The following is a 56427-nucleotide window of genomic DNA, read 5'->3' on the forward strand; positions in this document are numbered from 1 at the left end:
CCGCATACATTTGCGCCAAGGCATAGGCCTCGACCAGGATTCGCTGCGCCTGGCGACGTTCGTCGCCCATCCGCCCCCGCACCGTCGCATGGCAGGTCAGCAACAGCTCGGGCAGCAACGCACCGACCTGCGTCCGCTGGTGCGGCGAGGTATGCCAGAGCACCCAAGTCTGTCGGACCCGTCCGGCCAACTCGTCCACCGTCGTCGGTAGATCGTTCGGGCGCCGGAAGGTGCCCGCGTGAACGGCCTCTCGCAGCGCTGGAACCGAGGCGTGCGAGAACTTCTCCCAGGCCCCCGCCGAGACAATCCCCGGCGTTCCGGTGAGCGCACCCACGTCGTCAAGACGCAGGACCTGAGCCAGACGGACCAGTATCGCCAGGTTGCGAACGTCCCGCTCACCGTGCTCGATCTTCTTGAGCCAGCTCTCGGACCGCCCGACCAGGCCCGACAGTACGGCGCGGCTGAGGCCCAACCGCTCCCGATAGAACCTGATCCGCTCGCCGGTCGTCATCTCTGCCGACAGTTCACTCATGATCGCTCCCCGACGGTGTCACGCCTAGTCGGAGAGTACGCCTTGGACCGGCGTCTGGGCAGCCTCAACGGTGCGCCCCGGACGGGATCCGTCCGGGGCGCACCATTGATACACGAAGCCTCAGGCCTTCGGGCCCGTCGACTGCACCACGTCGAAGGACCACAGGGTGGAGCCGGTGGCGGCCGGGCGCTGCGGGGCCTCGCCCTCAGCGGCCGGCGGGCCCTGGCGGTGGGCGGCCTGCATGGGGCCGGCCAGCCAGGCCTGGAAGGACTCCTCGTCGCGCCAGCGGGTGTAGACGAGGTACTGGTCGGTGCCCTCGACCGGGCGGAGCAGCTCGAAGTACTCGAAGCCGTCCGAGTTCTCCACCGCACCGGCCCGGGCGGCGAAGCGCTTCTCCAGCACCTCCCGCTGCTCAGCGGGGACGGTCAGGACGTTGATCTTGACGACGGACACGCCGTACCTCCTCGTTCGCCCGCGCCCGACACCAGGTCGCCCGCGGGCCCTGTTCACTGAGAAGGCAGTCTGCTACACCTCACACCCCCGCACCGCCGCAGGTCAGGCGGTCCAGGACGGGGTGACGCGGTCGCCGGTCTCCGGGTTGACGGCCTGGGACGGGGCCGGGGAGGCGACGACGGCGGTGAAGCCGTCCTCGGACCGCATCTGCCGGGGGACGTCCGGCGGGAGGACGAGGGTGTCGCCGGTGGCCACCGTCAGCGTCTCGCCCGCCAGGTCGACGGCGGCGGAGCCGGCGAGGAAGGTCCACACCTGCTCGGTGTCCATGGCGTGCCGGGGGCCCGAGCGGCCCGGGGCCATCTCGACCCGCCAGAGGGCCAGGCCCGTGCCTCCCTGGGTGGGCGAGGCGTACGTGGTCATGACGGCGTTGGGCGTCTCGGTGCGACGGGCTTCGGTGCTGCGGATGACGGACAAGAGCGAGCTCCCCTAGAATGGACAATCACGTTGTCCATATAGTCAATGAGGTTGTCGATCGTGTCAAGGGAGCAGGACCCGTACCCGCCGCAGCCCGGCTACGAGCTGCCGCTCCGTCTGCTGCTCGGCTTCCGGGTGATCATCGACGAGCTGCACGAGCGCATTGCCCGCGAAGGCCACCCGGACCTCCGGCCGATGCACGGGTTCGTCTTCCAGGCGATCGGGCCGGACGGCACCACCGCCGTCGAGCTCGGGCGCCGTCTCGGCGTCTCCAAGCAGGCCGCCGGCAAGACCGTCGAGCACCTCGAACAGCTCGGCTACGTCGAGCGCGGCACCGACCCGGCCGACGCCCGGCGCAAGGTGGTCCGGCTGACCCCCCGCGGCGTCGACTGCCTGATCCGCTCCGCCCGGATCTTCGACGAGCTGCGTGCCCAGTGGTCCGCCACGCTCGGTGAGGACCGGCTGCGCGCACTGGAGTCCGACCTGCGGACCCTCGCCCCGGGGGACCCCTTCCGGCTGGACACCCCGCGCTGGTTCGGGGCCCAGTGACGGGCCCAACGACGGGCCCAGCGACGGGCCCGCTCCCGGGTGCCGGAGGGAGCCGGTAGCGGAGCGGGCGTCAGAAGGAGCGCCCCTCCCCGTGGTACGGCAGCTCGTGCCCGACCGGGTCGGGCCGGTCGCGGCGGTCCGCGCAGAGCGCCGACGAGAGCCTGGTGAGCAGCTCGGCGAGGTCGTCGAACTGCTTCTCGTCCCAGTCGCCGAGCAGGTCCGCGAGCTGCTCCCGGCGAGCGGCGACCAGCTTGAGCGCCACCTCCTCGCCCGGTTCGGTGAGCCGCAGCGGGAGGCCGCCGGTGCGGGCGGCCAGGCCGTTGCCCTCGACCTCCCGCACCGCCTCCTCCACCACCGCGAACGGGACGATCCGCCGTTCCGCCAGTTCGGCCGGCTCGACGGAGCCGTGGTGGTACATCTGGAGGAGCAGCCAGCTGGACGCGGGCTTGAGGTCGAGCCCGGCGGTGGCGGTGATCCGCTTGAACAGGTCGCGCCGGGCCTCGCGACTGCTCAGCACCGACAGGGCCCGGCTGATCTCGTCCAGCGAGGACCGCTCGACCGGGTTGAGGCCGATCGACTCGCTGAGGTCGGGTGCGGTCACGGTGGTCCGCAGCTTCTGCTCCTTCAGGAACAGCGACAGCACGAACGCCACCACCGCGACCGGCACCGCGTAGAGGAAGACCCTGGTGATCGACTCCGCGTACGCGTGGTAGACGTCGGCCTGCGTGTCGGGCGGCAGGCCGCTGATGACCCGCGGGTCCGAGGTGATCGCGCCGGCGCTGAAGCCGGGTGGCAGGGCGACCCCCGCCAGGGCCGTCGCCAGCCGGTCGTTCAGCCCGGACGCGAAGACCGTGCCGAAGACGGAGACGCCGAAGGAGGCGCCGATCGAGCGGAAGAAGGTGGCGCCGGCGGTGGCGACGCCCAGGTCCTCGTACCCCACCGAGTTCTGCACGATCAGCACCAGGACCTGCATCACCAGGCCCAGCCCGAGGCCGAAGACCAGGAAGTAGCAGCTCATCTCGAAGGTGCTGCTGTTCTCGTCCAGCAGGGAGAGCAGCAGCAGGCCGACGGTGGTGACGGCCGTCCCGGCGATCGGGAAGGCCCGGTAGTGACCGGTGCGGGCCACGATCTGGCCGGAGCCGATCGAGGTGGCGAGCATGCCGAGCACCATCGGCAGCATGTGGATGCCGGACATGGTGGGCGAGACCTGCATGACCACCTGGAGGAAGGTGGGCAGGTAGGTCAGCGCGCCGAACATCGCGAAGCCGACGACGAAGGAGATGACGGCCACCAGGCTGAACGTCCGGGAGCGGAAGAGGCGCAGCGGCAGGACGGGTTCGGCGGCCGCCCGCTCGGCCAGGACGAACGCGACCAGCAGCACGACGCCGAGCACGCCCAGGCCGACGATCTGCCACGAGCTCCACGCCCAGGTGGTGCCGCCGAGGGAGGTCATCAGCACCAGGCAGGTCGCGACGGAGGCGATCAGCACGGTGCCCAGGTAGTCGATCCGGTGACTCCGCCTCACCTCCGTCCCGTGCAGCACGGTGGCGATCACCACGAGGGCGACCACGCCGATCGGCAGGTTGATGTAGAAGACCCAGCGCCAGCTGAGGTTGTCGACGAACAGGCCGCCGAGCAGCGGTCCGAGCACGCTGGTGACGCCGAAGACCGCGCCGAAGAGGCCCTGGTACTTCCCGCGGTCCCGGGGGGCGACCAGGTCGCCGACGATGGCCTGGGAGAGCACCATCAGGCCGCCGCCGCCCAGCCCCTGGATGGCGCGGAAGGCGATCAGCTCGCCCATGTTCTGGGCGATTCCGCAGAGCACCGAGCCCAGCAGGAAGATCACGATGGAGGCCTGGAAGAAGACCTTCCGGCCGTACATGTCGCCGAGCTTGCCCCAGAGCGGGGTGGCCGCGGTGGAGGCCAGCATGTAGGCGGTGACCACCCAGGAGAGGTGTTCGAGGCCGCCGAGGTCGCTCACGATGGTGGGCAGGGCGGTGGAGACGATGGTCTGGTCGAGTGCGGCGAGGAGCATCGCCAGCAGCAGGGCGCCGATCGGTACCCAGAGGTTGGAGGCGGTGGCCTGCGGAGGGCCCGGCTCGCCCACCGGACTCCGGTCGGGGCCTCGGCCGGGACCTCGGTCGGGCGCGGCGATCGGGTCCGTCATGGCGTCTCCGTAGCGATGTCGGCGGTCGCGGCAGCCCGAAGAGCCCGGGGCACCGGTCGGATGATCACTCCCGATTCACCATGCTGTCAGAAATGCCCGGTTTTGCTCCGTTCAGTTGAGCCGAACGTAAGAGGAACCGACGGACGACCGACATCCGGACGCCGGGCCCGCCACACCGACCGTTCATCAAGTCCCAACCGGCACCAACCGGCACAAGGCCCCCACACCGGGCCGGACGCCCCTGTCCCGTCTCAGGGACGTCCTGCATAATCAGGCCCGTCCGCCACCTGGAACACGAGTCCGAGTCCGGGAGACCGAGCGAGAAACCGAGGAGGGCCGGCCGATGCCGGACCAGCACTGCCCGACGTGCGGCACCGCGCGCTCCGCCGGGTGCAGGTGCCTCCCGGATCCCGCCCTCGACGAGACGGCCGTCCTCCCGCACATGGAGGGCCCGCCGCTGGTCCGCCCGTACGTGCCGCAGGCGGTCGGGCAGGTCTCGGACGCACCGCAGGCCGGGGCCTCCGCAGCGGCCGCGGCGGCCGCCGGTGACCCGTTCGCCACCACCCTGCTTCCGCCGGCCGCCCATCCCCCGGGGCCCGGGCCGCAACCCCCCGTACCGCAGTCCCCCGTGCCGCAGGCGCCGTCGCACCGGCCTCCGGTCCAGCCCCCGGCGGCACCGCCCCTGGGGCCCGACGCGGACGCCTACGCGACCACGGTGCTCCCGCCCATCGCCTCGGCCCCCCAGTTCCCCCCGCAGCCGCAGTCGCAGCCCCAGCAGCCCCAGCAGCAGTTCCAGCCGCAGTTCCAGCAGCAGCAGCCGTACGCCGCGCCGCCGACCGAGGGCTTCCCGCCCGAAGCAGCGGCCGGGCCCGGCACCCCGGCCGCGCCCACCGGGCCCCCGGCTCCCGCCGGACCCACCGCCCCCGCCGCGCCCGCGGACGGCGAACTCGGCGTCTTCCCGTTCACCCACGCCCCCGCGCCGGGCGACGCCGCGCCCGCCCCCGGCGGCCGGGCCGCCCGCCGCGCGGCGGAGCAGGACGAGGCGGGCCTGTTCGCCCGCCGCAAGGGGCTGCTGATCGCGGCCGGCGCCGCTCTGCTGGCCGTCACCGTCGGCATCGCGTACGCGGTGACGCCCTCCGCCGAGCCGGAGCGCCGGGCGGATCCCGTCCTGACCACGACGCTGGCGCCCGCACCGGTGGACCCGACCACCCCGGCCCAGCCGAGCCCGAGCGCGCCGGCGCCCACCAGCGACTCCCCGAGCCCGACCCGGACGACCACCAAGCCGAGCCCGACCCGGTCGACGGCCACCACCGCGCCGCCCGCGCAGACCACGCCGCCCCCGGTCGCCGCTCCCCCGGTGCCGGCGCCGACCCCCGACCCGGTGGCCCCGGCGCCGAGCCCCTCCGCCGAGGCACCCACGCCCGCCCCGACGGCGACGCCGACCCCGGCCCCCACGCCCACCGCGACGGCCACCCCGACGCCGACGCCCACCTTCCAGGCCCTGCAGTACGGGATGAACGGGCCGGACGTCCTCACGCTGCAGCAGAAGCTGGCCGTCGTCCTGTGCTGGATGAACGTCCCGAAGAACGGCAACTACGACCGCCGCACGGAGAGCTCCGTCGCCTACTTCCAGGTGGTGCAGGGCGTCCAGGGCGACGCGACCGGGGTCTACGGACCCAACACGGCCGCCGCCCTGGCGAAGCGCACCGGCTGCTGAAAGCGGGCCCGCCACCCCGCCCCGGACGGCCCGCCGTCCGGCTACGGTCCCGCCGTCCGGGTGCACCGCCGACGCGAAGCGGCCGCGCACAACGCGCCCGGGCGGCCCGGCAGGCACTGCCGAACCGCCCGGTGCGTCCTGGTCGGGCCCGCCCGGCCGTCAGCCGGTGACCGCCTGGAAGATGCTGAACCCCGCCATCAGCACCATCACACCCGCCGCCACCCGGATGATCATCTTCATCGGGACGTGCTTCAGCAGCTTCTGCCCGCCCAGGATCGCGATGCCCGCGACGGCGCAGAGCGCCAGCCAGGCGCCCAGGCCCACCGCGAGCGGGTCGGCGTACTTGGCGGCCAGGTTGGCGGTCATGATCTGGGTGAGGTCGCCGAACTCGGCGATCGCCACGACCACGAAGCTGGCCCCGGCCACCTTCCAGAAGTTGTTGGCGGACGGCTCCTTGGCCGCGTGCCCGTCCTCGTCGTCCCCGCCGTGGAAGAGCAGCATCGCCGCGCCGGCCAGGAACAGCACGCCGGTGACGCCCTCCACCCAGCGGTGCGGCAGCAGCGAGAGCAGGTGCCCGGCGACCAGGGCGATGCCGACCTGGAGGGCGAAGGCGGCGGCGATGCCGGCGAAGACGTAGCTCGCGCGGTACTTGGCGCCGAGCATCAGACTGGCCAGGGCGGTCTTGTCCGGCAGTTCGGACAGGAAGACGATGCCGAAGGTGATCGCGGCGACGGTCAGGCTCATCGGGGGTTCGGTATCCCTCGGTTCGGGCCGCCGGACCTCGCGGCTCCGCCAGGGGACGCTTCGGCCCGACAGCACTGGTTGGAAAATCACAGCACTGCGGCCGAAGGTCTCGCCGGCACCCCTTCACGAGCGGTGCCCCGGGCGCCGGGCCCCGTGGGGGCCAGTATGTCGACGGTCCGGTGGAGGGCTACTCCCCTTCAACGCCCCCACCCTACCCGATGCCCTCACCCGGCCGTCCGGCGCGGACGAGCCCCCGGCCGACCAGCTCCAGCACCGCCACGACCGCCACCGCCTCCACCACCAGCAGCCCGACCAGCACGAACAGCTGCACCGCGCCCGCCTGGACCGGCGACGCCCCGCCGAGCAGCATGCCGACGAAGGCGCCGGGCAGGGTGACCAGGCCCACCGTCCGGGTCTGGTCGAGCGCCGGGACGAGCGAGGTCGCGGCGGCGGTGCGGCAGATCTCCAGCCGGGCGTCCCGTGCCTCGAAACCGAGTGCCAGCGCCGCCTCCACCTCGCCGTGCCGCTGCCGCAGCTCGTCCAGGGCGCGCCGGCCGGAGAGCGAGGTGGCGGTGAGCGCGCCGCCGATCAGGATGCCGGCGACCGGGATGACGGAGAGGCCCTTCGGCGGCAGGAGTCCGCCGGCCAGCAGCAGTGCGAGCACCGGCAGCACCCCGGCCCCGATCGGCACGGCCGCCCACGCCCGGGCGTGCCCGCGCCGGCGCCCCGTCCACCGCCCGCCCGCACGCCCCACCGCGCCCGCACGCCCCACCCCGCCCGGCGACTTCCCGCCCGACGACGGCCCCCCGCCCGCCATCCGCTGCCCCGCGGTCCGTACCGCGACCGCGAACATCAGCAGCACGAAGAGCGCCGACCACCAGAGCGAGCCGACCACCCAGGTGATCACCAGGGCGACGACGGCCAGCTGCACCACCGCGCGCAGCCCGGCCCGGAGCACGGCGTGCCCGTACCCGAGCCGGCCCCACCCGGCGACCGCGACGGCGGCGGCCAGCAGCAGCGCGGTGACCGCCCCGAGCGCCGGGGTGACCGGCAGCAACTGGTCCTGCGCGGCCGCCGACGCCGCCACGGGTCAGACCCAGCTGGTGAACCACATCCGGTCCTGCCAGGACGTCATCGGGATCACCTCCGCCGTGTACAGCGGGTAGAAGAAGGCGAAGCAGGCCATGATCGCCAGCACGATCAGCCCGGCCCCGGCCGCGCCGATCCGGCGCCGCTCGGGTGTGCAGCCCTCCGGCCCGAGCATCGCTCCGAGCATCTGTGCGACGGCCAGGCAGAGGAAGGGGACGAGCACCACCATGTAGAAGGAGAAGACGGTCCGCTCCTGGTACTGGAACCAGGGCAGGTAGACGCCGGCGACGCCGCAGAGCACGGCGCCCGACCGCCAGTCGCGGCGGAAGAACCAGCGCCACAGCAGGTAGAGGAGCGCGAAGCAGGCCGCCCACCAGAGCAGCGGGGTGCCCAGGCCGAGGATCTGCACCGCGCAGCCGCCGGACGCGGTGCAGCCGTGCTGCCCCTCGGGGGCCTGCTCCCAGTACATGGAGACCGGGCGGCCCTGGACCAGCCAGCTGAACGGGTTGGACTGGTAGGTGTGCGGCGTGCTCAGGCCGGTGTTGAAGTCGTACATCTGCGAGTGGTAGTGCCAGAGGCTGCGCAGCGGCGCCGGCACCCAGCTCAGCGGGACCTGCGGCAGCGGGATGCCGAGGAAGCTGTCCGGGGAGAGGCCGGCCCGGTCGTCGGCCCAGTGCCGGTCGAAGCCGCCGCCGGTGCCGCCCTTCCCGCCGCCGGTGAACAGCCAGCCGGCCCAACCCCCGACGTAGACGACGAACGCGGCGCCGACCGTGGCGAGGAAGGCGGGCAGCGCGTCCCGGCGGAGCATCGAGCGCCAGGGGCGGCGTGCCCCGGCCCAGCGGCGGCCGGACTGGTCCCAGAGGACGGTGAGCAGGCCGAAGGCGGCGAGCACCATGGCGCCGTTCCACTTGACCCCGCAGGCGGCGCCGAGGAACACCCCGGCGGCGATCCGCCACGGGCGCAGGCCGAGCCGGACGGTGTCGCCGCCGTAGCCGTCGCGGACGGTGGCCAGCCGGGCCCGGGCGTGGTCGCGGTCGACCAGCAGCGCGCCGAAGGCGGCGAGCACGAAGAACATCTGGACGCCGTCCAGCAGGCCGATCCGGCTCATCACCAGGTGGAGGCCGTCCACCGCCATCAGCAGGGCCGCGGTGCAGCCGATCAGGGTGGAGCCGAACAGCCGGCGGCCGATCCGGGCCAGCATCAGCACCGAGACGGTGCCGAGCAGGGTGGTCATGAACCGCCAGCCGAAGGGGTGCAGGCCGAAGCCCCACTCGCCGAGGGCGATGACCCACTTGCCGAGCGGCGGGTGGGCGATGAACTCGGGGGCCTGCGTGAGCGGGATGTGCTGCGGGACGGCCAGGATCTCGGTGTTGGAGTTCTCCGGCCAGGTGCCCTCGTAGCCCTGCCGGAGCAGCGACCAGGCGTCCTTGGGGTAGTAGGTCTCGTCGAAGACGAAGGCGTTGGGGTAGCCGAGGTTCCAGAACCGCAGCAGTCCGGCGAAGAGCGCCACACCGATCGGCCCGAGCCAGTCGGCCCGGTCGGCCGCTCTGCGCAGCAGCCCCCGCCGTCCCGGTTCCGGGGCTGCGGGGGCTGGTGGTGCGGGTGGGTGCGTGAGCGCCACTTGCGTCATAGCCTCGCCGATTTCGCCTGTCTCGCCTGTGCCGGCCGGGGCCGGGCGGTCAACAGCCACTGACACTATGTGCCGGTGGTCGCGAAGCCAAGCGCGACGGGCGCCGTCCAGGTGACCTGCACGATCCCGGCCCGGCGCCCGTTTTCGCACATCCGTCCCACCACCCGGCGGACGGCCGCACGCTCCGGCCTCACGCGGCGGTCTGGAGCTCCCGGACCACCGGCACCGGCGTGCGGACCACGGCCGGGGCCGCGTTGTCCTGGGCCGCGGTGAGGTACGGCCGCAGGCGCAGCGCCATCACCACGATCAGCACGGTGCAGCCGGCCATCGCCGCCAGGTAGAGCGGCCAGGTGCCGGAGCCGACCAGCAGCACGCCCACGGCCGGGCCGACGGCGATCGCGATCTGCTTCACCAGGGCGTAGCCGGCGTTGTAGGTGCCGAGCAGCCGGGCCGGGGCGAGGTCCGCGACGATCGGGCCCAGGGTGGGGGCGAGCAGCGACTCGCCGACGCCGAACAGGGCGTAGATCGAGACGATCGCGACCGTGGCGGCCATCGCCTCGGTCCGGATCAGACCGGCGACCAGGGCCATCCCCCAGGCGCCCAGCCAGACCACCCCGGCGGCGGCCATGGCGGTGGTGCGCCGGCGGCGGGCGGTGATCCGCACCATGAACATCTGGAGCACCACGATGGTCAGCGCGTTGGCGCCGATGGCGATGCCCAGGGTGGAGGGCGCGGTGCCGACGGTGTCGGTGGCGAAGGCCGCGACGCCGGACTCGAACTGGCCGTAGCAGGTGAAGAAGATCAGCCCGGCGAGCAGGCAGAGCCGGAGCATGGCCTTGTCGGCGACCAGGGCGCGCAGGCCCTGCGGGGCGTCGTTCTTCTCCTGGACGAGCACCGGCGCGGCGTTCGGGATCCGGGCGCTGCCGGTCACCAGGGCGAGGCCGAGGAAGGTCGCGGCCTCGATGGTGAAGAGCCGGGTCAGGCTGGCCGGGTCGGCGACGTCCACGATCTGCCCGCCGACCAGTGCGCCGATGCCCATGCCCAGGTTGACCAGGGTGAACTGCAGCGCGAAGGCGTGCGCCCGGGTCGCGGCCGTCGAGCAGCGGACGATCATCGTGGCGAGCGCCGGCTGGCAGGTGGTGACACCCGCGCCGAACAGGAAGGAGGACACCAGCAGGGCCGGGGTGTCGGTGGCGTGCCCGAAGGCGAACGCGCCGGTGGCGGCGAGCGCGGCGCCGGCGAGCAGCACCGGGCGCGGGCCGTACCGGTCGATGCCGCGGCCGGTGAACGGCAGCACGGCGAGCGCGGCCAGCGCGAAGACGGTGAACACCATCCCTGCGGCCAGCGAGCCCAGCCCCCGCACCTGGTCCACGTACACGAACATGTACGGCATCGTGAACCCACTGCCGAACGCGCTGAGCGCGTTGCCGATCTGGACGCGGCGCAGCGGGCCGCCCGCCCCGCTCCGCTGCTGCCTCTGCTGCTTCACCGTGCCGGTCACCGTGCACACCCCTTCGTTGAGATCCGTCAAGGACTCGTTGAGTTTCACCGGATACTCTTAAGACCGGAAGACTTAAGAGCTAAAGTTTGACCCTAAAGTCTTAGCACTGGAAGAGTGCTGAGTCAAAGGCTTAAGGAGTGCACCTCTCATGGGACACTGGTCCGCATGACTGCAGAGAAGCCCGCGCCGGCCACCGACCGCGAGCTCGGCATCGCCGAGCAGGTGGCCGTCTACCAGCGGGAATTCCCCACCGTGGACCCGCAGGTGGAGACCATCGTGCAGACGCTCTCCCGGGTCGCCCGGCGGATGACCGTCGCCTACGACCGGCAGCTCACTGTGCTCGGAATCACCTCCGCCGAGTGGGAGGTGCTCAAGGCGCTCGTCGTCTCCGGGAGCCCGTACCAGCTGGGGCCCGGCGAGCTGGCCAAGCGGCTCGGGCTGACGCCGGCCGCGATGACCCACCGGATCGACCGGATGGTCACCGAGGGGCTGGTCACCCGGGAGCGGGACGAGGCCAACCGGGTCCGGGTGATCATCGAGCTCACCGACCTCGGCCGCGACAAGTGGCTGGAGTCGATGCGGATGGCCGCCGTCTTCGAGGAGGAACTGCTCCAGGACGTCGTGGGCGAGGACCGCACCGTCCTCTCCGGGATGCTGGCCCGGATGCTGCGACGGATCGAGGAGAGCCGGCCGGACACCCTCGGCCGCGCCACCGACCTGGGCTGACGGCCCGCCGAACGACGACAGTCCGGCCCGCCGGGGAGACTCCCCCGGCGGGCCGGACTGCTCGGTACTGCGGTGCGGTGCGAGGGTCCGTCAGGCCCTCAGGTGCTCAGTCGCCCGGACGTCCGGGCGGCGGGGTTCAGCAGGGGCCGTTGTCGGTCCAGACGCCCCACTGGCCGGCCAGCGACGGGTCGTCGCCCTTGGTCCACCACTTGTTGGTGTAGTAGCGGCCCTTCCAGGAGACCTTGGTCGGGGTCGCGTAGGTGGTGGCCGAGTCCCAGCTCGGGGCCGCGGCGCAACCGGCCGGGGTGGTCGGCGGGGTGGTCGGCGGCGTCGTCGGAGGAGTCGTCGGCGGCGTCGTGGGCGGCGTGGTCGGCGGGGTGGTCGGAGGCGTGGTGGGCGGCGTGGTCGGCGCGGCCGGGCAGGCCGCGGCGGAACCGTTGGTGGCCTCGACCATCTTGTCGAACAGCGCGGTCTTGGTGCCCAGGTCGTACAGCGAGAAGGCGAAGGAGCCGCCGAGGCCGTTGCAGTGGGCGTAGTCGATCTTCGCCTGGATCGAGCGGGCGTCCTCACCCGTCCAGAACGTCGAACCGTCGTAGAAGTACGTGGTCTTCGCGGTGTCGTCCCAGAAGGTCTTCGCCGGGTTGTCGACGAAGCCGGTCAGCTCCTTGTACATCTGGATGCCGGGGACGTTGCCCGAGAGCGCGGCACCGGCGGCCGGGCCGGTGGCGGGCTGGAAGAGGCCGTTCTTGCCGTTGTTCTGGACGCCGGTCCAGCCGCGGTAGTAGAACGGCACACCCACGTTGATCTTCTTGGCGGGGAAGCCGCCGGGGATGCCGTACTCCGGGTCACCCGCGGTGTACGCCTTGATCGCCGCGTCGACCGAGTACTTGCCGTTGCCCGGCTTGGCCGGGGTCATCGGGTCGTCCGGGCCGGAGTAGATCGGGGCCTGGTGGTTGGTCGGGCCCTTGGCGTCCCAGGCACCGTGCATGTCGTAGGTCATGATGTCCAGGAACGTCAGGTACTGGCCGATCTTGTCGGTCTCGACGTTCCGGATCTTGTCCTGGCCGGCGCCGACCGCCGCCGCGGTGGCGTAGGTCTTGCCGTCGGCCTTGCCCTGCGCGTCGAGCTGCTCGCGCAGCTCCTTCAGCAGCAGGGTGAAGTTCTGCTTGTCGTTCGGGCTCTCCAGGTTGCCGGTGTGGCCGCCGCCGCCCGGGTACTCCCAGTCGATGTCGATGCCGTCGAAGATGCCGGCCGCCGAGCCCGGGCCGCCGTAGCCGGCGTCGACCGGCAGGTTGCCCTTGATGAACATGTCGATGCAGGACGAGACCAGCTTCTTGCGGGAGGCGTCCGTGGCGGCCGCCGCCGAGAAGTACTTGGAGTAGGTCCAGCCGCCCAGCGAGATCAGGATCTTGAGGTTGGGGTTCTTCGCCTTCAGCTTCTTCAGCTGGTTGAAGTTGCCCGCGATCGGCTGGCCCCAGGCGTCGCCGACGCCGTCCACCGCGATGTCCGGACCGAAGCTCTTCTGGTAGTCCGCGAACGCGTCACCCGCGCCGTCACCGGCGTTCGGGTTGTTGTCGTCCTGGTTGGCCGCCTTGGTGGCCTGGAAACAGGAGAGGTTGGTCGGGTGGATGTTGGCGAACGAGTAGATCAGGTAGTCCAGCTTCCCGGCCACGCCGGTGTCCTGGATCGTCTTGGGGTAGTACGCGTTCGCGTAGATCGACCACTGGTCGAAGTAGGCCACCTTGATGCCGCCGCTGGTGGCGGGCGCGCCGGTGGAGTTGGTGACGGCGGCGTTGGCCGCGGTGCCGCCGGAGAGGGCGAGGCCCGCGCCGAGCAGCAGGGAGGCCGTGGTGCCGGCGGCGATCGCGGTCAGGCTCTTGGACCGCCGACGACGGCCGCCCTCCTGAACCGGGGCCCCGGCCCTTTCGATGCGTGAACGGAGCATGGGTGCGTGACTCCTGGTCGTGGGGGATTCCGTCCGGCCCGGTTCGCTCGTACGGGGTGGGGCCGCACGACCAGGACATGACAGAACGGGATGGGGAATCGAGCGGAAACATGCCTTGACGGACGCCGGGATATGCCGAACCGGCGCCAGCGGCGAACCGTTGACGCCGGTTCAGGGGCTCCCTGCACCTGGGCACTAAAATGGACTAGACCAACTACCCCGTCAAGGGGTGATGTTGAGGCTTGAGCCGCCGTTAAGGTTCCCCGTGCAGCCGGAAGCCCCCGCTGACCTGCGGGTCAGCGGGGGCGGGCGGGCCGGGGCGGGCGGGCGGTACCGGGCGGCGGGGCCTCAGTACCGGACGGCATTGGCAACTACGGCCTTGACCGAACCCGTGAGGTCCCGGTTGCTGCGCGCCGTCGCCTGGGCGCTCTGCCCGGCGGCGACGTCCGGGACGTTGACCACCGTCGCGTCCAGCACGTTGCCGGAGTCGTCGGTGAAGTTGACCTGGACCACGTACCGGTTCGCCTGCTGCTCGTGGTTGGTCACGGTGAGCGGCACCTCGGCCTTGCCGTCCGAGGTGGTGGTCACCGCACCCAGTGCCACGTCCCCCTTCGCGTCCAGGCCGCCCTTGATCCCGGAGATCGCCGAGGAGGCCGCGGCCTCCGCCGACGCGGCCGCCGACGCCACGGACGAGGAGACCCCGCCCGCGACCGACGCCGCGGCCGAGGAGAGCCCGCCGGCCGCCGAGGCCAGCGCCGAACCCGCCGCCGAGGCGGCGGCCGAGGCCGCACCCTCTAGGCCCGAGCCCACCGCTGCGGCGGCCGAGGAGACCGCGCTGCTCGGCGAGGAGTCCGAGGAGCAGCCGGCCAGCGCGGCCCCGCCGAGCAGGACCGCGCCCAGGGCGGCGGCCAGCGCGCGGCGGGGCCGGCGGATGACGGGGGCGGCGTGGTCCTGCGCGGTGAACCGGGGCGGGGCGGCCCGGTTCACCGCGGTCGGCCCGGGCCGGACATCGGTCCGGGGGGACGGAGCCGCGGTGCGGCTGAGCGGCTGGCGATCCATCGGGGTCCTCGATTCTGGCGGGCGCCGGGGGCCCGGCACGCCTCCCGCCCACCCTCCGGGGACCTGACCGGGCCTGCCAGCAGGACTGATGCGTTCGGGTGAGCATCCTCCGGAGCCCCCGGGGACTCTCCGGGGCCCGCCCGGGGCGTCCGGGGAGGCACCCGGCGGCGGCCCGCGGCGCCCACCGGCGGCCCCGGACGACCCCGGACGGCCCCGGACGGCCCCAGGCGGTGACGGACGGTGACGGACGCCTGCGGCCGGCCGCGGCCGACGACCGGCCGGCGCTCAGGACAGCCCCGCGCCGTCCTGCTGCTGCGCCTCCACCGCCGCCCGCTCCTCCTGCAGCCGGACGACGTGCCGGCGCCGGGCCACCACCCCGTACGCCGAGGCGGCGCTGCCGACGAAGGCCAGCACCCCGACCCCCGGCCGGTTGAAGACGTGCCCGGTCAGGTGGTCCAGCGAGTACCGGCCGGGGCCGGCCAGGCCCAGCGCCAGCCCGGCCGCCCCCAGGAAGGCCGGGTACTCGTAGCCGCCGGAGGTCATGAAGAACCCGGCCGGGGCGTGCACGGAGACCGCGCCGGCCATGGTGCCGGCCACCACGGCGCCGGCCGCGGGGGTCGCCAGGCCGACGACCAGCAGCGCACCGCCGCCCGCCTCGCCGAGCCCGGCCGCCAGCGCGCTCTGCCGGGCCGGATGGAAGCCCATCGCCTCCATCGCCTTCTCGGTGCCGTCCAGGCCGCCGCCGCCGAACCAGCCGAACAGCTTCTGGGTGCCGTGGGCGATCAGCACCCCGCCGACGGCACTGCGCAGGGCCAGCAGGCCCAGGTCGATACGGTTCAGAGCCATGTCGAATCCTCTTCCAGAGTTCCACCAGCGGAGGGATGATCCGGCTTCCATAGCAACGGAAGGCGCCGCGCGGATCGACCCGGGACCGCCATCCGGGCGAATTCGAACCCGACCGGGAATGAACGGGCAGCCGGTCCGACGTGCGCCGTGCCACACCCGCCCCGGGGGCGTGGCGACCGGACCGCGATGACCGCCGCGGCCATGCTTGGCACATGTTCGTCTTCAACCTGAGCAGCGCCTTCATCGCCTTCTTCGCCGTCGTCGGCCCTCCGAAGGTCCTGCTGTCGTTCGCCCGGCTGGCCGGCAGCCGCTCCACCCGGGAGCTGCGCCGGCTGGCCGCCTGGAGCACGGTCATCTCCGCGGTGATCGGCGTGGTGCTCGCCTTCAGCGCCGACCCGGTCACCTCGCTGTTCCACATCAGCGACCAGTCGTTGCAGCTGGCCGGTGGAACGATCTTCTTCATCTACGCGGTGGCGCTGGTCTTCGGCATCCACCTGGGCAGCGGCGCGGACGAGGAGGACGAGCACCTCACCAACCCGATGGTGGACGGCATCCGTGAACTGCTGCTGCCCTACATCGCCAGCCCGCTCGCCGTCACCGCGGTCCTGGTCGGCTCGCTCACCAAGGACGACTGGGGCTGGCGGACCACCGTGGCCGGCGCGTACCTCGCGGTCGTGGTGATCAACTACTTCTGCGTGGCCGCCCTCGCCCCGCTGATGCAGCACACCCACCGCACCTCGCTGGAGGTGCTCTCCCGGCTGCTCGGCCTGCTGCTGGCGGCGGTCGGCGTCGAACTGTTCCTGAACGGACTCGCCGGGCTGGGCCTGCACCTGCCCGAAGGGCACTGAGCCAGGAGGGCCGGCCCGGGCCCGCGCCCGTCGGGAGCGGGCCGGGGGGCCGGGGGGCCGGGGGGCCGGGGCCGGGGGTCGGGGCCGGGCTCAGCCGACGGCAGCCAGCCGGACGAGCACCTCCCCGATCCGGTCGCGCATCAGCGGGTCGGCCACCAGCCCGTCCGCCCCGACGTCCCCGCGCGCCAGCGGCACCCGCACACAGGCCTCCTCCACCACGGTCGCCCCGGTGTACCGGAGCACGGTGCGCAGCGCCTCCTCCGCGCCCAGGCCGCGGCCCGGCCCGGCGGTGTTGATCCAGGCGGCCGGCTTCTCCGCGATCTCGACGCCACCCACCGTCCAGTCCAGCAGGTTCTTGAAGGCGCCCGGCAGGGTGCCCGCGTACTCGGGGGTGCAGATCAGCAGGGCGTCGGCGGCCTCGATCGCGGCCCGCAGCCCGGTGACCGGCTCCGGCAGCGGGTCGGTGTCCAGGTCCGGGTTGAAGTGCGGCAGCCCGGCCAGGCCGGTGTAGTAGGTGGCGGCGACGCCCTCGGTGACGCGCGCGACGGCGACGGCCGTGCGCAGCACCGTCTCGTTGGCTGAGCCGGCGCGCAGGCTGCCCGGGAGCAGCAGGATGTGACGGTCGTTCGGCATGGCGAGGAACCTACTCCCCCCGCCGCCCCGCCGTTCACCGCCGGGGCGGCGCACACCGCCGGGTCACGGCGCCACCACCGGCCGCCAGGGCACCGGGCTGGACAGGATCATCGAACTGGACGGCTGGCCGTAGGCGCCGAGACGGTCGGTGAGCGCCTCGAAGTCGGCCATCGTCGGCACCGCGACCAGCAGGACGCAGCAGGCCCCTCCGGTCACCCGGTGCAGCTGGAGCACCTCCGGCCAGCCGGCCACCTCGGGGTCGCGCAGCACGCAGCGCGGGCCGTAGCACTGGATCTGCACCAGCGCGGTGATCGGCAGCCCGGAGCGGGTCAGGTCCACGTGCGCGTGGTAGCCGGTGATCACCCCGTCGGCCTCCAGTCGGCGGACGCGCTCGGCCACGGCGGGTGCGGAGAGGCTCACCCGGCGGGAGAGTTCGTTGTACGAGAGCCGGGCGTCGGCCTGCAGCTCGGCCAGCAGACGGCGGTCTACGGCGTCCATCACGGCTCCTCGCGGATCGGTTTCGGGTGGCTGGATCCCGCTGCTTTGCGATCGTGAAGAGGATTGGGAAAACACCTCTCGTACGACAGGCCCGGTCGCGGTTGCGGTGCCCGCCGCCCATTCAAATGCGGGCCTGGGCCACCGCACAATGGGGCCGCGGCGACGTCCGGGGCACCAGGCCCGAATTCCGGGCCCGTCCGGTAATCGGCCGTCCGGCTGTCGGACACCCGGATGTCCGTCGCCGCAGGACCAGAAGGGATCGGGGCATGGGGCACGACACGGTGGAGACACCCAACCTGTCGTTCGGTCGGGGCGCGGAACCGGGCCGGGGCACCCCGTACGCCCGCTACGCCCGGCTGGAGGAACTGCACAGCCTGCAGCACCCGCGCAGCAAGGTGCCGGCGGAGCTGTCGTTCATCGTCACCACGCAGGTGATGGAGCTGCTCTTCGACCTGGTGCGACACGAATGGACGCTCGCCCAGGAGGCGCTGCGCGAGGACGACCTGCCGACCGCGCTTGCCGCGCTCCGCCGGGGCACGCACGCGCAGGACGTGCTGGTGGAGTCCTGGGACCTGCTGGCCACGCTGACCCCGCAGGAGTTCAACGGCTTCCGCTCGGTGTTCGGCGAGGCCTCGGGCTTCCAGTCGGCGGCCTTCCTGCACCTGGAGTTCCTGATCGGCAACAAGAACGCCGCGCTGCTGCGGATGTACCAGGACACTCCGGAGACGCTCGCCGAGCTGACCGGCGCGCTGCACTCCCCCGGCCTGTACGACGACGCGCTGGCGCTGCTGGCCCGGCGCGGCCTGGCGGTGCCGCACGAGCCCTCCGACCAGCGGTACAAGGCCGACGAGGCGGTGGCGGCGGCCTGGCGGCGGGTCTACACCGAGCCGGAGCTCGCCGGGCTGCTGCCGCTCGCCGAGACGCTGCTGGACGTCGCCGAGCGGGTGACCCGCTGGCGCCAGCGCCACCTCGCGTCGGTCAAGCGGTCGATGGGCGCCAAGCCCGGCTCGGGCGGTTCGAGCGGTCTGACCTGGCTGCGCCGCGCGGCCGAGCAGGACGTCTTCCCCGAGCTGTGGACCGTCCGGGACGGGCTGTGACGGGCCCGGCCGGCGACACGGGGTGGAGCGGCCCGCACCACCGCGGCGGCGGGGAGCCGTCCGGCACCGCGCCGGACGGGACGCGACCGGGCGACGACGACCGGGCGACAACGGCAGGACGAACGAGAGGCTGGGCATGATCACGCGCGAGGAGTGCGCGGCGCTGGACGCCGCCGACCCGCTGGCCGCGTTCCGCGGGGAGTTCGCCCTCCCGCCGGGGGTGGTCTACCTGGACGGCAACTCGCTCGGCGTCCTCCCGGTCCGCACCCCCGAGCGGGTGCGGCAGGTGGTCGAGGAGGAGTGGGGCCGCGAGCTGATCCGCAGCTGGAACGACGCGGGCTGGTTCGAGCAGCCGTACCGCCTGGGCCGGCGGATCGCCCCGCTGATCGGGGCGGCGCCGGAGGAGGTGGTGGTCTGCGACACCACCTCGGTGAACCTGTTCAAGGTGCTGACGGCGGCGCTGCGGCTGCGCCCCGGCCGGCGGACGGTGCTCGGCGACGGCGCGGCCTTCCCCACCGACCTCTACATCGCCGAGGGCGTGACGGGGCTCGTGCCCGGCGCCCGCAGCGTGCTGGTGGACCCGGCCTCGCTGGACGCCCACCTGGACGGGGACGTCGCCGTCGTCGTCCTGTCGCACGTCGACTACCGGACCGGCGAGCTGCTGGACATGCCGGGGATCACCGCCCGGGTGCAGGCCGCCGGGGCCCTGATGATCTGGGACGTCTGCCACTCGGTGGGCGCGCTGCCGGTCGGACTCGGCGCGAGCGGCGCGGACTTCGCGGTCGGCTGCACCTACAAGTACCTGAACGGCGGCCCCGGCTCGCCGGCGTTCCTGTACGTGGCCGGCCGGCACCTGGCGGCCGGTCCCGAGCAGCCGCTGAGCGGCTGGTTCGGGCACGCCCGTCCGTTCGCCTTCGAGCCGGGCTACGAGCCGAAGGAGGGCATCGGGCGCTTCCTGACCAGCTCGCCCTCGCTGCTCGGCCAGGCCGCGCTGGAGTCCTCGCTGGACGTCTGGGAGCGGGTCGACCCGGCCGCGGTCCGGGCCAAGAGCCTGGCGCTGACCGACCTGTTCATCGCACTGGTGGAGGGGCTGGACGGTGTCGAGGTGGCGACCCCGCGGGAGCACGCCCGGCGCGGCAGCCAGGTCGCCCTGCGGCACGCCGACGGCTATCCGGTGGTGCAGGCGCTGATCGCGCGCGGCGTGATCGGGGACTTCCGGGCGCCGGACCTGATGCGGTTCGGCTTCACCCCGCTCTACCTCTCCCACGCGGACGTGTGGGACGCGGCGCAGCAGCTGGCGGAGGTGCTGGAGAGCGGCGAGTGGAAGGACGAGCGCTTCGCCCGCCGCGGCGAGGTGACCTGACCCGGCCCGCTCCCGGTCCGGGCCGGTCGGGTCCGGCTGGACCAGACCGGCCCGTCGGCGCGTCCGGAGCGGGCGGTCCACGGGGGCGCCGTCGGGCCTCCGTCCAGCCGCCGGCCGGCCGCCGTCGGACGGCCGTCAGACCGCCGTCAGCTCGCCGATCAGCTGCCGGTAGACCCCGAAGGCCGGCTTGGGCGTGTAGTCGTCCCGGAGCAGGCCGAAGTGGTGGAAGAGGCCCGGCCCGGCGCTGTCCGCGTCCCGGAGGCCGAAGTGCCCGTAGCCGGTGATGTTCAGCTCGGCGGCGAGGCCGGCGACCGTCCGGACCACCTCCTCCACCACCTCGGCCTGGCGGTCCTCGGAGCGGTCCGGTCCGGTGGGCCAGCCGTGCTCGCAGATCCGGACCGGCACCGACGGGCCGATGCCGGCCCTGGTGACGGTCTCCCGCCGGAACCCGGTGAGCACCGCCGCGACCACCTCGGCGAGCCGCCCGGCCGGGACGGGGCGGAAGACGTCGGGGAAGAAGTCCAGCCCGACGTAGTCGAGCGCGCGGTGGAACCGCTCGTCGGCGATCGCGCCGAGGTCCGCCCAGAAGGTGTCGGCCGGGTCGAAGCTCAGTACGGCGTTGAATCCCACCGCGAGGTCGAGGCCGCGGGCCAGTGCCTCCTCCTTGGCCGCCACCACCCCTTGGACCAGCGCCTGCCGGACGTTCGGGACGGAGCCGTCGAGCACCGGCGAGTCGGCGTTCGGCTCCTCGCAGATCTGCAGCACGCCGATCCGGTGGCCCTCGGTGCGGACGGTCCGCCGGACGAAGTCCAGCCAGCCGTCCAACCGCCCGTCCGGCTCGCGGAACTGGAGGACCAGGTCGAGCCGGCGGCCCTCGACGGCGTACCGCTCCGGACCGGCCGGGGTGGGCGGGGTGGCCGGCCCCTCGGGGTGCGAGCGGTAGGCGCGGACCAGCAGGGTGGGCGCCCCGCCCTGCAGTTCGCGCAGCGCTGCGGTGATCCGGTCCGGGTCGTCGGGGCGGACGGGCGCGACCGTGCCGGTGTCGTCGCCGAGCAGGCCGCCGGGGTAGATGCCGAAGGTGAAGGTCATGGCCCCACCGTAGCCGAAATTTTTGGAGTGACTCCAAGTTTGGTGCGGCACTATGATTCCGGCATGGGACTTCGCGAGGAGAAGAAGCGGCAGACCCGCGCCCTGCTGGCCGACACCGCCATGGGGCTGTTCGCCGAGCACGGGTTCGAGCAGGTCACCGTGGTCGAGGTGGCCCGGGCCGCCGGGGTCTCGCCCAACACGGTGTTCAACTACTTCCCGACCAAGGAGGACCTCTTCTTCGACCGCCAGGCCGAGGTGGAGGCCCACCTCGCCCGGGTGGTGCGGGAACGCCCGACGGGCAGCTCCGCCGTGGACGCCGTCCGGGCGGACCTGCTGGCCGGGCTGGACGCGGACGAGCCGACGTACGGGCTGAGCCCGCAGGCCGCGGTGTTCTGGCGGCTGATCGCGGAGAGTCCGGCACTCCGGGCGCGGCTGCTCGACCTGGGCGAGCGCGCCGAGCGGGCGCTGGCGACGGCGCTGGCCGAGGAGGCCGGGGCGGCGGCGGACGACCCGCTCCCCCGGCTGGTGGCGGGCGCGATCTCCGGGGCGCACCGCGCGGCGCTGGCGGAGATCCGGCGGGGCATGGTGGCGGGTGAACCGGTGGACGCCGTCCGGGCCCGGGTGGAGGCGGCGGTGACGGCGGGCTTCGGGCTGCTGGACTCCGGCCTCGCGGGGTGGCCGCCCGCCGACTGAGGCGGCGGAGCACCGGGCCGCGGGCGGGGCAGGCCACGGACGGGTGCGGGGCAGGACCCGGCGCGGGGCGGGGCACGGCGCGGGGCGGCGCGGGGCGGGGCGGAGCGGGGGCCGGGAACGGACCAGGCCGCCCGGTCGGGGGAACCGGGCGGCCTGGGGGCCGGGAGTGCCGCTCACGGCATCCGTCGACTACGGCGTCCGTCAGCTGTGGCGGCCGCGACGGCGGGCGGCGAGCACGGCGAGACCGCCGAGACCCAGCAGGCCGACGCCGGCCAGGCCGAGGACGACCGGGCCGTTGCCCGCACCGGTCGACGGCAGCTCACCGCCACCGCCACCCGGCTTGCCCGGGGCCGGGTGGTGACCGGTCGGACCGTGGCTTCCGGAACCGTGGCCGCCCGGGCCGTGGCTCGTCGGACCGTGACTCGTCGGCGCGGCGCTCGACGAGCTCGGCGAGGAGGTGGGCGTGGTCGGCGAGGCCGTCGGCGAGGTGGGGCTCGCGGTCGGCGAGGTCGGCGAGGCGGTCGGGGACGTCGGAGACGCCGTCGGCGAGGTCGGGCTCGCGGTCGGGGACGTCGGCGAGGCGGTCGGGGACGTCGGGCTCGCGGTCGGCGAGGTCGGGGAGGAGGTCGGCGAGGTGGGCGACGGACTCGGCGTCACCTCGCAGTCCGGCAGGTCCCCGTCGAACGGGTAGCTGTGGATCTCGTAGCCGCCGCTGCCGGTCTGGATCAGGTTGCCCGCCAGGTAGACCCGGCCGTTCATGCCCGGCATGCTGATGGTGGTGGTGCCGGCCGGGTTGCCGGCCATCACCGAGCCCTGGAACTGCGCGCTGCCGAGGATCTGCGCCGCGGTGGACGTGGGGAAGTTCCACATCAGCCTGGAGCGCATCTCGGTGGTCGGGTCGCCCGCCAGACCCGTCCCGGTGTAGGTGTTGATGATCGGGTCGGGCGACAGCATGTTGACCACGACGGTGGCGCCGGCCGGGATGCCGGCGAACACCAGGCCGATCTGCTGGCCGGCGGAGCCCAGGTTCCCGGTGACGTTGAAGACCTGCTTCGCGCTGGTCCCGTCACCGGTGAAGGTCGCCTCGCTGACGGTGACCGCCACGGTGCCGGTGGCCGTCGCCCGGCCGACGCAGGCGGAGACGTCCTCGATCTGGGTCAGCACCGACTGGTACGGCGCGGCGGCGTTGGCGTCCTGGATCGCCTGGCCGGTCGGGTCGATGGCGACCGTGCCGGTGAGCGTGCCCGCGTACCGCAGGTTGCCGAAGGCCTGGCCCTGCGAGTCGCTGCCGCCGATCAGCAGGGAGTTGCCGGGCAGCACGGTCACGTTGCCGCCGACGGTGAGGAAGTCGCTGCCGTTCGGCGGCACGACGCGGGAGCCGACGCCGACCACGCCCGCGTTGAAGGCGCCACCGCCCTGGCTCTTGTCGACGGTGAAGTCCCCGAGGGTGACGATCTTGCCCTCGGCCTCGGCCGCCCTCCCGTTCACGGTGTAGTCGCCGCCGGTGAAGACGTTGATCGTGGCGTCCCGACCGGGGAAGTCCCCGTTGTTCGGCGGCGGCCAGGTGGCCGGGCAGTCCGGTCCGCTGCAGGCTCCCAGCGGCGGGGCCAGCGGCGCGGCCGAACCGATCGTCAGCACGGCCGCCATCGGCAGGACCGCGACGGCGGTCGCCACCGCGACCCGGACGGTCCGACGCCGGCGAGCGGCCGGCGGGCGCTCCACGGCGGTTCTTCTGTGATCCGGCGTACCGGTGCCCTGACCCATCGACACATTCCTCCGCGCAGAGAAAAGGGCAGGCTGGACAACCTGCCATGTTCCAGTTGATACAGGATCATCCCATTTAATTCGCACAGATCCGGGACATCCAATACCAAATCGGACGATCCATACCCTACAGAGCATCAGCACCGATCCGAAAATCCACCGAACGGCTGACCGGTCCCACCGACCGCCCGCCCCCGCTAGGTTGTGACCATGACTTCCGAGCCCCAGGAGACGCCCGACCACCCGGACGCGGGTACGGGCGCGGACACCGCGCTCGCCACCGTCGCGGCCAGTGCCGACGTGCTGCGCCACCCCGAGGCCGGGGAGCACCTGCTCACCGCCGTCGAGAAGGAGCGCGCCGCCCGGTTCCGCCACGAGGCGGGGCGGGTGGACTTCACCGCCGCGCACGTCCTGGTCCGGCTCTGCGCCGCCGAACTGCTCGGCCTCCCGGCCGCCGAACTGACCCTGGCCCAGAACTGCCCCGACTGCGGCAAGGGCGACCACGGCAAGCCGTACCTGCCCGACCACCCCGACGTCGCGGTCAGCCTCTCGCACACCAAGGGCGTGGTCGCGGCCGCCGCCGGGCACCGGCCGATCGGCGTCGACGTCGAGCTGAACACCCGCAGCGGCAGCCTGCTCGACGTGGCCGGCCGGGTACTCGCCCCCGCCGAACTGCGGCAGGTCGAGGCCCACCCCGACCCGGCGTCGGCCTTCCTGCGGCTCTGGTGCCGAAAGGAGTCGCTGATCAAGATCGGCCGCACCAGCCTGGACGGCCTCGCCTCCGTCGACCTCTCCGACCTCCCGCTGGACGTCCCGGCCGGCGGACCGCTGCTCAGCCGCTTCGAGGAGCTGTACCTGCTGGACTGGGTGGACGAGGCGCAGGGCGCGGCCGTCTCGGCGGTGAGCGCCGTTCCGCCGCGCGTGGTGGTGCTGGCGCCGCCGGCGGGCTGAACGGCGCGCGCGAGGGCGGGCGGCCGTGCGGTACGGCGGGCGTGCGGCGTGCGTGCGACGGGCGGGCGTACGGCGGGCGCGGCCTCACCGGCTGCGCGGGCGGTCCACCCGCGCGGAGGGCCCCCGGATAAGCGGTGTTAGCGTCCTGACCAGGGCGGAGGAACCGGACGCCCCGGCTGCCCGCGCGCCGCGAGCGCCTGCGCGCAGCCCCCGTTGAGTCACGAGGGTGCCCCGCCATGGCCAAATTCCTGCTGAGCCTGCACGTCCTCGCCTCGGTGCTGTTCATCGGCCCGGTGGCCGTGGCCGTCAGCATGTTCCCGCGCCGGGCGAAGGCCGCGCTGGCCGGCGGCCCGGACCGGGCGGCCGATGCCGGGGTGCTCCGCCTGCTGCACCGGATCACCCAGGTCTACGCGCTGCTCGGGATAGCCGTCCCGGTGCTCGGCATCGGGGTGGCCCAGGTGATGGACGTGCTCGGCCAGTCCTGGCTGGTCGTCTCGATGGTGCTCACGGCGGTCGCGGCGCTGTCCCTGCTGCTCTTCGTCCTGCCCGCGCAGCAGGCCGCGGTGGACGCGCTCGACCTCGACGCCGAGACGGACGAGCACGGCAAGGCCGTCCACGGCCTCAGGCTGCTGCCGATGACCGCCGGCGTGTTCAACCTGCTCTGGGCGGTGGTCGTGGTCCTGATGATCATCCGACCGGGGTCGACCACCGGCGCCTGACCCCGCCGAGGCCCCGCCTCCGGGCACCGCCCGGCGGCACCGCACCCGCCACTCGCCGCTCGCGCAGCGGGACGCCCCCACCCGCCCGCCCGTACCCGCCGCCCCCGCTGACCCGGTGGCGGCGGTCGTACTACTGTCCCGTCCATGACGATCATCGCGGGGATGGGGCCGGAGACCGGTACGGGCGTGGGTGTCCTGCTGCGCGGCTGGCGGGAGCGGCGCCGGCTCAGCCAGCTGCAGCTGGCCCTGCTCGCCGACTCCTCGGCCCGGCACATCAGCTTCGTCGAGAACGGCCGCTCCCGGCCCAGCCAGGAGATGGTGCTCCGGCTCGCCGAGCACCTCGACATCCCGGTCCGCGAGCGCAACGCGCTGCTGCTGGCCGCCGGGTACGCCCCGCACTACCCCGAGAAGCAGCTGGACGACCCGGCGATGGAGGCACTGCGCTCCGGCATGGAGCGGCTGCTCGCGTCGCACGACCCGTACCCGGCGCTGGTGGTCGACGGCACCTTCCGCGTGCTGGCGGCCAACCGCTCGCTCGGCATGCTGCTCTCCGGGGTCGCCCCGCACCTCCTGGAGCCGCCGCTCAACGCGATGCGGATCAGCCTGCACCCCGAGGGGCTGGCACCGCGCATCGTCAATCTGCGGCAGTGGCGCCGGCACCTGCTGGAGCGGATGGAGCGGCAGGTCGGGCTCGTCCGTTCCGAGCCGCTGCGGGCCCTGCTAGACGAGGTCCGCGCCTACCCCGAGCCGGCGGGCGGCCTCGTGGACGAGGTCGAGGAGGACATCACCGCACTGTTCCCGTTCGCACTGCCGCTGCGGATCGCCCACGAGGGGCGGGTGCTGTCGTTCCTGTCGACGATCGCGACGTTCAACACCCCGCTGGACGTGACCGTCTCCGAGCTGGCCATCGAGGCCTTCCTCCCGGCCGACACGGAGACGGTCGCGTTCCTCCAGGCCGCCGTGGGACCGGAGCGGTAGTCCTCGACGGGCGGCACCTCCGGCGGGCAGCACCTCCGGCGGGCGGCACCTCCGACAGCCCGGACCTCCGGCGGGCCGTGCCTTCAGCGGGCGGCGGCGAGCCGCCGCAGCGCGGTGAACTGGAGGACGGCGAAGAGGAGCACCGCACCGGCCTGCGCCGGGATCCAGAACAGACCGGCGGTGCTCGGCTCCAGCCAGAGCTCCATCGCGACCACGCTGAGCACCGCCCAGGCCAGGTTGATGTCGATCACCGCCTGCACGGCGAGCCGCGGCGGCTGCGGGCGGGCCGCCAGGAGGCCGACGGCGAGGCCGAACACCGCGAGCACCGCGCCGAGTTCGACCAGCGTCGAGCGGCCGACGCCGAGCAGGTCGCCGAGCGGACCGGAGAAGGCCAGGTAGGCGAGGCCGTTGCCGCCACTGACCAGGGCGTCCAGGGCGAGGTAGCCGCGCAGGGCCTTCCAGGAGCCGGGAGCGGTCGGGCGGGCGGCGAGGGTGTTCGCGGACATGGCGGATCAGCCTCCGGGGGCGGGGTGTCGGATCCCGGGCGGCGGTCCCGCGGCCCGGTACCGACCACTCTGCCGGGCCGCCCCGGAACCGTCGATTACCTCCGAGATCATGCCCTCCCCGCGGGCCGGACGGCACGTGCGGCGGCCGGCACCACACCCCCCACCATCCTCACATCACCTCCCGCACAGGCTTATTGACATGTCGTCACATACCGAAGAGCCGGGCCGCGTTGTCGTGGCAGACCGCGCGCAGCCAGTCCTCCCCCAGCCCGAGCCGCTCCAGCGCTTCCAGCTGGTGCACGTACCGGTACGGGATGTTGGGGAAGTCGCTGCCGAGCAGGACGCGGTCCCGGAGCCCGGCCAGGCGCGGCAGTTCGGCGGGCGGGAACGGGGTGTCCCGCTCGACGAAGTCGGTGAACGCGATCGTCGTGTCGAGCCGGACCTCCGGGTACCGCTCGGCGAGGTCGAGGAAGTCGGTGTACTCCGGCAGACCGAGGTGGGCGACCACCAGGACCAGCCGGGGATGCCGGGCGAGCACCTCGCCGATCGGCCCGGCGCCGGTGTGCTTGCCGGGGACCGGTCCCGAGCCGCAGTGCGTCACCACCGGGGTGCCGGTCTCGGCGAGCAGGCCCCAGACCTCGTCGAGCCGCTCGTCCGCCGGGTCGTAGCCGCCGACCTGGAGGTGCGCCTTGAACACCCGGGCGCCGTCCTCGATCGCCCGGGCCACGTACCCGGGCGCACCGGCCTCGGGGAAGAACGTGGCGGTGTGCAGGCAGTCCGGGGTGCGGGCGGCGAAGTCGGCGGCCCAGCCGTTGAGCCAGCCCGCCATGCCGGGCTTGTGCGGGTAGAGCATCGCGGTGAACGCCCGGACCCCGAAGTCCCGCAGCCACCCGACGCGCCGGTCCTCGGCCTCGCGGTAGGTGATCGGCCACGGCCGGTCGACCAGCGGGCCGGCCGCGTCGAAGTACGCCCACACCTTGTCGAGGACGTTCTGCGGCATGAAGTGGGTGTGCACGTCGATCAGCCCGGGCAGGCCGAGGCCCTGCCAGAAGGCACGGACCTCGGCCGCCTCGGCGCTACGGGCGGCCGGATCGCTCATGCCGGCACCGGGCGGGCGCGGTCGATGATCGCGCCGGTGTCCGACCCGGCCGGCAGGGTGCCGAAGGCGGCGCCGTGGTCGCCGCCGAGGCGGGAGGCGCAGAACGCGTCGGCCACCGCCGGGTCCCCGTACCGGACCAGCAGCGAGCCCTGGAAGGCCAGGGCCATCGACTCGACCAGCCGGCGGGTGCGGAACTCCAGGTCGTCCCGGTCGGCCAGTTCCTTGCGCAGCCCGGCGACGGCGGCGTCCAGCCTGCGGTCGGCGCCGGCGGCCGCGTCCAGCTCGCCGAGGAGGGCGTCGACGGTCTCCGGGTGCCGGGCCATGGCGCGCAGGGCGTCCAGGGCGGCGACGTTGCCGGAGCCCTCCCAGATCGAGACCAGCGGCGCCTCGCGGTAGAGCCGGGGCATGCCGGACTCCTCGACGTAGCCGTTGCCGCCCAGGCACTCCAGCGCCTCGGCCGCGTGCGCCGGGCCGCGCTTGCAGACCCAGTACTTGGCCACCGCCAGGCCGAGCCGGCGGACCAGCGCCTCGGTGGCGTCCCCGGCGAGCGCGGCGTCGGTGGCCTGGGCGAGCCGCATCGCGACCGTGGTCGCCGCCTCGGACTCGACGACCAGGTCGGCGAGCACGTTGCGCATCAGCGGCTGGTCGACCAGCGCCCGGCCGAACGCCCGCCGGTGCAGCGCGTGGTGGACGGCCCGGGTGGCGCCGAGCCGCATGCCGGAGGCGGCGCCGGTGGTGCAGTCGAGGCGGGTCATGTTGACCATCTCGATGATGGTCGGGACGCCCCGGCCCTCCTCGCCGACCAGCCACCCGACGGCGCCGTCGTACTCGATCTCGGCGGAGGCGTTGGACTTGTTGCCCAGCTTGTCCTTGAGCCGCTGGAGGTGGATCCGGTTCCGGCCGCCGTCCGGCAGGACACGCGGCAGCAGGAAGCAGCTGAGGCCGCCGGGCGCCTGGGCCAGGGTCAGGAAGAGGTCGGACATCGGCGCCGAGGTGAACCACTTGTGGCCGGTGAGCCGGTAGCTGCCGTCGGGCTGCGGGACGGCGGCGGTGGTGTTGGTGCGGACGTCCGAGCCGCCCTGCTTCTCGGTCATCGACATGCCGGCGATCAGACCGCGCTTGCCGTGCGGCTCGCGCAGCCCGAAGTCGTACGTCGTGGAGGTCAGCAGCGGCTCGAACTCGGCGGCCAGGGCCGGGGCGGCGCGCAGGGCGGGCACGGCGGCGTAGGTCATCGAGACCGGGCAGGTGTGGCCGGCCTCGACCTGGCCCCAGACCAGGAACTTGGCGGCGCGGGCGGCGTGCGCGCCGGGCCGGTCGTCCCGCCAGGGCGCGGCGTGCAGGCCGTGGCCGACGGCGGTGCGCATCAGCTCGTGCCAGGACGGGTGGAACTCGACCTCGTCGATCCGGTGGCCGAAGCGGTCGTGGGTGCGCAGCACCGGCGGGTTCTCGTTGGCCAGCCGGCCCCACTCGGCGGCCTGTTCGGAGCCGGCCAGCCGGCCGAGCTCGTGCAGTTCGGGCTCGGCCCAGCCGGCGCCGGCCCGGTGCAGGGCGGCGAGCAGGGCCGGGTCGGCGGCGGTGTCGTGTCCGTACGGCAGGGGCACCTGGTTGGTGACCTCATGCGTCGCTGTCATCGCGTCCTCCCAGGGCACGCAGGGTGAAGGAGACCAGGGCTGGGACCACCTCGGGCGGGGTGGTCCGGGTGTCCGGCGGGCGGGCGGCCGCGAGCGGGCCCGCCAGTGCCTCGCCGACCGCGCCGACGATCGCGGCGGCGGTCAGTTCCGGGTCCTGGCCGGGCACGTCGCCGGCGGCGAGGGCGGCGGTGATCTCGGCGGCGATCACGTCGCGGAAGGCCCGCCGGAACACCAGGCGTTCCGCGTCCACCACGGTGTCGGCCGGTTCGACCAGCAGCGCGTGGGCGAGTCGGGGGGCGCGCAGGGCGCGGGCGGCGAAGGTCTCGACCACGGCCGCGATCCGCTCCCGGGGGGTGTCGTGCCGGGCGACGGCCTCGTGCACGGCGGCCACCTCCCGGGTGACGACCCGGCGGAACAGTTCGACGGAGAGCTCGGCCTTGTTCGCGAAGTGCTGGTAGAGCGAGCCGGTGGCGATCCCGGCGCGGTCCGCGACGGCGGCCATGGTGCAGCCGCCGTAGCCGCGCTCGGCGAGCAGCCCGACCGCGGCCTGCAGCACCGCCTCGCGCTGGGCGTCCAGGCGGGCTTGTACGGCGGGCGTGCGTCGGTAGGCCATAAAAGAATTGAAGCACTGATTCACTGCTTCGGGGAGAGGCCCGCGGGGCCGGAAGCGCGAAGAACCGGAAACGCCGTGGGCAGGGAACGCCGTGGGCAGGGAACGCCGGAGGCCGGAGAACCCGCTGGGTCGGAAAACGCCGGGGGCCACCCGCCGACGCACGGTCGGCGGGTGGCCCCTGAGTCAGTGCGCGGCGCCGGGGACTACAGGCGGACGCGCTCCTGCTTCAGCCCCTCCTCGTCCAGCGGACCGATCGGCGGGACGCGGTACTGCCCGGTCAGCGAACGGGCCGCGACGTCGGCGCCGAGGCCGGCCCACTCCAGCACCTTCGCGGTGGCCGCGGCCGACTCCGCGGCCGGCAGCTTGTCGATGTTGGCACCGTGATTGCCGCCGGGCACGGTGTAGACGTAGCTGTCCTCGCTGCCCCAGCCCAGCCGGAACGGCTCGGCACCCCACGGGTCGTTCTGGCCGTAGACGTAGATGATCCGCTCGGCGGAGTTGCGGACCCAGCGGTCGACGTCACGCATCGCGGACGGGTCGAAGCGCATCGGGATGTTCTTCGGCACGTAGGTGCGCGGCGAGTACAGCTCCTTGTAGTCGTAGTGCAGCAGGCCCTTGAGGTGCGACACGTCGAAGCTGGGCGCGCCCAGCTCGGTGCCGGCCTGGTAGTAGTACGCCGTGTAGCCGGCGAGCGACTGGTCGCTGTTGCCGGTGATGCCGCTCTGGGCGTCGAACCAGGCGTACAGCTCGTCGTCGGTGGCGGTGGCCGCCGGGACCTTGGCGCAGTCGGCCTCCAGGCTGTACTGCCAGAACGCCCAGACCGTGTCGAGCACCCCGGCCTCGTACGCCCGGTCGGCGCTGCCGGTGGTGGTGAAGGTCGAGCCGGCGGCGGCGTTGTCGGCCGCGTAGCGGGCCTGCAGCCGGTCACGGCGCACCAGCAGCTCGCGCTGGGCGGCGGTCAGCGCGGCCCGGCACTCGGGGGTGCCGACGTTCTGGAAGAACCGGCTGTAGGCGGAGTCCTCACGGTTGTCGACGTCGTTCGGCGCGACGTAGGCGATGGTGCCGGCCACGTCGTCCGGGAAGAAGCGGCGGTGGTAGGTCGAGGACATGCCGCCCTTGGAGGCGCCGGTGGAGAGCCACTCCTCGCGGTAGATCCGCTTCAGCGCGTTGATGATCCGGTGCGAGTCGGTGGCCGCCTGGCGGATGCCGGCCTTGCTCCAGTCGGCGGGCTCGGGGCGGGAGGGCGAGAAGTAGCGGTACTCGATGGAGACCTGGTTGCCGTCGACCAGCCGGGCCGGCTCGGTGCGCGAGGGCGTGGTGCGCAGCGCGTAGCCGTTGGTGTAGAAGACGGTCGGGCGGTCGTAGCCGCGGTGCAGCACGCTCAGCCGCTGCTGGAAGGTGCCCAGCCAGGGGCGGTCGTGGTCGATCGGCTGGGTGTAGGTGAGCAGGAAGTAGCGGTGGCCCGTGGTGGTGGGCTTCTCCTCGGTGATGGTCAGCCCGCGGATCGCCGCCAGGCGGTCCTTGATGTCGGCCGACGGGTCGTCGGCGGCGGCGGACGCGCCCGCGGAGGGGTTCTCGGCGAACGCCGGGGAGGCCAGGCCGAGGCCGAGCAGCGGTATCAGCAGGACGGCGACCAGCAGTCCTCTGAGCTTGGTGGTCATCAACTCTCCATCGGGTCAACGGAACTGTTCGGTGCTCTGTCCGTACTCTCCGGCAGCCGGCGGGCGACTGCCGGACGAACGGACGAACCGGCCGTCCGGTAGACGGCCGAATGGGCCACCCGCCGGTCGCGGATGGCCCATCGGGGTGAACGTGCTGGTCAGGGGCGCGGCAGGGTGCAGCCGGGCAGGTTCAGGTCGAGCCGGTTGCCGGAGGCGAAGCAGGCCGGGATGGTGTACGTCTCCTGCGCGTAGCCGATCCCCCGGCGGACGGTGACCGTGCCGTTCTGGTCCACCTCGCAGGGGTTGTTCAGCGTGCAGCGCTGGCCGCTCTCGTTGATCGTGTTGTTGACGGCGACGACGGTGCCGTTGGCGTCGACGACCGGCGAGCCCGAGGTGCCGCCGATGACGTTGCAGCCGGCCGTGTAGCGGACGGAGTCCTTGAACGTCCACTCGGCTTCCTTCAGCCGGTAGGCGAAGCCGTCGACCGAGCAGGAGTAGATCTTCTTCCAGTACCCGGAGACGACCTTGATCGCGGTGCCCTGGACGGGGTGGGTGGCCGCGATGGTCAACGGGGCGATCCGGTACTGCGACTGGATCGCGGCGTAGGTGGTGTTCAGCTGGTAGATCGACACGTCGGTGTCGGTCATGGCGCCGTACACGATCTTGTTCGCGCGCAGGGTGCCGAGCGAACCGCCGCTCGCGTTGAGCAGCGTGAAGGTGCGGCTGGAGGCGCGGTTGACGACCACCTGGCCGGGGCCGGGCATACCGGTCTCCAGGCAGTGGCCGTTGGAGAGCACCAGCGCCGGGTCGTTGGCGGTGGAGTTGGGGAGCCGGACGAGCGAGCCGGAACAGTTGCTGAGGGCGACGGTTCCGGCGAAGGTGACGGCGGCGAGCGCCTGTTCACCCTGGGGTGCTGCCGCGACGGCCTGGGCGGCGGCTTCGGCGGTCACCGCGGCCGGTGCGGCGGGGGAGGCGGCGGTCGCCGCGGGGGCTCCGGCGAGGGCGGTGGCCCCGGCGAACAGGAGCGTGGCGAGCGTGCCTATGAGCGGCTTCTTCATGAGAGACCTCTCGGTGTGGGGGTGCACCAAAGCTGTCGCGGACATGACGTCATGTCAAGAGTCATGTCGCGGGGAAGGTCCGCCCACCACGACGAGGGCACGGATTCCGGCCGTCCGGACACGCCCACCGGACGCTCTGGCGGGTCAACTCATGGACCGGCCAACGCCCTTCGCCCGCCGAGCCCGACCTCCCCGCCCACCTTCCACCCCGCGCCGGACCCCCAGCACCGATCACGGAGACCCCGCCCCCAAGAGCCGGCCACCCGGCCGTCAGCCGTCAGCCCGTCGAGGTGTCAGCCCGTCGAGGCGTCAGCCCGCCGAGGTGTCGACCGGCCAGTGCCGACGGCCGACACTGATCAGCCGCAACTGGAGCCGGGCGGTGGCCGCGACGCGCCGCTCGCGCCCCGGGTCGGCAGCCCGCACCTCGGCCTCCTGCGCCTCCAGGAAGGCCGCAGCCGTGGAGACCACGTGGTCCACGTACAACTCGGCGAGCATCCGCAGATCCGGCTCGCGCCACCCGCGCGAGACCGGCTGGAGCGCGAGCGCCGCTCCGACCTCGGTGGCGAACCGCCCCAGCTCCGCGTCGATCGCCTCGCGCACCTGACGCACTCCCCCGTGCCGCTCGCGCGCCAGGAAGCGGACGTGCGGCCGGTGTTCGCGGACGTGGGCCTCGATCACGTCGACCGTGCGGTCGATCAGCTCCTCGGCGTCACCCGGCTCCGCGAGCAGTGCGCGGACCAGCACGTGCAGGCTCGCGAGCGACTCCTCGACCAGGGCGACCCCGAGCGCGGCGAGGTCCGGGAAGTGCCGGTAGAAGGCGCCCGGCGAGAGCCCCGCGGCCCGGGTGACCTCGCGGACGCCGAGGCTGGCCAGATTCTGATCGGCCAGCAGGCCCAGCCCGGCATCCAGCAACGCACGCCGGCTCTGCTGCTTCTGGGCCTGCCGGGCCCCCGTACCGCGCTCAGGGCGCTCGATGTGACTCACGCCATTCAGTAAACAAGTGTTTGCCGAACTTGGCCAGCCGGGCGTACCGTGCCGGAAGGATTCGGCGAACACTTGTTAACCGAAATCCCTCCCTCCTGCCGGAAGGACCGTCATGATCCTGCTCACCGCCCTGATCGCGTTCGGCCTCCTGGTCGGCGCCGCCGCCCACACCTCGCTCCCGGTCTTCCTCACCGCCTCCGCCGCCATCACCGCCTGGCTGCTCGCCTTCGGCGTCCGCGAGGGCCTCGCCCACCTGCGGCAGCGCTGAAACCCGCCCACCCCGGAAAGGAACGGTCGTCATGAGCACTCACCTGAGCACCCGTCCGAGCACCCGCCCTTCCTCCACCTCCGCCGTCCCCGCCTCCGCCGCCCCCGCCCCGGTGCCCTCCCGCACGTTCTCCCGCACGCTCTCCCCCGAGGCCGACAACCTGGCCGTCGCCTCCTTCCTCCTCGGCCTCCCGGGCCTGCTGCTCTTCAACCTCGTCCTCGGCCCGCTCGCCATCACCCTCGGCACGCTCGCCCTGGTCCGCCGCACCCGCCGCCCCGGCCGCGCCGCACTCGGCATCGTCCTCGGCATCGCCTCGCTCGCCGTCCTGGCCGCCGCCACCGTCGCCGACCACGGCGTGCTCTGGCAGTTCGGGAGCTAGCGCGAGAGTCCTCCCCGGGCACGTCCGAAGGCACGTCCGAGACAGGATCCGAGACGGGATCCGAGGTGGGACCCGGGGTCGGGTCCGCGCCGACCGTGCGCATGATCCGGCCACCCTGCGGGCACACACCCGGCCGCCCCCCGTACTGTTGGCCGGAGGCCAGGTGACGACATGGGGGCTGAAGTGACCGGACTGACCGACGAGACCACCGCAGGGCGCGGCAGCACCGGCCCCGGGCGGGCCGGACGCCTGCTCGCCGTGAGCGACCTGCACGTCTCCTACCAGCAGAACCGCGACCTGGTGGAGCAGCTGCACCCGGACTCGCCCGACGACTGGCTGATCGTCGCCGGTGACGTCGCCGAGTCCACCACCACCATCCGCTGGGCTCTGGAGGTGCTCGCCGAACGGTTCGCCAAGGTGATCTGGGCGCCCGGCAACCACGAGCTGTGGACGCACCCCAACGACCCGGTCCAGCTGCGCGGCGTCGCCCGGTACGAACACCTGGTCGACCTCTGCCGCGAACTCGGCGTGGTGACCCCCGAGGACCCGTACCCGGTCTGGAACGGCGCCGGCGGACCGGTCGCCATCGCACCGCTCTTCGTGCTGTACGACTACTCCTTCCGTGCCCCCGGCACCACCACCAAGGAGGAGTCGCTGGCCGCCGCCTACGCCAGCGGCGTGGTCTGCGCCGACGAGCGGTTCCTCCACCCGGACCCGTTCCCGGACCGCGACTCCTGGTGCCGCGAGCGCGTCCGGCTCACCGAGAAGCGGCTGGCCGGGCACGACCCGGAGCTGCCGCTCGTGCTGGTCAACCACTACCCGCTGGTCCGGCAGCCCACCGAGATCCTCTGGTACCCCGAGTTCGCCCAGTGGTGCGGCACCGACCTGACCGCCGACTGGCACACCCGGTTCAACACCGCCGCGATGATCTACGGCCACCTGCACATCCCGCGCAAGACCAGCTACGACGGCGTCCGGTTCGAGGAGGTCTCGCTCGGCTACCCGCGCGAGTGGGGCAAGCGCGGCCTGCCGGACCCGCTGCTGCGCGAGGTCTTCCCGCAGGCCTGAGCCGGGGCCCGAACCGCGGAGCTCGACACGCGGGCGGCGCGCCGGCCACTCCCGACGCGCCGCCTCCCCGTCCCGCTGCCTCTGCCTCTGCCTCTGCCCCACCCCTCCCTACCCCGTCCTCACCTGTCCGCCCCCGTCTTCTCCTCGGGCTTCTCCGCAGCCGCCTGTTCGGCCTCCTCGAAGGTCGCCGAAGGCTCCGGCCGCGCCAGCACCACCACCAGCTCGCCGTCCGACACCTCCGCCACCAGCGTGTCGCCCTCCTGCACGGTGCCGTCCAGCAGCAGGTTGGAGACCCGGTTGTCCAGCTCCTGCTGGATCGTCCGGCGCAGCGGCCGGGCCCCGAACTCCGGCTGGTAGCCGCGGTTCACCAGCCACGCCTTGGCGTCCTCGGTCACCTCCAGCCGGATGTCCTGCGCCTTCAGCCGGCGCCGGCTGCGGTCCAGCAGCAGGTCCACCACCTGGAGCAGGTCCTTGCGGGTGAGCGCGTGGAAGACGATCACCTCGTCGATCCGGTTGAGGAACTCCGGCCGGAACTGCGTCCGCAGGTCCCGCATCAGGTCGTCCTTGATCTCGTCGACGTCACCCGCGTGGTCGAGGATCCGCTGCGAGCCGATGTTGCTCGTCATGATGACCACGGTGTTGCGGAAGTCGACCGTGCGGCCCTGCGCATCCGTCAGCCGCCCGTCGTCCAGCACCTGGAGCAGCAGGTTGAAGACGTCCGGGTGGGCCTTCTCCACCTCGTCGAAGAGCAGCACGCTGTACGGCTTGCGGCGCACCGCCTCGGTGAGCTGGCCCGCCTCGTCGTAGCCGACGTACCCGGGCGGGGAGCCGACCAGCCGGGAGACGGTGTGCTTCTCCTGGAACTCGCTCATGTCGAAGCGGATCATCCGGTCCGGGTCGCCGAAGAGCAGTGCGGCCAGCGCCTTGGCCAGCTCGGTCTTGCCGACACCGGTCGGCCCCAGGAAGAGGAACGAGCCGGTCGGCCGGTCCGGGTCGCCCATCCCGGCCCGGCCGCGGCGCACCGCCTGGGCGACGGCGGTGACCGCCTGGTCCTGCCCGATCACCTTCTCGTGCAGGTGCTCCTCCAGCCGGAGGAGCCGCTCGCGCTCGGTCGCGTTCAGCTCGGCGACCGGGATGCCGGTACGGCGGGAGAGCACCTGCGCGATGTCGTCCGCGGTGACCGCGACGACCTCCTCCCGGTCCTCGGCGAGCGCGGCCAGCTCGTCCTCGGTCCGCCGCAGCTCGGCCTTCAGGTTGGCGGCCCGGACGAACTCCTCGTCCGACACCGCCTCCTCCAGCTCGCGCCGCAGCTTGGTGATCCGGTCCTGCACCGGCATCGCCGCCGTCGAACCGCTCAGGCTGCGCAGCCGCACCCGCGCACCGGCCTGGTCCAGCAGGTCGATCGCCTTGTCCGGCAGGAAGCGGTCGCTGACGTAGCGGTCGGAGAGCGACGCGGCGGCGTCCAACGCCTCGTCGGTGAAGCGCACCTGGTGGTGCGCCTCGTAGGCGTCCCGCAGCCCGTGGAGGATCTCGACCGTCTCCTCGACGCTCGGCTCGGGCACCAGCACCGGCTGGAAGCGGCGCTCCAGGGCGGCGTCCTTCTCGATGTGCTTGCGGTACTCGTCCAGGGTGGTCGCGCCGACCACGCTCAGCTCGCCCCGCGCCAGCGCCGGCTTGAGGATGTTGCCCGCGTCCATCGAGCCCTCGCCGCCGGCGCCCGCCCCGACCACGGTGTGCAGCTCGTCCAGGAACAGGATGACGCTCTGCTCGGCCGCCGTGACCTCGTCGATCACGCTCTTCAGCCGCTCCTCGAACTCGCCGCGGTACTTGGAGCCGGCCACCAGTCCGGTGAGGTCCAGGGTGACGACCCGCTTCTCCTTCAGGCTCTGCGGGACGTCCCCGGAGACGATCCGCTGGGCCAGCCCCTCCACGATCGCGGTCTTGCCGACACCCGGCTCCCCGATCAGCACCGGGTTGTTCTTGGTCCGGCGGGACAGGATCTCGACGGTCTGCTCGATCTCCTCGGCCCGGCCGACCACCGGGTCCAGCCGGCCCGCCCTGGCCTCCTCGGTGAGGTCCCGGCCGTACTCGTCCAGGGTGGGCGTCTGACTCGGCTGCGCACCGCCGGAGCTGCGCTCGCCGCCGACCCCCCGCCCGTCCAGTACGGTGCGCAGCGCCTCCTGCGAGGGGGCCACGTTCCGCAGCGCCGCGCCCGCGCCCGACCGCTCCTCGTCCAGCAGTGCGCCGAGGATGTGCTCCGGCCCGATGTACGAGGCGCCCGCCGCCTGCGACCGGGCGTGCGCGGCGAGCAGGGCGCGCTTGGCGGCCGGCGTCAGCGCGGGGCGGCCGTCCCCGGTCGGCGTCGCCGCGCCGGCGGGCAGGGCGTCGGCGAGGTCGCCGGCCAGCCGGTCCGGGTCGACGCCCGCCCGCTCCAGCATCCGGCGCGACGGCTCCACCCGGGTGGCCGCCCACATCAGGTGCGCGGTGTCGAGGTCGCTGCTCCCGTCCTCGGCCGCCCGCTGCGCGGCCAGTCCCAGCAGCTCCTGCGCCGACTCGCTGAGCAGCCGGCCGATGGGCACGCGCTGCACGGCGGGCGGGGAGGCCATCGGGCTCATCCCGAAGAACCGGCTGAGCAGGTCGGAGAACGGATCGTTCGATCCGAACGGCGGCATGGTCACGGTAGTTCACCTCTCCCAAGCGGTCTGCGAGCCACACAAACACAGCCCACCCGGGCCCGCCTCCCGGAGCGGGCCGCCGCTCACCCGGTGACGTGGTCCAGCAGCGAGCCGCCGCAGTAGGTCACCACCATCGCCAGCAGCCCGCCGGCGACGTTCCGCAGCACCGCCCGGCCCGGCCGGGCGCCGCCCAGCCGGGCGCTGACCCAGCCCGACACGGTGAGCGCCACGAGGACGGCCGCCACGGTCACCGCGAGCCGCCACGACTCCGGCGGCAGCAGTACCGCCAGCAGGGGGACGAACGCGCCCAGGGTGAACGCGGCGGCACTGGCCAGCGCCGCCTGCCAGGGATTGGTGAGCACGTCCGGATCGATGCCCAACTCGGCCTGCGCGTGCGCGGCGAGCGCGTCCCGCTCGGTGAGCGCCACCGCCACCTCCCGGGCCAGTCCGCGGTTCAGACCGCTGCCCCGGAAGTACCCGGTGAGCTCGTCCAGCTCCCCCTCCGGGTCCTCCTCCAGTTCGCGCTTCTCCTTGGCCAGCGCCGCCCGCTCGGTGTCCCGCTGCGTGCTCACCGAGACGTACTCCCCGGCCGCCATCGACATCGCCCCCGCCAGCAGCCCCGCCACCCCGGCCGCCAGCAACGCCGCCCGCGACTCCGACGCCGCCGCGACGCCGGTCACGATCCCGGCTGTCGACACCACCCCGTCGTTCGCCCCGAGCACCGCCGCCCGCAACCAGTTCAACCGCGCCGACAGCTCCGCCCGGCTCTCCCCCGGCACCTGCGCGGTCTGCTCGCTCATCCGCACCACCTCTCCCTGATGATCACCCGCCCGTCCGGCCCCCGCACTCCCTGAGCTCGGCGCCCGTTGGCGGGAGCGTTCGCGCCTCTCTCCGCTGCATGCCCCAATCCGATGTCAAAAATCGGTATCCAATAAGCATCTAGTCCTACTACCTTCCTGGATGAGCACCGCCAGCCCCCATCAGGAGGATCCATGTCCGCGATCGCGTCCCCGGCCGAGTGGGACCTCAAGCCCGGCGACCAGATCGAACGGAAGAAGCTGCACGCCAAGTACGGAGGACGGACCCAGGGCGGCATCGGCCCCTCCGCCAAGAGCCCCAACGTCATGATCTTCACCGACCAGGTAGCCGGGGAGAAGCACGGCTACTACGACGATTGGATCGACGGACTCTTCCACTACAGCGGCGAGGGGCAGTACGGCGATCAGCGGATGATCTCCGGCAACGCCAGCATCCTCAACCACAAGAAGGACCAGCGGGCCCTCCGGGTCTTCGACGGTGCCCGCGGAGTGGTCACGTACCGCGGCGAGTTCGAGGTCGACGAGGATCTTCCCTGGTACGAGGCCGACGCGCCGGAGACCAACAACGGGCCGCTGCGGAAGGTCATCGTCTTCCGGCTGCGCGCCGTCGACGCCGAACCGAAGGCACCCACCACCAGGCTCGGCCGCCTACTGAAGACCAAGCCCGAGGTCGTCAAGACGCTGCCGGTAGAACAGCAGTTGACCGAGAAGTCCTTCGTCGACCCGAACCGCGAGCCCTACGAAGCCGAACGCAAGGAAGGCAAGCTCCTGACCGCCTTCAGTGACTTCCTGCGCGCCAAGAAGCACGAGGTCGGCCGGCAGCAGATCCTCCCCGACGGCGAAACTCGCCCCCTCTTCACCGACCTCTACGCCGCGGAACTCAACCTGCTCATAGAAGCCAAGGGCAGCGTCACCCGCGAGACGGTTCGGATGGCGATCGGCCAACTCGCCGACTACGTGCGCTTCATGCCCTCCGGAACCACCAAGGCCATCCTGGTACCGAGCAAGCCGCGCCCCGACCTGCTCAGCCTCGCCGAAAGCCAGGACTGCACCGTCATCTGGCCCCACGACAAGACCTACCTCAGCACCGACCCCGACCTGACCTTCTAACGTCGGACCCGGGACCCACCGCCTGCTTCCTCCAACTCGCCCCTGCCAACGCCTGCCGGTCCTCGGTCCGCCTCCGCCTCCGCCTCACCCGATTCACCACGGCCCGGCCGCCTCTCGCCCGGTGCAGCGCTACGAACGCGCCGCGCCGGGCGAGTTGGTCCACGTCGCCGCCGAGCGGCCGGGGCACGAACCCGACGGCGGACGGGCCATCTCCGTGGGCGTGTCCGCGGAGATGGCCCCTCCGCCGTCCCCCTCCCCCGCCGTCAGGTGGTGACGGTGCTTCCGCAGGCGGCGATCGGGACGAACCCGTAGTCGACGATCACCGCGGGGTGGGCGCAGATCCAGCCCTGCGGGCCGAAGACGCTCTTCAACGCGGTCGCGTACGGGGTGGCCGCCGTGTACTCCCCGGTGCGCATGATGTTGTAGAGCGTCCGCCCGTAGACCGTGCCGAGGAACGCCGAGTTGATGCTGTTCGACGCGTTGACCGGTGCGATCCCGTTGATGCTGCGCAGCGCCAGCGGGCCGGGGCTCTCCACCGCCGTGCCGTGCCCCCGGTACACCTGGGCCACGTAGGTGCCGACCGAGTACGGGAACACCACGTTGACGTCGTTGAGCACCGGGTCGGTGCCGCGGTCGTTGCGGGGGCCCGCCGTCACACAGACGCCCGGGGTGCTCACGGCGATCGCCTTGAGGAACGCCGTCCGGGTGTCAGAGATCGCCGGCGGGAGGTACGGCTTGATGGCGACGTTCGGCAAGGAGGCCGAGATCTGGGCCCAACTGGTGATCGAGCACTCGTAGATGCCCTTGAGCTGGGCGGTGGTCAGGTTGGCGGGCGCGTTGCCGCCGGCCTTGGCCGACCAGGTCACCGCGTCCCTGGCGAAGGGCACGAACGTGTAGGGCGTGGGATCGCCCGCCACCGGGCCGCGCGAGGAGCGGCTGTAGTTCACGGTCGCAGCGGTGTTGATCGCCAACGCGGTGAGGCCCTGGCCGGAACCGTCGGGCCGCGCGATGGAGAGCGCACCCGCCTTGGGCGTGATCGGGTTGACCCCGGTGACGTCCCAGCTGTACAGCTTGGGCAGCGTGGGCGCGACGACGGCGTTGTAGTCGCCGGACGTCTGGTTCATGAAGCCCTGCGTGGTGTCCACGCCCACCCCCACCAGATCGACGGCGGCCGGGACGACACCGGGCGGCGGATCCGCGACCGCCGCCGGAGCGGCGAGCACGGCGCCGCACACGGCGGCGGTGAGAGCGGTGAACACACGGACAGTGGTCGAACGCATCGAGGGACCCTCCCGGGCAGACGGACACCAAACGGCAGCGAGCGCGCCCATCATCGGGACTCACCCAGCTCCGAGCAACGTCCCCCCGCACCCCGCCGACCGGGCTCGTACGGTGACGAACGGTCCCGCTCCACCCCGCCAACCGGCCATGAATCCCCCACCCCGGCAGCCCCCGACCTCCCTCGGCCCCGGCCGGACTCCAAGAGTTCTTCCTGCGGCCGCCCGTTTCCCCGCGCCCAGGACTCGTCCGACGACCCACCCGCCTCAACCGACGCCCGGCCCGGCCCGGAACCCGGGGGCCACCGGGCCTTGCAGGACGGCCGCGGGAGAATGAGCCCCGCTGCTACTTGGCAGGGGCGCCGTCACCGGTCACGACGTTCGCGATCTGCCGCACCAACCCGTCACCCGCTTCGACGGCCTGCGTCACACCCACCACGCCGGTCGTGAAGATCGCCAACGCCGCCGTGATCTTCACCAGGCCGTTCCGCCAGCGCCCTCGCCCTGAACCCGTGGGGAAGGTTCTTGCGCACACCCCCGGTCCGCGCGTGCCCGATGCCCTCTTGGCAGTCGACCGTCACCGTGTTGTGGTGGACCGTCGGGTGATCGCTGTCTCGGGGGTGGGGATGGACGAGTTCACGGTGGGACGCTGGCGCCGGCACGGGCATGACCGGCTGTATGTGAACCAGCGCGGCGCCGAGAGGGCTCTCGGCTGGTACGACTTCAGGACCGGCGAGACCGTGGTCAGCGACGAGAGTCAACGGGGCCTCGTCGAGCGCGTGTTGGCCGCTCACCTGGGGGCGACCACGCCCGGCTGCGCGGAGACAGATCCAGGGCTCCCTGCCGCACCGCCCGCCGCGCCCCCTGCACCAACCTGCTTCGACCTGGCGCAGAACGCCCCTGGTGACTCCATCCGTCGGAAGATCAGTGAGCTTGAGCCGAGTTGGATCAAACGACGCCTCGCCTACTGGCTCAGCACCGAGCAGACGCAGGCCCACACCTGGGCGGTCGGCCTCCGGGGCGAGCGTCTGGTCGGCCGTCGGCTGGACCGTCTTCGCCGTGACGGATGGGAGGTGCTCCACTCGGTGCAGCTCTCCAGCGGAACCGACATCGACCATCTGGTCATCGGGCCGCCGGGCGTCTTTACGGTCAACACGAAGCACCACCGGGGTGCCGCCGTCTGGCAGGGGGATCAGGCGATCACCGTGAACCGCGCGCCCACACGCTATGCGCCCGTGAGCCGGAGCGAATCGGCGAAGGTCGCACGAGTGCTGTCGGCACGCTCCGGATTCCCGGTGCCGGTTCAGCCGGTGGTCGCCGTGGTGGGGGCGGCCTCGATCACGATCGGGTCGACGCTGTCCCCCGTTCTGCTGCTGGACGGTGCACACGTGGATCGGCACCTGTCCGGGAGGCTGCCTCAGCTTCGGAGCGATCAGGTGGCCCATATCTTCGCCGTGGCCCGCGACAGCCGAACCTGGCACGGCTGAGCGTTCACGCGGTGGGCGGGGGAGCCTCCGGCGCGCCGGAGGCGCGGGGGGGGGGGGAGTGAGGGCCTGGAAACGATCAAGGGCCAGTTCGGGAGGACCACGCCTCCGAACTGGCCCTTCTCCGCTGTGGGCGCGGACGGTTTCGAACCGCCGACATCTGCTTTACAACATCCGACCTGCCAATTCCCGGCCCCCCGCACCACCGGGCACCACCGGGCACCACCGGGCACCACAACTGGCCACCACGGAGCACCCGTTCTGGCACGCGAGTGGCACGGGCAGTCACGTGCCGCGGGTCCGGGTACGGACAGGCCTCAAGCGGATCGCCCGGCCGTGACTCTTGTTCATGACCCTTTCGTCCCGAAGCAACCCTGATGCCCGTCCGACGTGAGGGGCGGTGTTCCCCACGACTGGTCCAGATCTTGGACGCCAGTGATGGTGAGTCATGCCTCACACTCGACGAGGGAACTGATCTCCGGAAGGTGAAGTTAGTAGGCTCACGTCGCACGTCGAGACCTAAGGGTGGGCCATGGGGATCAGGGACCTGACGAGTGCCACTGCGGTGGAAAGGGCACTCGCTGAGTACAACGACCTGGGCGGGCAGGCTTTCCGCGACAGGTACGGATTCGGCCCCTCGACGCAGTACTACCTCAGCCACGCCGACCTGCTTTACGACGCCAAGGCGATCGCCGGCGTCGCTTTCGGCTATCAGCATGGGACCAGCGGCCCGTTGTCGAACGACCAATTCGATGGTGGCGAGGCGGCCACGAACCCCGTACTGCGCGCCATGGGGTTTACGGTCCTAAGCAGCCACACGGAGACCGTGGACGCAGAACGGGAGTGGCGCCTGGCCGTGTGGCGGAATCTGCTCGGACGACGGGACAGCTCAGGGCTAGTCACCGCGGACATCGTCCGCTCGGTAGGTGCATACGGCAACTACCGGGGCATCTGGACGAACAAGTCCCGGACCCAGAAGATCCACCCCGACGGCGTGACGATCGGGCTCAAGCACACAGGCCAGCACTACCCCGACAACCTGAACGAGAACGGAGCTCTCTACCACTACCCAGTCACGAGGCAACCGGGCCGCGACCTCGGTGAAGTCAACGCCACGAAGGCGGCCGCCACGCTCCGACTTCCGCTGTTTGTGATCACCGAGCATGGCGACCTCCGAGGCGTACACCTTGCATGGGTAGAGGGCTGGGAGGACGAGAGCAGCCTGTTCTTGGTCAACTTCGGTGAGACCCCGCCCGTGCAAGTCCTGGACCGCGACCGGTCAGAAGAGCAGCCGTTCCAGCTCGAAGGCAACAGGCGCCGCCGACGGAACGGGACCGTGGTCACACGACCGGACCAGGCACGATTCAAGATCGAAGTGTTCCAGCGGTATGGTCCACGTTGCTCGCTCTCGGGGATCGCGATTCCCCAGATGGTCGAGGCGGCCCATCTCCGGGGCGACGCTGACGGCGGCGCCTCGGACGCCCGCAACGGCCTGCCGATGAACGCCGCGCTCCACAGGGCCTTTGACGCTCACCTCTTCGCCATCAACCCCGACACCCTGACCGCAGAGGCGCGCCCTGGCGGGCCAAGCCTGGAAGCCATGGGCATCGTGAATCCAAAGCTCGCCCTGGACCGCCAACCGCACCCGGAAGCTCTTCGGTGGCGTTACACCGAGTGGTTGCGCTGCACTGGCCAAGAGGCGGACGTACCGGCAGGCCGGTAGACAGACTGGGCACTCCAGAAGCCCCGCATCGTTCGGTGCGGGGCTTCTACGCTGCTGCACTCGGCAGGAACCGCCATCACCGGCCCGTAGGCGACGCTAATGCCGGCCTAGAGAACCCAATGCCCATAGGCTCAGAATCCGATTCAACGCGTCATCCGCCAGGGCCTTAAGCCTCTTCTCGATCTGGCCATCAGCCGGGGAATCTACTCCTCCTTCCCACGTGGCGAGTTCCGGATCGAGATATGCCACCCCCACTCTTGAGCACCTCAGCCTCGAATGAGTATGGAGCATCCCCAAGTGAACTGTTGAGGCGTTCGGCAAGTGGCATTGGATTTCCGATCGAATAGACCGGTCCACGATATTCCGCAGGTGCGGCTGATTTCGACCTCGCGGATGGCTTCGAACGCCGGCATCTGCTTTGTAAGCTCGTTCGATGCCCCGGACAGGCCCAGCGAAGCCGCACACACCTCCCAGCAGCCGGACGCCACAGCCTCCGTAGCCATCTCGTGTCCGTCGGTGTTGCCGTCAGATCTGCCGTCAGCGGAGTCCAGCAGCCGACAGTGGCACTCCGCACCCCGACTGGCCGCTGACCGGGATGACTTGACTCGCCGTCTGGTCGCGGGTCATCCTCTTCCTGCGTCGATCCGCGTCGGCACGGCGTACGACACCTGGACCCCCAAATCCGGATGGCCCCGCTGGGGCACTGCGACCCGACCGGCAATCCGGACGGTGAATGTTCGTACTGCTGCACGACGTGGCAGGCGCCACGGAGTACACACCGTCAGTTGGCGGTAGTTCCCTCCGTGGGCGGACGACACTTCTCGCCTTCGGGCGTCGCACCGCTGAAGCTGTCGCAGCACTCGGCTGCGCAGCAGCGTCACGATGGGCAAACCCAGTGACCGAGCACATCCCGCTCTTCCGTGAGCCGCACAACCTCCAGCCCCGTATCGAGCTTCCCTCCCAGGCGGATCACGACCTCGAGGCTCTCAGCATCACCCGCCGGCCGCCGCCGCTGCCGGAGATGCCGGCCACCGCCGCGCTGCGGAAGGTCGCTGTGCGGCTGGAGAAGAACCCGCGTACCAACCTCGACGAAGACGCCCGCAAGGCCGCCGCGGCCCTGCAGGTCGAGCCCGAGCGGGCCGCCCTGCTGGTCACCACGCAGCCCAACGGCGTCTCGCTGCTCAGCGAGGTGGCTGTTCCGGGTGGCGCGCTGGACGTGATCGAATGCCGGGCCTGGGCCCGGATGCTGTTCCCGCTGTACCAGCCGCGTATCGCCGCCCTGTCCCTGTCGGTGCCGGCGCCCCGTCTGCTGGACGAGCACGACGGGAACGGTCACCCGCTCGCCCAGGCCCAGTGCGTGTTCTCCTCCCCGAAGGAGCTCGCCGAGCTGGTCCGCGAGACGGTGGTCAGCACGCTGAACACTCCGAAGTCCGACTACTCGGACTCGATCATGCAGCGCGGTGTGTCCGAGCCGCTCCTGGTCATCCTGGTCCGGGTCACCTTCACCGACGGCTCGCCCTCCCGCGTCCTGCCCGTCGTCGTGGACGGCATCTCCCGGCTCTCCTCCGCCGCGAAGACCCGCACCGCCCGGAGTAACGAGGGCACCGGCGACGCCGTGGTCGAGGACCTCCTGCGCGACCCCAACAGCCTGCGCCGCGCGGTGCGGGATGAGGTCGTCACCTACAACACCGCCTACCAGCGTGGGCTGACCGACCAGGTCGTCCGCGTCGGCCAGGCCACGACCGTACCCGTCCGCCTGGTCGTCGGCGCCCACAACGGCAACACCCCGGAGGCCGGCCAGTGACCACGCAGACCACGACCGCGAACCCGCTCGCCCCGGAGGGCACCTTCTCCTTCGTCACGATGGTGGAGAACCTCGTCGCCGGCGAGCACCTCGAGAAGAACCCCTGGACTCAGGACGCGATGTGGCACAACATCGCCAACCAGGTCATCGACGGGCTCGTCGCCCGCGGCGTGCTGACGCGGATCCAGGGCGACATCATCACCGGGGTCACACCGCTCGCCGAGCTCCCCGACCTGATCGGCTGCCCCGACGCCTCCCCCATCTGGCGCGCGATCTACACCACCCACCGCCTCGCCAGCGGTGCCGCGTTCCGCGCGGCCAAGGCCGAGGTCCGCAACATCATGGCCCGCCGTGCCGTGACGACCAAGCAGTTCAGCTTCATGCTCGGCGTCATCGTCGACCGGGACATCCGCAAGTCCAAGAGCCGCAAGGAGAAGGGCACCCACAAGCCCGCCTCCCTGCAGACCGCCCGCAACGCCTTCGGGGACGGTGGCTACCTCATCGAAACCGTGACCGCCGCCGCCTGGACGCCGATCTACAAGGCACCCACCGAGCTGCTGGAGATGGCGCTCACCGGTGACGCCGCGGCCCGGACCACGCTGATGATCGGCGGCGGCTACGCCCTGATCATGGACGGCTACCTCACCCGCGACCGCGAGTCCAAGTTCTACGAGGGCACCACCCCCTACCGCGGCACCCCGCCGGTGATCCTCAGCGACTTGGCCAGCCACCCCCACGGCCTGCGCATGCTCGCCACCGCGTGGTCAGGGTGGGACCCTGAACGGCCCACCCACGAGTACAACATCCCCGACATCAAGGAGGACGGCAGCGTCGTCATCACGGGGTCGACCGTCGAGACCCGCCAGGCGACGCGGCTGACCGAACACCGGCTCTTCGAGATCGCCAGCCCCAGCAAGGTGATGGCCGGGTTCCTCAAGCAGCAGGAGAGCCGCCGCAACCGGAGCACCGACAGCCCTGAGGACCGCGACCGCGAAAACCGGGACCGTCTCACGGTCGCCCTTGAGATCGCCATGGATGCCGCCAACGAGCTCAGCATGTCCACCGTCTCGCCGCCGCCGCACCCCTTCGGCACCCACGACGAGTGGACGAAGGCGCGGGATGCCGCACTCCAGGTGTACGCCACTCTCGTGAAGAACGAGCCCGACGCCCAGGCCGGCTTCATCGATAGCGATGACCCGGACAGTGCCGAGGATGAGTCGTACTAGTCACAGAACCTAGCGCTCGTTGACCATGGCGCCGACCGGCATCCCTGCCGGCCGGCGCCATGGTCAGTTGGTCAAGTGGGCAAGCTCGCTCCGAGACCGTGAGACGACTGAATGGAGATCCTGGGATACTCGCAAATCGCCGTGCCGATGAACGTCTACACCCACGTCTCGGAGGACACCCGGCGGGAGGCGCTGGGACACATGGACCGCCTGCTGAAGCGGAGGCGGCCGACGGCCTGACATCAGCAGTTGCCGTCAGTCGGTGCAGTCAAATGGCCCGCAGCATGATTGCTGCGGGCCATTTCTGCTGGTGGGCGCGGACGGTTTCGAACCGCCGACATCTGCTTTGTAAGAGCAGCGCTCTACCACTGAGCTACGCGCCCCTGGTCGTGGGCCTGTGGAGGGCGCACGACGAGTGCCTAGGGTACCTGGTCTGCGGGGCGGTGTGGTGCACGTGGTCGGTGGGTGGGACGGGTGGGGTGCCGGTGGGGCGGGGTGATCGGGAACAATGGGCGGTGGATCAGCTGTCGGAGCAGGGAGCGCACAGTGAGGGTGGCCGGCGGAGGCGGGCGGGGGCGGCGGTGGCCCGGGGGTGTGATGGCCGAGGCTCTGGTGCTGCCGCTGGTGGTCGCGGGTGTGCTGGGGGCGGCGGGGGCCGCGTCGTTCGGGGCGGGCGGGGGCTGGTGGGGGCGGCGCAGCGGTGACGGCATGCGGGCGGACGCCCGGGCGGCGCGGGATGCGGCGCAGCAGGCGTTCTACGAGGTGGACTCGGCCCAGCGCGAGGTCCGGCTGGCGGTGGAGACGGTGCGCGCGGTCGGGGACAGCGCGACGACCCGGCGGGCGGTGGCGGACTTCGAGGCGATCTCCGGCCGGGTGGACCAGGTGACCGTCAACTACCTGGCGGCCCTGGACGCGCACGACCTGGACGCGGAGGAGCTGGAGTCCGGCGTGGCGGCGCGGGCCAAGCACCAGTTGGACGACGTGAAGGGGCAGCTCGGCTCGGCGCTGGCGGAGCTGAACGACTTCCTGCGGAAGCTGCAGCCCTCGCTGGACCGGGCCGAGTCGCAGCTGATGCGGGTGGCCCCGGCGGTGGAGCAGGCGAAGCATGCGCTGCTGGCGGCGACCAACGCGCTGGACGCGGTGCGCGGCGCCGGGCTGCGGGCGGACGACCTGGCGGCGCGGCTGGCCGAGCTGGCGCCGGAGCTGGGGCGGCTGAACGAGGGCGCGGGACGGCACGGGGTGGCGGCGACCCTGCAGCGCGCCGAGCGGGTGAAGGAGCGCGCGGACGCGATCGTGGCGGACGCGGAGCAGTTGCCGGAGCGGGCCCGGGAGATCGACCGCCGGGTGGCCAGTCTGCGGACCAGGATCCAGGCGCTGGAGACCAAGGCCGAGACGGTGGAGCCCGCGCTGAGCGAGCTGCGCCGGCGGTTCACCCTCGCGTGCTGGCAGGACCTGCAGCGGGTGCCGGACCAGGTGGTGGAGACCCGGCGGGCGGCCGAGGAGAAGCTGGCCGAGGCGGCGCGGGCGCGTGACGAGCAGCGGTGGCCGGACGCCACGGGCGCGCTGGGCACGGTGCGGGCGCTGCTGGAGACGGCGGACGGCTCGGTGGTCGCGGTGAACGAGCGGTTGCGGCAGCTGAACGAGGTCCAGCACGACCCGAGCCGGGAGATCGAGCGGACCAGGTTCGCGCTGCGGGACGCGCAGCGCCTCGCGATGGCCGGGCGGCAGGCGCCGGACCCGCGGCACGCCGCTCCGCTGGACGCCGCGGTGGCGCGGCTTGACCGGGCGGCGGCGGAGCTGGAGGAGGCCGGGCGGCACCCGGACTACTGGCACTTCCTGACCGAGTTGGCCGCGGTGCGGGAGACGGCGGCGAACGTGGTGGAGCTGATCCGCGGCGACCTGGGCAGCGGGCACCGGTAGCAGAGGGGAAGCGGGGCCGGGCCGGCGGAAGCGGGGAAGCGCGGGCCGTCGGGAGCGGCGCCCGGCTACGCTGCGTGGTATGCCACGCTATGACTTCCGCTGCCGCTCCTGCGGCGCCACTTTCGAGCTCCGCCGCACGATGGCGCAGGCCAACGATCCGGCGGTCTGCCCCCAGGGCCACGAGGACACCGTCAAGCTGCTCTCCGCCGTAGCCGTCACGGGCGCCGCCGGCGGGTCCGGCGCGCCGCAGCAGGCCCCCGGCGGCGGGGGCGGCTGCTGCGGCGGCGGGTGCTGCGGCTAGCGCGTTCCCGGTCGGCCGGTGCTGCGGCTAGCGCGTTCCCGGTCGGCCGGTGCGCGGCAGGTGCCGGCCGGCCGACCGGGCGGGACTCAGCGGACGGCGGCCGGCAGGAGGTCGTCCGCCTCGCCCCGGACGCGGGCGAGGAACTGCCGGACGATCTCCTCGCCGGCGGCCACCCCGACCTCGTCGAGGGCGGTGACGCCGGGGGCCGTCCAGCCGCTGTCGGCCAGTTCGCCGTGCCCGGGGCGCCAGCCGGCGTCGGCGGCGAGCAGCAGGTCCGCGTCGAGCAGGGAGTCGCCGGCGGCGAGCACGGTGGGCCCGGGGTCGACGCCGCCCGCGGCATCCCCGGCCGCGGCGCGACCGCCGACCCGGCGCCGGACCTCGGCGAGGGCGGCGCTCTTGCTCAGCGGCCCCGGCACCGCGTACACCTTGCGGCCCTGGAGCGACACGTTCCAGCCGCGTTCGGCGCACCAGCCGGTGAGCTCGTCCAGCCAGCCGGCCGGCAGCTCGGCCCGCTCGACCACCAGGTAGGCGAAGAGCTCGTCGGCGACCCGGCGCTTGTGCGTCCACTCCGGGTCGGCGCAGAGCGCCAGGTGCTCGACCACCTCGGTCAGCGGCGCCGCCCCGGCGGCCAGCCGGCCGGCCATCTCGGCCTGCCAGTCCTCGTCCGGCACGCCGTCGACGAGCAGCCGTCCGCCGTTGCTGCAGATCGCGTACGCCGGCACCCAACCGGGCGTCGGGCCGGGCAGGTTGACCCGCTCGTACTGCGCCCGGGTGCGGGTGGTGGCGGGGACGAGCAGGGCCTCGCGGGCCAGTTCGACGAGCAGCCCGGCGGCCTGCTCGGTCATGAACGAGAGCGCCTTGCCGTCGTGCACCTCGACGGAGAGCAGGCGCGGCGCGAGCCGGTCGGGCACGTCCAGGGCGAGGGCACGGTTGGAGTAGATCAGGGTGCGGTCGAGGTCGCTCGCGACCAGGAAGTCGCGGGGCAGCGGGCCACGGGGGCTGCTCATCGGGTTCAGGACTCCTTCACCAGGACAGCCGTGCCGGAGGCGCCGGTCGCTCCCCGGCTGTAGCGGGGGTGGATCAGGCCGACGCACGAGTACGGCAGGTCGTCGACCTCCTCGACGGGGACGCCGCGCTGGGCGGCGAGCAGGCGCACGTGGTCGAGGTCGGCGCCGGTACCGCGACGGGCCAGCACCCGCCAGGGGACGCGGCGCAGCATGACCCGGGTGGTCTCGCCGACGCCGGGCTTGACCAGGTTGATGTTGTCGATGCCGTACTCGGCGCTGATCCGTTCGACGGCGGCCCAGCCGGCCCAGTCGGGCGTGCGGTCCGCCGCCCGGTCGGTGTCGAGGAACCGGCCGGCGGCCGCGACGGCCTCGGCCCGGACGGCGTCGAAGTGGTCGGCGACGGTGTCCAGGAAGGCCTCGGAGACGTCGGCGCCGGCCAAGTCGGTGTAGTGCTTGGCGCCGTGGAAGTCGTCCGGGCCGATCAGGTCGGCGCGCAGCACGGTGCGCGAGACCAGGCCGGAGACGGTCGAGTTGAGGCAGGCGGAGGGGATCAGGAAGTCGTCCCGGGTGCCGAAGGTGCGCACGCAGCGGCCGGGGTCGGCGAGGACGGCCAGCCCGGGGTCGAAGCCGGTTCCGGCGAGGGCCTCGTCGAGCTCGCGGGTGATCGCGCCCTTTCCGGTCCAGCCGTCGACGAAGACCACGTCGGAGGCCTGGTGGTGGGCGGCCAGGTAGCGCAGGGCGACCGGGTCGATGCCGCGGCCGCGGACGATCGAGACGGCGTAGTGCGGGGCGTCGACGCCGTGCCCGGCGGCCAGCCAGCGGCGGATCAGGACGCCGACCGGCGTTCCGGCGCGGGCCAGTGAGGCGAGCACGAGGCCTCGGCCGCGTTCGGCCAGCAGGGTCTCGGCGACGGTTCCGACGGCGAGCGCGATCCGCCGGGCGGAGACCCGCAGCGCCTGGTGGAACAGCTCCTGGTACTCGGGGCTCGGCTGGTACTCGACCGGCAGCGACTCCGCGTAGTGGGCGCCGCCGCTCTGCACGGCCTCCTCGCGCTCCTCGGTGGGCGCCTCCAGGGCGACGCCGGAGAGGTCCTTGAGCAGCCAGGCCACCTCGTCGGCGCGGTAGGAGGAGAACTCCGGGCCGTACAGCGGGCTCGGCAGCCGGGACGCCGGGTCGGCGGCGGACGGGTCGGCGGACGACTCGGCGGCGGACGACTCGGCGGCGGGCGACTCGGCGGCGGGTGCGGCGCCCGACGGCGCGGCGGCGGGCCGGTGCGACGGCAGGACGGCGAGCACCACCCGGTCGGTGACCCGCCGCAGCTGGCCGAGCAGGGCCCGCTCGCCCTCGTGCAGCGCGGGGGTGTCCGCGACGTCGTCGACCACCAGGACGACGGTGGCGAATCGGCGGGACGGGTCCACGCCGGGGGCGACGTTGTACGCGTACCGCTCGCGCGGGGAGTCGTCGGCGGGTTCGTCGTGGGCGGGGAAGGCCAGCCGGGTGCGGATGGCGTACCCGGGGTCGTCGACGGCGAGGACGGGCGAGCGGGTGGTCGTGGAGTAGTGGACCCGCTCGGCGCCGCCGGGGAGCCGGTCGGCGAGGGCTGCGGCGAGCCGCAGCGGCGCGTACATCAGCTCCTCGAAGCCCAGTACCAGCACGCGCCCGCCGTCGGCCGCTCCGGCCGCCCCGCCGTCCACGCCGCCCCGGCTGTCCCCGACGCCCCCGCCGTCAACGCCGTCCCCGACACCGCGCACGGCGTCGGCCAGCTGCCCGGCCAGCGCCGGGAGCGCGGCGTCGAGCCGGGCCCGGTGCTCGCGGGTGAAGCCGTGCCGGCCGCCCTCGGGCAGGCCGGCCGGCCAGGCCAGCTCGGCGCGGACCAGCGGCGCGGCGGGGGCGGGCGGCGGTTCGGGCGCCGGACCGGCCTCGGCGATCAGCCGCTCGGCCCGGGCCAGGATGTCCTCGGGGAGCTCGACGCCACCGTCGGCCAGGGCCACCAGGTCCAGCCGGGCACCGAGCTCGGCGGCGACGTCGGCGAGCCGGCGGCGGTCGGCGGCGCCGCGCAGGTCGACCAGGGCGACCACCACGTAGTGGTCCCGGGGGTGGCGGGCGTGGAGCGCGCGCACGGTGTTGAGCACGGTGGTACCGGTGGAGAACTCGTCGTCCACCAGCACCAGTGGCCCGTCCCCGGCGAGCAGCCGGGGGTCGGTGGGCAGCAGCAGGTGGGAGGTCGCGTGCGAGTGCTCCTCCTCGAAGCCGCCGACCGGCTCGACGCCGGGCACCGGGCGGCGGGTGGAGTGCAGGTACGGGGCGTCCAGGCCGTCGGCGACGCTGTGGCCGAGGCCGGTGGCGGTCTCGGCGTAGCCGAGCACGACGGCGCGGGCGGCGGCCTCGTCGCCGAGCAGCTCGCGCACCCGGCGGCCGAGGTCGAGGCCGGCGCCGTGCACCACGGCGGGAAGCTGCGGGACGTGCTTGCCGAGCACGCTGGAGACCAGCAGGTGGGCCCGCTTGCGGTTCTCCCGCAGGGCGAGGCCGACCAGTTCGGGGAGCCGCTCGGAGCCGGTCAGGCCGATGCCTGCCCGTTCGGCGACCCATCGGCCGGTCCACTCCTGCGGTGCTGCCACGAGACGTCCTGTCACTACGGGTCCTGCTTTCGGTGGTGCGGTTCACATCTGGGAAGGTCTTCTGGACGGCGCCGTCGGACGGCGGGCCATCGGGCCGAGGTCGAGCCGGACCGCCCCGGTCCGGGGCCGAACCGACGAACCGACGAAGCGACGAAGCGACGAACCGACCGACCGGAACGCCGCCGCCGGACGCCCCTCAGCGGCAGAGGCAGGCCGAGAGCAGCTCCGCGAAGCTGACGTCCTCCCGGGCCACCCCGAACACCTCGGCGCGCAGCAACACCCGCTCCGCCCAGGCCCGGTGGGGCTTGGCCTCGTTCATCTTGTTGGTGTACGCCGAGCGCATCACACCGCCACCGCCGCGCTCCTGGTCGAGGATGTCCCGGGCATCGCTGTACTCCTCGTGCGTGACCACCGAGAGGGCGTGCACGGCGGGCACGTGGCTGGGGTGGATGCAGGTCTTGCCGAGCAGGCCGTTGGCGCGGTCGAGCTCGATCTCGCGGATCAGCCCGTCGAGGTCGTGCTCGATGATCCGCTGCCGCACGGCCTCCCCCGACGGTTCGGCCTCGGCGAACGGGGTGCGGCGCAGCTGCGGCTTGAACATCCGCTCCTGGACCGGGAAGTACTCCCAGACCGGCCCGGTGACGGTGAACCCGGTGCCGTCGGCCCGGCCGAGCACGTTGACCACGTCGCCGATCACGCCGGCGACCAGGGCGACGTCGTACGCGGTGAGGTCGGGCGAGCGGCGCAGGCCGTACGCGGAGCAGAGGTCGGTGACGCCGAGCCGGACGGCGAGGATGCGCTCGCGGTACTTGTCGAGCAGCCGGGCTATGCCGAACAGCTGCTCCCGGCGGGTCTCCAGGTGGGCGAGTTCGGGCGACTCCAGGACGGGCATGGCGAACAGCCGCCGGCCGGTGGCCGCCTCGGCGGCGGCGAGCGCCTCCAGGAAGGCGCCGCCGGTCTCGTCGGTGAACTTCGGGAGGACGAAGCCGGTGAGCAGGCCGACCGCCGGTCCGAGCCGGTCGGCGAGGTCGGTGATCTGGGCGGGGGTCCGCACCCTGATGAAGAGGAGGGGCAGATCATGTGTGCAATCCGTGGAGGCTTCACGGCTCGGACCGACTTCGGTCGCCCCGCCGGACACCTCGCCGAAGAGCTCCCCGAGCCGGGCCACGAGATTGGCCTCGGCGGCGGGCACCTCGTGGTCGGCGATCGCGTCCTCCAGGCAGAGGACCATCGAGACGACGCCCTGCGCGGCCTGCTTGCGGATGTCGGTCCGCAGGGTCGGCCGGGTCGCCGGACTGTAGAGCGTGGCGCCGAGCGCGGTGGCCAGGACGGCCGCGTCACCGTCCGGGGTGAAAACCCCCGGAGGTTCGAGAAAGAGCCGGTCGCGTACGTCGTCCGCGAGGTGGCCGAAGTGGCGCAAGGTGCTCTCCTCAGGGTTCGGCCGCCGGTCCGGCGGATGCGAGAACGGAACGCGGAGCGGGACTCGGGAGCGATGGGCGGAACGGCGACGACACCCGGTTGAACAGACCCGGCTGCCGCGATGGTTCCCGGGCGGGCGCCGGTCCGATCCCCCTTGACCGGACCCTCGGGCCACCCCACCGCTCATCGTACGGACCTCGCCAGGTCGAACGGGGTTCCGAAACATCGAATTCTCGGAAGGTTACCTTCCGCTTCACAAAGCGCAAGCGTTGGCAAAGTCCCACCGTTCCGCCACCTCCGGTCACGTTGTCCGAAGGGGTGGCGAACGGGCAGGATGGTCGGCTATGACGCACGTGATGGCCAAGGGCGCCAACATCGCACTGCCGGTGGCGGCGGTCCGCGCCGTGCTGCGCTGGAGCGCCACGCCCGGTGCGCCGGACGTGGACGCCTCCGCACTGCTGCTCGGCACCGACGGCAAGGTCCGTTCGGACGCCGACTTCGTCTTCTACAACCAGCCGCGCCACCCGTCCGGCGTGGTCCGCCACCTGCCCAAGCAGCAGACCTCGGGCGGCGCCGAGATCGCGGACACCGTCGAGGTCGAGCTCGGCAAGCTTCCCGCCGGGGTCGACCGGGTGGTGCTGGCCGGCTCCTCCGAGGGCGGCTCGTTCCGCGCCGTGAGCGGGCTGCGCCTGCTGCTCTTCGACGCCGCGGCCGGCGAGGGCACACCCGCCATCGCCGAGTTCGGCATGGCCGACGCCGACGAGGTCACCGCGCTGGTCGCGGGCGAGCTGTACCGGCGGGCCGGGGCGTGGAAGTTCCGCGCCGTCGGCCAGGGCTACGCCACCGGGCTCATCGGCCTGGCCACCGACTTCGGCATCACCGTCGAGGACGAGGGCGACGCGCAGGCCCCGGCCGCCCCGCAGGCCGCCGCCCAGCCGTCCCCGTCCGCACCCGCCGCCGACCCGCGCGCCGCACTGCCCGACCCCCGGCCGGCCCCGCGCCCCGAACCGGGCACGTTCACGCTGGCTCCCGCCGTCCCGCAGCCGCCCACCGCGGCCCCGGCCGCCTCCGCCGCCCCGGCGACCGCCGGGGTCCCGGCCAACACGCCCCCGCCGCCCACCGCACCGCCCACGGTTCCGCCGACCGCGCCGCCCGCCCCGACGGCGCCCCCGGCGCAGCAGCAGGGCGGGTACGGCTACCCGCAGCAGCCCCAGGGCCGGCCCCAGCAGCCCGGCGGGTACGGCTACCCGCCGCCGGCCCAGCGCCCCGGGTACGGCTATCCGCAGCAGCAGCCCTACCCGCACCAGCCCGCGCCCGCCTCCGGGTACGGCTACCCGCAGCAGTCCCAGCCCCCGGCGCAGCAGCAGGCGCCGGAGCAGGGCGGCTACGGCTACCCGCAGCCCAACAGCGCCGCTCCCCAGTCCCAGCAGCAGCCGGCCCAGCAGCAGGCGCAGCAGCCCGCGCAGCCTCAGGCCGCCGCCGAGGAGTTCGCGCTGCCGCCGCAGGGCCCGCAGTTCCAGCCGCGCTGACGGCCGCGCCGGCCCGGCCGGGCCGCGGCATTCCCGTCGCGGCGCGGCCGGACCCACGCCCGGTCCGCCCTCGGCCCCGCCGCGAGCCCTCCCTCGGCCCGGCGGGGCTCAGTCGGACCCCGACGCCCCCTTGTACCCGCGCTGCCACTGCATCCCGAAGCCGTACAGCCGGTCGATGTCGGCC

Annotated in this window: 50 protein-coding genes, 1 tRNA gene and 1 pseudogene (2 of these 52 only partly in view); 22 read left to right on the top strand and 30 right to left on the bottom strand. The window is 72.9% G+C overall.

The window, feature by feature from the left end; translation table 11 throughout:
* The 3 genes from AC067J_RS02505 to AC067J_RS02515 form a co-directional block, all read right to left on the bottom strand.
* A protein-coding gene (locus tag AC067J_RS02505; RefSeq protein WP_478296099.1) for a helix-turn-helix domain-containing protein crosses the window boundary here: on the bottom strand, positions 1–532 show its 5' portion. The gene continues 692 nt to the left of window position 1, outside the view; 532 of the gene's 1224 nt are visible here — the first part of the coding sequence; the start codon lies at positions 530–532; the stop codon falls past the left edge of the window.
* Between the two features lie 120 nt (positions 533–652).
* Positions 653–985, bottom strand: coding sequence for an antibiotic biosynthesis monooxygenase family protein (locus AC067J_RS02510; protein ID WP_478296100.1), 333 nt, complete (start codon positions 983–985; stop codon positions 653–655).
* Positions 986–1087: 102 nt separating this feature from the next.
* On the bottom strand, positions 1088–1459 hold the full coding sequence (locus tag AC067J_RS02515; RefSeq protein ID WP_478296101.1) for a cupin domain-containing protein: 372 nt from the start codon (positions 1457–1459) through the stop codon (positions 1088–1090).
* Positions 1460–1519: 60 nt separating this feature from the next.
* On the opposite strand from AC067J_RS02515, the gene AC067J_RS02520 reads away from it, so the two are divergent.
* Positions 1520–2008: a MarR family winged helix-turn-helix transcriptional regulator gene (locus AC067J_RS02520; RefSeq protein ID WP_478296102.1), complete on the top strand. Its 489-nt coding sequence runs from the start codon at positions 1520–1522 to the stop codon at positions 2006–2008.
* 70 nt (positions 2009–2078) lie between these two features.
* Here AC067J_RS02520 and AC067J_RS02525 read toward each other — a convergent pair whose 3' ends face one another.
* Positions 2079–4175: an MDR family MFS transporter gene (locus AC067J_RS02525; RefSeq protein WP_478296103.1), complete on the bottom strand. Its 2097-nt coding sequence runs from the start codon at positions 4173–4175 to the stop codon at positions 2079–2081.
* Positions 4176–4518: 343 nt separating this feature from the next.
* Between AC067J_RS02525 and AC067J_RS02530 the strand changes: the two genes are divergently transcribed.
* Positions 4519–5892, top strand: a complete 1374-nt coding sequence (locus tag AC067J_RS02530; protein WP_478296104.1) for a peptidoglycan-binding domain-containing protein — start codon at positions 4519–4521, stop codon at positions 5890–5892.
* Positions 5893–6051: 159 nt separating this feature from the next.
* On the opposite strand, the gene AC067J_RS02535 is transcribed toward AC067J_RS02530, so the two are convergent.
* The 4 genes from AC067J_RS02535 to AC067J_RS02550 form a co-directional block, all read right to left on the bottom strand.
* A complete protein-coding gene (locus tag AC067J_RS02535; RefSeq protein ID WP_478296105.1) occupies positions 6052–6636 on the bottom strand; it encodes a TMEM165/GDT1 family protein in 585 nt (194 codons plus the stop codon).
* Between the two features lie 211 nt (positions 6637–6847).
* Entirely contained in the window at positions 6848–7723 is an 876-nt protein-coding gene (locus AC067J_RS02540) for an ABC transporter permease (RefSeq protein WP_478296106.1), read from the bottom strand.
* A 3-nt stretch (positions 7724–7726) separates the two neighbouring features.
* The gene (locus AC067J_RS02545) at positions 7727–9355 is read right to left on the bottom strand and encodes a dolichyl-phosphate-mannose--protein mannosyltransferase (RefSeq protein WP_478296107.1); all 1629 of its coding nucleotides are present in this window, start codon (positions 9353–9355) and stop codon (positions 7727–7729) included.
* Positions 9356–9545: 190 nt separating this feature from the next.
* Entirely contained in the window at positions 9546–10844 is a 1299-nt protein-coding gene (locus tag AC067J_RS02550; RefSeq protein WP_478296108.1) for an MFS transporter, read from the bottom strand.
* 177 nt (positions 10845–11021) lie between these two features.
* Here AC067J_RS02550 and AC067J_RS02555 point away from each other — a divergent pair, with 177 nt between their 5' ends.
* A complete protein-coding gene (locus tag AC067J_RS02555; RefSeq protein WP_478296109.1) occupies positions 11022–11582 on the top strand; it encodes a MarR family winged helix-turn-helix transcriptional regulator in 561 nt (186 codons plus the stop codon).
* A gap of 136 nt (positions 11583–11718) precedes the next feature.
* On the opposite strand, the gene AC067J_RS02560 is transcribed toward AC067J_RS02555, so the two are convergent.
* The 3 genes from AC067J_RS02560 to AC067J_RS02570 all read right to left on the bottom strand — a co-directional run bounded on the left by AC067J_RS02560 (position 11719) and on the right by AC067J_RS02570 (position 15432).
* Complete coding sequence (locus AC067J_RS02560) at positions 11719–13527, bottom strand: glycosyl hydrolase family 18 protein (RefSeq protein WP_478296110.1); 1809 nt, start codon at positions 13525–13527, stop codon at positions 11719–11721.
* A 348-nt stretch (positions 13528–13875) separates the two neighbouring features.
* Entirely contained in the window at positions 13876–14586 is a 711-nt protein-coding gene (locus AC067J_RS02565; RefSeq protein ID WP_478296111.1) for an FxLYD domain-containing protein, read from the bottom strand.
* 285 nt (positions 14587–14871) lie between these two features.
* Entirely contained in the window at positions 14872–15432 is a 561-nt protein-coding gene (locus tag AC067J_RS02570; protein ID WP_478296112.1) for a DoxX family protein, read from the bottom strand.
* Positions 15433–15644: 212 nt separating this feature from the next.
* On the opposite strand from AC067J_RS02570, the gene AC067J_RS02575 reads away from it, so the two are divergent.
* The gene (locus AC067J_RS02575) at positions 15645–16280 is read left to right on the top strand and encodes a MarC family protein (protein ID WP_478296113.1); all 636 of its coding nucleotides are present in this window, start codon (positions 15645–15647) and stop codon (positions 16278–16280) included.
* Between the two features lie 90 nt (positions 16281–16370).
* On the opposite strand, the gene AC067J_RS02580 is transcribed toward AC067J_RS02575, so the two are convergent.
* Both AC067J_RS02580 and AC067J_RS02585 read right to left on the bottom strand, forming a co-directional pair.
* Positions 16371–16913, bottom strand: coding sequence for an NADPH-dependent FMN reductase (locus AC067J_RS02580; protein ID WP_478296114.1), 543 nt, complete (start codon positions 16911–16913; stop codon positions 16371–16373).
* Between the two features lie 63 nt (positions 16914–16976).
* Positions 16977–17411: an Lrp/AsnC family transcriptional regulator gene (locus AC067J_RS02585; protein WP_478296115.1), complete on the bottom strand. Its 435-nt coding sequence runs from the start codon at positions 17409–17411 to the stop codon at positions 16977–16979.
* 266 nt (positions 17412–17677) lie between these two features.
* On the opposite strand from AC067J_RS02585, the gene AC067J_RS02590 reads away from it, so the two are divergent.
* Both AC067J_RS02590 and kynU read left to right on the top strand, forming a co-directional pair.
* Positions 17678–18508 (top strand): tryptophan 2,3-dioxygenase, encoded by an 831-nt coding sequence (locus AC067J_RS02590; protein ID WP_478296116.1) that lies wholly within the window; start codon positions 17678–17680, stop codon positions 18506–18508.
* 136 nt (positions 18509–18644) lie between these two features.
* On the top strand, positions 18645–19871 hold the full coding sequence (kynU, locus tag AC067J_RS02595; RefSeq protein ID WP_478296117.1) for a kynureninase: 1227 nt from the start codon (positions 18645–18647) through the stop codon (positions 19869–19871).
* A gap of 135 nt (positions 19872–20006) precedes the next feature.
* Here the strand turns inward: kynU and AC067J_RS02600 are convergent, their stop codons facing one another.
* Complete coding sequence (locus AC067J_RS02600) at positions 20007–20960, bottom strand: hypothetical protein (RefSeq protein WP_478296118.1); 954 nt, start codon at positions 20958–20960, stop codon at positions 20007–20009.
* A gap of 63 nt (positions 20961–21023) precedes the next feature.
* On the opposite strand from AC067J_RS02600, the gene AC067J_RS02605 reads away from it, so the two are divergent.
* Complete coding sequence (locus AC067J_RS02605; protein WP_478296119.1) at positions 21024–21653, top strand: TetR/AcrR family transcriptional regulator; 630 nt, start codon at positions 21024–21026, stop codon at positions 21651–21653.
* A gap of 201 nt (positions 21654–21854) precedes the next feature.
* Here AC067J_RS02605 and AC067J_RS02610 read toward each other — a convergent pair whose 3' ends face one another.
* Positions 21855–23375 (bottom strand): choice-of-anchor A family protein, encoded by a 1521-nt coding sequence (locus AC067J_RS02610; protein WP_478296120.1) that lies wholly within the window; start codon positions 23373–23375, stop codon positions 21855–21857.
* Between the two features lie 252 nt (positions 23376–23627).
* Between AC067J_RS02610 and AC067J_RS02615 the strand changes: the two genes are divergently transcribed.
* From AC067J_RS02615 to AC067J_RS02625, 3 genes are all read left to right on the top strand, one after another.
* The gene (locus tag AC067J_RS02615; RefSeq protein WP_478296121.1) at positions 23628–24368 is read left to right on the top strand and encodes a 4'-phosphopantetheinyl transferase family protein; all 741 of its coding nucleotides are present in this window, start codon (positions 23628–23630) and stop codon (positions 24366–24368) included.
* Positions 24369–24604: 236 nt separating this feature from the next.
* Positions 24605–25087, top strand: a complete 483-nt coding sequence (locus tag AC067J_RS02620; RefSeq protein WP_478296122.1) for a DUF2269 family protein — start codon at positions 24605–24607, stop codon at positions 25085–25087.
* Positions 25088–25231: 144 nt separating this feature from the next.
* Positions 25232–26065 carry a helix-turn-helix domain-containing protein gene (locus AC067J_RS02625; protein WP_478296123.1) on the top strand — a complete coding sequence of 278 codons (834 nt, stop codon included), beginning with the start codon at positions 25232–25234 and terminating at the stop codon, positions 26063–26065.
* A gap of 83 nt (positions 26066–26148) precedes the next feature.
* On the opposite strand, the gene AC067J_RS02630 is transcribed toward AC067J_RS02625, so the two are convergent.
* The 7 genes from AC067J_RS02630 to AC067J_RS02660 form a co-directional block, all read right to left on the bottom strand.
* Positions 26149–26571, bottom strand: coding sequence for a hypothetical protein (locus AC067J_RS02630; protein WP_478296124.1), 423 nt, complete (start codon positions 26569–26571; stop codon positions 26149–26151).
* A 205-nt stretch (positions 26572–26776) separates the two neighbouring features.
* A complete protein-coding gene (locus AC067J_RS02635; protein ID WP_478296125.1) occupies positions 26777–27670 on the bottom strand; it encodes an amidohydrolase family protein in 894 nt (297 codons plus the stop codon).
* Complete coding sequence (locus AC067J_RS02640; RefSeq protein ID WP_478296126.1) at positions 27667–29301, bottom strand: acyl-CoA dehydrogenase family protein; 1635 nt, start codon at positions 29299–29301, stop codon at positions 27667–27669. Before AC067J_RS02640 ends, AC067J_RS02635 begins: the two co-directional genes overlap by 4 nt.
* On the bottom strand, positions 29285–29914 hold the full coding sequence (locus AC067J_RS02645) for a TetR/AcrR family transcriptional regulator (protein ID WP_478296127.1): 630 nt from the start codon (positions 29912–29914) through the stop codon (positions 29285–29287). Before AC067J_RS02645 ends, AC067J_RS02640 begins: the two co-directional genes overlap by 17 nt.
* Before the next feature lie 203 nt (positions 29915–30117).
* Positions 30118–31575: a S28 family serine protease gene (locus AC067J_RS02650; RefSeq protein WP_478296128.1), complete on the bottom strand. Its 1458-nt coding sequence runs from the start codon at positions 31573–31575 to the stop codon at positions 30118–30120.
* A gap of 158 nt (positions 31576–31733) precedes the next feature.
* Positions 31734–32633: a S1 family peptidase gene (locus AC067J_RS02655; RefSeq protein WP_478296129.1), complete on the bottom strand. Its 900-nt coding sequence runs from the start codon at positions 32631–32633 to the stop codon at positions 31734–31736.
* Positions 32634–32942: 309 nt separating this feature from the next.
* Positions 32943–33617, bottom strand: a complete 675-nt coding sequence (locus AC067J_RS02660; protein WP_478296130.1) for a TetR family transcriptional regulator — start codon at positions 33615–33617, stop codon at positions 32943–32945.
* A 112-nt stretch (positions 33618–33729) separates the two neighbouring features.
* Between AC067J_RS02660 and AC067J_RS02665 the strand changes: the two genes are divergently transcribed.
* From AC067J_RS02665 to AC067J_RS02675, 3 genes are all read left to right on the top strand, one after another.
* A complete protein-coding gene (locus tag AC067J_RS02665; RefSeq protein ID WP_478296131.1) occupies positions 33730–33885 on the top strand; it encodes a hypothetical protein in 156 nt (51 codons plus the stop codon).
* Between the two features lie 31 nt (positions 33886–33916).
* Complete coding sequence (locus AC067J_RS02670; protein WP_478296132.1) at positions 33917–34264, top strand: hypothetical protein; 348 nt, start codon at positions 33917–33919, stop codon at positions 34262–34264.
* Between the two features lie 171 nt (positions 34265–34435).
* Positions 34436–35332 (top strand): metallophosphoesterase family protein, encoded by an 897-nt coding sequence (locus AC067J_RS02675; RefSeq protein WP_478296133.1) that lies wholly within the window; start codon positions 34436–34438, stop codon positions 35330–35332.
* 119 nt (positions 35333–35451) lie between these two features.
* On the opposite strand, the gene AC067J_RS02680 is transcribed toward AC067J_RS02675, so the two are convergent.
* Together AC067J_RS02680 and AC067J_RS02685 are read right to left on the bottom strand one after the other, a co-directional pair.
* Positions 35452–38004: an ATP-dependent Clp protease ATP-binding subunit gene (locus AC067J_RS02680; RefSeq protein WP_478296361.1), complete on the bottom strand. Its 2553-nt coding sequence runs from the start codon at positions 38002–38004 to the stop codon at positions 35452–35454.
* Positions 38005–38090: 86 nt separating this feature from the next.
* The gene (locus tag AC067J_RS02685; protein WP_478296134.1) at positions 38091–38807 is read right to left on the bottom strand and encodes a VIT1/CCC1 transporter family protein; all 717 of its coding nucleotides are present in this window, start codon (positions 38805–38807) and stop codon (positions 38091–38093) included.
* A gap of 192 nt (positions 38808–38999) precedes the next feature.
* On the opposite strand from AC067J_RS02685, the gene AC067J_RS02690 reads away from it, so the two are divergent.
* Entirely contained in the window at positions 39000–39935 is a 936-nt protein-coding gene (locus tag AC067J_RS02690) for an SRA domain-containing endonuclease (protein ID WP_478296135.1), read from the top strand.
* 263 nt (positions 39936–40198) lie between these two features.
* Here the strand turns inward: AC067J_RS02690 and AC067J_RS02695 are convergent, their stop codons facing one another.
* Complete coding sequence (locus tag AC067J_RS02695; RefSeq protein WP_478296136.1) at positions 40199–41215, bottom strand: substrate-binding domain-containing protein; 1017 nt, start codon at positions 41213–41215, stop codon at positions 40199–40201.
* A 443-nt stretch (positions 41216–41658) separates the two neighbouring features.
* Here AC067J_RS02695 and AC067J_RS02700 point away from each other — a divergent pair, with 443 nt between their 5' ends.
* The 5 genes and pseudogenes from AC067J_RS02700 to AC067J_RS02720 all read left to right on the top strand — a co-directional run.
* A complete protein-coding gene (locus tag AC067J_RS02700) occupies positions 41659–42699 on the top strand; it encodes a nuclease-related domain-containing protein (protein ID WP_478296137.1) in 1041 nt (346 codons plus the stop codon).
* A 529-nt stretch (positions 42700–43228) separates the two neighbouring features.
* Positions 43229–44419: an HNH endonuclease gene (locus AC067J_RS02705; protein ID WP_478296138.1), complete on the top strand. Its 1191-nt coding sequence runs from the start codon at positions 43229–43231 to the stop codon at positions 44417–44419.
* Positions 44420–45314: 895 nt separating this feature from the next.
* Complete coding sequence (locus AC067J_RS02710; RefSeq protein ID WP_478296139.1) at positions 45315–46223, top strand: hypothetical protein; 909 nt, start codon at positions 45315–45317, stop codon at positions 46221–46223.
* The gene (locus tag AC067J_RS02715) at positions 46220–47449 is read left to right on the top strand and encodes a hypothetical protein (protein ID WP_478296140.1); all 1230 of its coding nucleotides are present in this window, start codon (positions 46220–46222) and stop codon (positions 47447–47449) included. The genes AC067J_RS02710 and AC067J_RS02715 overlap by 4 nt, the downstream gene beginning before the upstream one ends.
* Before the next feature lie 111 nt (positions 47450–47560).
* A pseudogene (locus AC067J_RS02720) lies at positions 47561–47689 on the top strand (site-specific integrase); the annotation flags it as partial.
* A gap of 68 nt (positions 47690–47757) precedes the next feature.
* Here AC067J_RS02720 and AC067J_RS02725 read toward each other — a convergent pair.
* Positions 47758–47832, bottom strand: a tRNA-Val gene (locus AC067J_RS02725).
* 214 nt (positions 47833–48046) lie between these two features.
* Here AC067J_RS02725 and AC067J_RS02730 point away from each other — a divergent pair.
* Both AC067J_RS02730 and AC067J_RS02735 read left to right on the top strand, forming a co-directional pair.
* Positions 48047–49369, top strand: coding sequence for a hypothetical protein (locus AC067J_RS02730; RefSeq protein WP_478296141.1), 1323 nt, complete (start codon positions 48047–48049; stop codon positions 49367–49369).
* Between the two features lie 79 nt (positions 49370–49448).
* Positions 49449–49670: an FmdB family zinc ribbon protein gene (locus tag AC067J_RS02735; RefSeq protein WP_478296142.1), complete on the top strand. Its 222-nt coding sequence runs from the start codon at positions 49449–49451 to the stop codon at positions 49668–49670.
* An 86-nt stretch (positions 49671–49756) separates the two neighbouring features.
* On the opposite strand, the gene AC067J_RS02740 is transcribed toward AC067J_RS02735, so the two are convergent.
* The 3 genes from AC067J_RS02740 to AC067J_RS02750 all read right to left on the bottom strand — a co-directional run bounded on the left by AC067J_RS02740 (position 49757) and on the right by AC067J_RS02750 (position 54715).
* The gene (locus AC067J_RS02740; protein WP_478296143.1) at positions 49757–50677 is read right to left on the bottom strand and encodes an HAD family hydrolase; all 921 of its coding nucleotides are present in this window, start codon (positions 50675–50677) and stop codon (positions 49757–49759) included.
* Between the two features lie 5 nt (positions 50678–50682).
* Complete coding sequence (locus AC067J_RS02745) at positions 50683–53295, bottom strand: phosphoribosyltransferase domain-containing protein (protein WP_478296144.1); 2613 nt, start codon at positions 53293–53295, stop codon at positions 50683–50685.
* 196 nt (positions 53296–53491) lie between these two features.
* Complete coding sequence (locus AC067J_RS02750) at positions 53492–54715, bottom strand: HpcH/HpaI aldolase/citrate lyase family protein (RefSeq protein WP_478296145.1); 1224 nt, start codon at positions 54713–54715, stop codon at positions 53492–53494.
* A gap of 343 nt (positions 54716–55058) precedes the next feature.
* Here AC067J_RS02750 and AC067J_RS02755 point away from each other — a divergent pair, with 343 nt between their 5' ends.
* The gene (locus tag AC067J_RS02755) at positions 55059–56243 is read left to right on the top strand and encodes a TerD family protein (protein WP_478296146.1); all 1185 of its coding nucleotides are present in this window, start codon (positions 55059–55061) and stop codon (positions 56241–56243) included.
* A gap of 108 nt (positions 56244–56351) precedes the next feature.
* Here AC067J_RS02755 and AC067J_RS02760 read toward each other — a convergent pair whose 3' ends face one another.
* Positions 56352–56427, bottom strand: the final stretch of a protein-coding gene (locus AC067J_RS02760) for a Tellurium resistance (protein WP_478296147.1). It continues 665 nt past the right edge of the window; only the last 76 of its 741 coding nucleotides appear in the window; the start codon falls outside the window, past its right edge — the gene reads right to left on this strand; the stop codon is at positions 56352–56354.

Source organism: Kitasatospora sp. NPDC042419 (assembly GCF_056437345.1).

Coding starts and splice junctions, on each gene's coding strand:
- AC067J_RS02525 (WP_478296103.1), bottom strand. CDS start 4,175: ATGACGGACCCGATCGCCGCGCCCGACCGAGGTCCCGGCCGAGGCCCC.
- AC067J_RS02530 (WP_478296104.1), top strand. CDS start 4,519: ATGCCGGACCAGCACTGCCCGACGTGCGGCACCGCGCGCTCCGCCGGG.
- AC067J_RS02535 (WP_478296105.1), bottom strand. CDS start 6,636: ATGAGCCTGACCGTCGCCGCGATCACCTTCGGCATCGTCTTCCTGTCC.
- AC067J_RS02545 (WP_478296107.1), bottom strand. CDS start 9,355: ATGACGCAAGTGGCGCTCACGCACCCACCCGCACCACCAGCCCCCGCA.
- AC067J_RS02555 (WP_478296109.1), top strand. CDS start 11,022: ATGACTGCAGAGAAGCCCGCGCCGGCCACCGACCGCGAGCTCGGCATC.
- AC067J_RS02560 (WP_478296110.1), bottom strand. CDS start 13,527: ATGCTCCGTTCACGCATCGAAAGGGCCGGGGCCCCGGTTCAGGAGGGC.
- AC067J_RS02565 (WP_478296111.1), bottom strand. CDS start 14,586: ATGGATCGCCAGCCGCTCAGCCGCACCGCGGCTCCGTCCCCCCGGACC.
- AC067J_RS02570 (WP_478296112.1), bottom strand. CDS start 15,432: ATGGCTCTGAACCGTATCGACCTGGGCCTGCTGGCCCTGCGCAGTGCC.
- AC067J_RS02575 (WP_478296113.1), top strand. CDS start 15,645: ATGTTCGTCTTCAACCTGAGCAGCGCCTTCATCGCCTTCTTCGCCGTC.
- AC067J_RS02580 (WP_478296114.1), bottom strand. CDS start 16,913: ATGCCGAACGACCGTCACATCCTGCTGCTCCCGGGCAGCCTGCGCGCC.
- AC067J_RS02585 (WP_478296115.1), bottom strand. CDS start 17,411: ATGGACGCCGTAGACCGCCGTCTGCTGGCCGAGCTGCAGGCCGACGCC.
- AC067J_RS02590 (WP_478296116.1), top strand. CDS start 17,678: ATGGGGCACGACACGGTGGAGACACCCAACCTGTCGTTCGGTCGGGGC.
- kynU (WP_478296117.1), top strand. CDS start 18,645: ATGATCACGCGCGAGGAGTGCGCGGCGCTGGACGCCGCCGACCCGCTG.
- AC067J_RS02600 (WP_478296118.1), bottom strand. CDS start 20,960: ATGACCTTCACCTTCGGCATCTACCCCGGCGGCCTGCTCGGCGACGAC.
- AC067J_RS02605 (WP_478296119.1), top strand. CDS start 21,024: ATGGGACTTCGCGAGGAGAAGAAGCGGCAGACCCGCGCCCTGCTGGCC.
- AC067J_RS02615 (WP_478296121.1), top strand. CDS start 23,628: ATGACTTCCGAGCCCCAGGAGACGCCCGACCACCCGGACGCGGGTACG.
- AC067J_RS02620 (WP_478296122.1), top strand. CDS start 24,605: ATGGCCAAATTCCTGCTGAGCCTGCACGTCCTCGCCTCGGTGCTGTTC.
- AC067J_RS02625 (WP_478296123.1), top strand. CDS start 25,232: ATGACGATCATCGCGGGGATGGGGCCGGAGACCGGTACGGGCGTGGGT.
- AC067J_RS02630 (WP_478296124.1), bottom strand. CDS start 26,571: ATGTCCGCGAACACCCTCGCCGCCCGCCCGACCGCTCCCGGCTCCTGG.
- AC067J_RS02635 (WP_478296125.1), bottom strand. CDS start 27,670: ATGAGCGATCCGGCCGCCCGTAGCGCCGAGGCGGCCGAGGTCCGTGCC.
- AC067J_RS02640 (WP_478296126.1), bottom strand. CDS start 29,301: ATGACAGCGACGCATGAGGTCACCAACCAGGTGCCCCTGCCGTACGGA.
- AC067J_RS02645 (WP_478296127.1), bottom strand. CDS start 29,914: ATGGCCTACCGACGCACGCCCGCCGTACAAGCCCGCCTGGACGCCCAG.
- AC067J_RS02650 (WP_478296128.1), bottom strand. CDS start 31,575: ATGACCACCAAGCTCAGAGGACTGCTGGTCGCCGTCCTGCTGATACCG.
- AC067J_RS02655 (WP_478296129.1), bottom strand. CDS start 32,633: ATGAAGAAGCCGCTCATAGGCACGCTCGCCACGCTCCTGTTCGCCGGG.
- AC067J_RS02665 (WP_478296131.1), top strand. CDS start 33,730: ATGATCCTGCTCACCGCCCTGATCGCGTTCGGCCTCCTGGTCGGCGCC.
- AC067J_RS02670 (WP_478296132.1), top strand. CDS start 33,917: ATGAGCACTCACCTGAGCACCCGTCCGAGCACCCGCCCTTCCTCCACC.
- AC067J_RS02675 (WP_478296133.1), top strand. CDS start 34,436: ATGGGGGCTGAAGTGACCGGACTGACCGACGAGACCACCGCAGGGCGC.
- AC067J_RS02680 (WP_478296361.1), bottom strand. CDS start 38,004: ATGCCGCCGTTCGGATCGAACGATCCGTTCTCCGACCTGCTCAGCCGG.
- AC067J_RS02685 (WP_478296134.1), bottom strand. CDS start 38,807: ATGAGCGAGCAGACCGCGCAGGTGCCGGGGGAGAGCCGGGCGGAGCTG.
- AC067J_RS02690 (WP_478296135.1), top strand. CDS start 39,000: ATGTCCGCGATCGCGTCCCCGGCCGAGTGGGACCTCAAGCCCGGCGAC.
- AC067J_RS02695 (WP_478296136.1), bottom strand. CDS start 41,215: ATGCGTTCGACCACTGTCCGTGTGTTCACCGCTCTCACCGCCGCCGTG.
- AC067J_RS02705 (WP_478296138.1), top strand. CDS start 43,229: ATGGGGATCAGGGACCTGACGAGTGCCACTGCGGTGGAAAGGGCACTC.
- AC067J_RS02730 (WP_478296141.1), top strand. CDS start 48,047: ATGGCCGAGGCTCTGGTGCTGCCGCTGGTGGTCGCGGGTGTGCTGGGG.
- AC067J_RS02735 (WP_478296142.1), top strand. CDS start 49,449: ATGCCACGCTATGACTTCCGCTGCCGCTCCTGCGGCGCCACTTTCGAG.
- AC067J_RS02740 (WP_478296143.1), bottom strand. CDS start 50,677: ATGAGCAGCCCCCGTGGCCCGCTGCCCCGCGACTTCCTGGTCGCGAGC.
- AC067J_RS02755 (WP_478296146.1), top strand. CDS start 55,059: ATGACGCACGTGATGGCCAAGGGCGCCAACATCGCACTGCCGGTGGCG.